Below are 51580 nucleotides of genomic sequence, written 5' to 3' on the forward strand. Positions count from 1 at the left end.
TGCTAGAGCGGCGCCACCCGGTCGAACCACGGCCGTGCCTGCTCCAGTTGACCCGCCAGCCGGAACAGCACGGCCTCGTCGCCCATCTTCGCCGCGAACTGGATGCCGATGGGCAGCCCATCGCCCTCGCGCCAGGCCAGCGGCACGGTCATGGCGGGCTGGCCGGAGTTGTTGAAGGCCTGGGTGTTGGGCATGTAGTCGAACAGGCGGTCGTTGGTGAGCCGCGGGTCCTCGAACAGCCAGTTGATGGGGATGGCCACGCTGCCCAGCGTCGCCAGCAGGAAGACGTCGTACTGCTCGAACAGCGCGGCGCAGGCGCGGCCCCAGGCGTGGAGCGTCTGCACGGCGCGCACGTAGTCCGGAGCGGCCGTCCGGCGGCCCAGCTCGGCGATCTGGCGCGTGACGGGCTCGACCTCGCCGTCCAGCAGCGGCCGGCCGCGTCGCTCGCACTCGGCGTCGATGGTGTTCGCGATCGAAGCCCAGAGCACCGTCCGCGCCGCCGCCTGCATGGCGGCGTGGTCGCCGGGCAGGGTCGCCGGCTCCACGTGGTGGCCGAGGCTCTCGCAGAGCCGCGCGGCGTCGCGCACCGCGTCCGCGACTTCGGGCGCCAGGGAGCGGCCGGCAGTCAGCGCGCCGTCGAAGAACCCGATCCGCAGCTTTCCCGGGTCGCGGCGCACCTCCTCGGCATAGGGACGCTCGGGCGGGGCCAGGAAGTAGGGATCGCCCGGCTGCGGGAGGCAGGTGGCGTCGAGCAGGACGGCGCTGTCGCGGACCGACCGCGTCACCGCGTGGGGGATCGAGGCCCCCGCCCAGCCTTCGCCGGCCGGGGCGAACGACACGCGGCCCCGCGAGGGCTTCATGCCGAAGAGGCCGGTGGCCGCGGCGGGAATGCGGATCGAGCCCCCGCCGTCGGTGGCGTGCGCCGCCGGGACGATGCCGGCCGCCACGGCCGCCGAGGCGCCGCCCGACGAGCCGCCAGGGCTGCGATCCAGGTCCCAGGGATTGCGGCACGCGCCCAGCAGGTGCGGCTCGGTCACCGGCCAGATGCCGAACTCGGGCGTGTTGGTCTTGCCGAAGATGTTCAGGCCGGCCGCCTTGTAGAGCCGGGTCATGGCGCTGTCGGCCGCCGGGGTGACCTCGGCGAACAGACGCGAGCCGGCGGTCGACGGAACCCCGGCATAGGACGCGCTGAGGTCCTTGAGCAGGTAGGGCACGCCCTTGAGGGGTCCGTCGGCCAGCGTCGCGCCGCGGGCCAGGTCGCTCATGTCGCGGACGACGGCGTTGATCCTGGGATTGACCTCGGCCATCCGCGCCACGGCCGCCTCGAGCAGCTCGTCGGCGCTCACCTGCCCCTTGCGAACCAGCTCGGCCAGGCCCACCGCGTCGTGGGCGCGATACTCCTCGAAACGCATGCCTGTCCCTCCCCGTCCGGTTTTCGCCCAGCATACCGCCGGCGCCCGCCCGCGCGAGCCCCTTGGCGCCGCCGCGCGTTTCACCGCATAAGCACCCGCATCCTGGAAGGCCGGATTAGCTCAGCTGGTAGAGCAGCGGTTTTGTAAACCGAAGGTCGCGGGTTCGAGTCCTGCATCCGGCACCATCCCTCCCGGCCTGACGCCGCCCGCCGACCCTGCCCTCCCAGCCCCCTGCGGCCTTCTCGTCAGGCTTCGGTGAAGGGAAAGGGCAACTCGCCGGATCGGAACAGGATCACCGGGTTCTCGTCGTAGTCCCCCAGCTCGGTGTCGGCGGTCGCGGAGAAGGCGACGACGCCGACGCGCAGGGGGCCGAGTCGCTCGGCCTTCCGGCGCGCCTCTTCGGCCGTCTTGCAGCCGACCTGTTGCTCGGGCTTCAGGGCCCTCCCACGTCCCCGAACGTACGACTGCACGATATGGACGGTCTCACGGGCCATGGATCGTCACCCTTGCGATGGAGCTTCGCCGGCTGCCCCGTCCAGCGCTTCCGCGCTGGCCACCTCGAACGCCACCAGCTCTGCGGCGCCGAAGGTGTGCGCGATCGGCACATCGACAGCGTCGCGGCCGCGCGCGATGAGCACGCGGGCCATGCGCGGCATGTTGTTGCGCGCGTCGAAGGTATGCCAGCGGCCGCCGAGATAGACTTCGAACCAGGCGCTGAAGTCCATGATCCCCTGGACGGGAACCCCGATGTCGCCCAGGTAGCCGGTGCAGTAGCGCGCCGGGATGTTCATGCACCGGCAAAGCGCGATCGCCAGGTGCGCATAGTCGCGGCACACACCGGCCCGGTCCTGCCAGACGTCGTAGGCGGTCTTGTCGGCGCGCGCGGCGTCGTGGCTGAACGCGATGTGCTGGTGCACGTAGTCGGTGATGGCCTGCACCAGGGGCCAACCGGCCGAGCCCGGGCCGAAGAGCGACCAGGCCGCCTCACTCAGCCGGTCGGTCTCGCAGTAGCGACTGCCGAGCAGGAAGACCACCACCTCGTCGGGCAGGTCCTGGACCGGATGCTGGACGGCGTCGGGCGCATAGGGGTCGATCAGGCCGCTGTCGCGGATGACGAAGTCCGAGGACAGGGTCAGGCGACCTTCCGGGGCCATCAGCCGGCTGCACACATTGCCGTAGCTGTCGAGGTACTGGCTCACGTCGAGCGGCGGCTCGGTGCGGATCCAGTCCGGTGTTTCGAGGTCGCCGCGGCGGGACGGGTGCACGCTGAGCGCCAGCAGCATGGGGGTCGGCGCCGGGCAATCGTAGGCGATGGTGAATCCGCAACGGATCCGCATCGACGCCGCCCCTTCAAGGTGGCCCGGACGAAGCGGCTCCAACGGCACGGAGGCCGTGGGTCGGGCGGAGCGGCTGGCGAACACAGCGCTGCCCAGGGGCGTGATGTCCCATCCCTCCTGACTTCGGACCGCCAAGCCGGCGTCGCACAGGGTCCGGGCGGCGGCGATCTTCACGAACGCGACCGGCCGGCCGGCCTTCTTCAGCGCGAGCAGCTCCAGGGCGTGCAGCTCAGGCCCCGTGAGATCGTCGCCCCTGGCGCGGCCGGCGGCTTCGGCGTCGCTGCCGTCATCCGTCATTGTCCGCTCCCGAGGGGGTTGGGCGGCCGCGTCGCCCGGCGACCGTGGAGCCGTTCCAGTTCCTCGCGCAGGCGGTTCGCCTCGGCCGTCACGTCGGCCATGTCGGACTGCAGCTGCGCGATCCGGCTCTTGAGGTAGGCATTCTCGCGGACAAGCTCCGCGGGGGTGGGGTCAATCATGTGGACCCTCAGAAGACCGTCGTCGAAACACCCTGCAGGCGCGCGTTGATCGCGCGGCAGAGCCGCTCGGCCGACGCAAGGCTGACGTCCGGCAGCAGGTCGAGCGTGAAGAGGGAATTGCTGTACGACGATGACACACGGCTGGACGGCTCGAACGCGAGATACGGCCGTCCGTCCATCTTGGTCTGGACCGTGCAGCGGTGGTCTTGATCGGGACTCATCGGCGGCGTCCTCCGCAGCGCATGAGCGTCAGGGAGAGACCCGCAGCCGCGAGCGCCCGTGGGACCGGAAAAAAGGACATCGCGGGCTCCTGGAGTGGCGTCAGGCGGCCGGCGATCAGCCAAAGACTCGCGACTCCTATAACGAAAGAGATATCGTTATCGTCGAGACGATTAGCAATACTATCAGGCTTTGCGTTCGCATTTTTCGATCACAATAGAACTTTCGCTAAATTATTTCGAACGTCCTCTGGATTACGTGACTTATTTCTTTGTTGTCGTGATACGCTCGATCCTAACGAACGAATTTCACGCGCCAGCCCACTCCGACTTCCGGCGCCTGCGGCGTCGGGAAAGGCGTTCGCCACGTGGCCAGGCCGCTGGATGGCGCGCTTGCGGAGCTGCGCGAAACTAACCTGTCGCCGGACCGCGCAGTCCTGCTGCTCGCCTGCATCGACAAGCTCACGCTGGAGAAGACGCGATGACCCGTTCCCTGAAGCCCGGCGGGCCGCCGTACGTGCCCAGCGCCCGCGGCGGTCTGGTCGATCCGCGTTCGACGGGCGGGCCGCCTTCGGTGGCGCCGCGGCCCGTCCTCATGGACCGCCGCAGCACGCGCTGACCCCGCCGATCGCTCGGCGCGGCAGGCGCCAGCCTGCTCGTTCGACGCCGAGATGTCATGATGGCCCGGCGCGGGGCGCAGGCGCCGAAACCTCAGTGGCGGACGGTCGCGCCCCGCCCACCGGCGGGCCGGCGTCGGTGCTCGAACCGCCGGACGACGTCGGGGCTGGTTATGCGTCGGTAGACGGCCTGGACGAGGCTGAAGGCGCCGAACATCCCGAGCCCGGCCGCCACCACGAGCCGGCTCGCGCCGGAGAGGGTGTCCAGCGCCTCGGCGAGGCCGCCGGCCTTCGACGGGGCGTGAGCCCCCGCGGCGCGCCAGAGCAGGACGCCGATCAGGGCGAACACGACACCGCGGGCGATGTAGCCCAAGCGGCCGACCCACCTGATCCAGGCCTGCCTGGCGGCCCTTCCGTCCAGCTGCTCGAGGAACTTCAGGCGGTAGGCGCTCCAGGCCTGGAAGAGGCCGCCCAGCATGAACGCGAGCGCCAGGAGCCGCAGCATGAGCTCCCCGCCCGGGAGATCCATGAGCCAGCCGGCGGCCTTGTCGGACGTCTCGCCGACCGCCCCGGAGGCCACGACGCCCAGAGCGAGCCCCGCCGCGAAGAGGCCCATGACAATGTGCAAAGCGCCGCTCAAGGCTTGTCCGGCCCGCGCGATCGCGCCCTTCCCGTCCCGTCCGGCGCCCTCCAGGTCATAGGCCGCCGAAAGGGCGCGCCACGCGCCGTAGGCGAACAGGCCCAGCGCGATCAGGCCCAGCGCGATCAGGCCCAGCACCAGCCGGCTGCCTCCGCCGTCGGCCATCGACCGCATCACGTCGGAACTGTCCGAGTTCCGACCGGCGGCGATCGCGAGATAGGCGATGAGGAGGTAGAGGACGCCCCGGGCGGCGAAGCCAAGCCGGGTCAGGGTCTCGAAGCGTGGGATTGCATCCATGCGCCGTTCTCTCCGCGAGCGGGTAGAAGACGGGCGCAGGATGTTGGTTCCGAGGGGCCCGCGAGTTGCCTTGGGACCGCTTTCGAGTGATCTAGGGGTCGCCGTCCGCGCCCGTCGACGCGCAGGCGCCATGCCATCACCGAACCAACCCGAGCCGCCGCATCGCATGCGCATCTTCATCGACGCCGACGCCTGCCCCGTGAAGGACGAGACCTACAAGGTGGCGGCGCGCTACGGGCTGAAGACCTTCGTTGTCTGCAACAGCTTCATCCGCGTGCCCGCGACGCCGACCATCGAGCTGCGTGTGGTGGAGGCGGGGCCGGACGTGGCCGACGACTGGATCGCCGCCGAGGCGCGGCCGGGCGACATCGTGGTGACGAACGACATCCCGCTGGCCGACAGGGTCCTGAAGGCCGGGGCGGCCGCCATCGCGCCGAACGGCCGGGCGTTCACCGTCGACTCCATTGGCTCGGCGCTGGCCCAGCGCGCGGTGATGGAGCACATCCGCTCGACCGGCGAGATCACGGGCGGCCCCCGGCCCTTCGCCGCGGCGGACCGCTCGCGGTTCCTGCAGGCGCTGGACGAGGCCGTGAACCGCGAGCGCCGAAAGCTTCGCTAGACCGCTTGCATCGCGGTGCGGCGACACTACGTTGCCGCCGATTTCATTCGGAGATGAACTATGCGCCTGGGACCGATCGCCGCCGCCACCGCTTTCGCCACGCTGGCGGCCGCCTGCAGCCCGTCCCAGCCCGCCGCCGACCCGGCCGCCGCCGATCAGGCTTCGACCGCCGCCGCCCCGACGGCCACTCCGGAGATCAGCGACGAGGAGAAGCTGAAGCTGCTCGCGAGCCTCCCCGCCCCCTACAACGCCGCCGACCTGGCGAACGGCGAGGCGAAGTTCGCCCTCTGCCAGTCGTGCCACACGATCACGCCGGGCGGCGCGAACATGACCGGGCCGAACCTGCATGGCGTGTTCGGCAAGAAGGCCGGCACGGGCAACGCCGACTTCAAGTACTCGGACGCCGTGAAGAACGCCGGCTTCGTTTGGGACGGCCCGCATCTGGACCAGTGGCTCGAGAAGCCCCAGACCTTCCTGCCGGGCACGAAGATGACCTTCGCCGGCATCAAGAACCCGAAGGACCGCACGGACCTCATCGCCTACCTGATGGTGGAGACCGGCCACGGGCAGAAGTAGACACCACAACTTGGTGGTGCTCGCGCCACAGGCGCAACGCCTTGTCCCAGGACAACCTTGACGCGCAGATCATTCGCGCTCATGTTGCGTGGGTCGACGAAGAGCATCTGTCTGGATCGACAGACTATCCGAATGGCGGCGCCCCCCGCCGCCGGCCGGGCCCAGGGACCTGACACCCCCCTTTTTCCAGGCTCCCTGGCGCCGGCCGGATAGGCCGGCTACCGCCGCGCCGCGCATGCCCCGCCGCAGCCGCTACTCCGCGGCGTTCGCGACCCGCGCCTTCTCCGCTTCCTCGAAGGCCTCGATGCGCCGCGCCGTAGCCATGGGCGACTTCGTGAAGCGCGCCAGCAGGTTGTAGAACACCGGCACGATGAACAGCGTGATCAGGGTCGCGAAGATGGCCCCGAAGAAGATGGTCACGCCGATGGACCGGCGAGCCTCGCCGCCCGCCCCGCCCTCGAGGATGAGCGGGATGGCCCCCGCGGCGGCCGACACGGACGTCATGATGATCGGGCGCAGGCGCAGGCTGGCGCTCTCGATCACCGCCTCGCGGATATTCAGGCCCTCGTCGCGCAGCTGGTTGGCGAACTCGACGATCAGGATGCCGTTCTTGGCCGCGATGCCGATGAGGATGATCAGGCCGATCTGGCTGTAGGTGTTGATGGACGAGTCCGCAACCAGCAGCCCGAACAGGCCGCCCACCGCCGCCACGGGCACGGTCAGCATGATGACGGCCGGGTGGATCCAGCTCTCGAACTGGGCCGCGAGCACCAGGAAGACCAGCAACAGCGCCATGCCGAACGCCAGACCCACCGAGCCGGAAGCCTCGAGGTAGTCCCGGGCGCCGGCGCCCCATTTGATCGTGATGGCCGACCCTTGCTGCTTCGCCGCCTCGTCGCGGAAGAACTGGATCGCCTCGCCCATGGTGTAGCCCGGGTTCAGCTGGGCCGAGAGCGAGATCGAACGCAGCCGGTCGACGCGCGAACGGTCCGGCGTGTCGCCTCGCACGCGCGTGGTCACCACCGAGCTCAACGGGACCGGCTCGCCCGAGGCGGAGCGCACGTACAGACGGCTGAGGTCTTCCTCGGTCTGTCGGTTGGCCCGCTCGGTCTGCAGCAGCACGTCGTACTCCTGCCCGTTCTTGATGTAGGTGGTGGACCGCCGGGAGCCGAACATCGTCTCGAGCGCCCGCCCGATCGCCTGAGCCGACACGCCCAGGGCGGCGGCCTTGTCACGGTCGATGTCGACCACCACGCGCGGCGCGGTGGGCTCGTAGTCGAGGCGCGGACGCGCCAGGCCGGGATTCTCGGACGCCGCGGCGAGGATCGGCTGGATCCATCGCGCGATCTCGGGATAGTCGGTCCCCGTGGCGATCAGCTGGAGGCTGGAACTGCCGCCGCTCCCGCCGCCCGGTCCACCCCGCTGAAGCCCGCCTTCCGGCGCCACGAGCGCCCGCACGGACGTGACGGACGAGAGCTCGCGGTTGAGCTTGGCCGCCAGCTCAGGCGCCGTGATCTCGGCGTCCTTCGCCAGGATGGCGTTGCCGCCGCCCGAGTTGAAAGAGTTGTTGCCGAAGCGCGGCATCGAGAAGACGAAGCGCTCCAGATCCCCGCTGGCGACGTACTTCATCAGGATGCCCTCGACCTGCTTGGCAGCGGTGAGGGTGTAGTCGAAGCCCGCGCCCTCGGGGCCGGTGAACATCACCATGGCGCGGCGCCGGTCCTCCTCGGGCGTGAGCTCGCGGGGCAGGACCGAGAACAGGCCCCAGGCGCCCAGCCCCAGCAGCACCACCAGCGCGCTCGCCGCGATCGAGGCGATGCGCCGGCCCAGCATCGCGTCCAGCGAGGCGTGGTACGACGACCGCAGCCGCGTCATGGCCGAGTCCACCTTGCGCGCCACAAACCCCTCGCCCTGCGCCGGACGCAGCAGCTTCGACGACAGCATGGGCGAAAGGGAGAAGGCCAGCAGGGCCGAGAACACGATGGCGGCCGCCACCGAGACGGCCAGCTCCACGAAGAGCCGGCCCGTGAAGCCCGGCAGGAACATCAGCGGGGCGAAGACGGCGACCAGCACGATGGTGGTGGCCACGACGGCGAAGAACACCTGCCGGGCCCCCCGCTGGGCGGCCACCGCGGGGGGTTCGCCCTCGTCGATGCGGCGCTGGATGTTCTCGGTCACCACGATGGCGTCGTCCACCACCAGGCCGATCGCCAGCACCAGGGCCAGGAGCGTCAGCAGGTTGATGGAGAACCCCAGCGGGGCCAGGACGATGAAGGTGGACAGGATGCAGATCGGCGCGACGATCGTCGGGATGATCGCGGCCCGCGCCGTGCCCAGGAACAGGTAGTTGACCAGCGCCACCAGGGCCAGGGAGATGCCCATGGTGATCCAGACCTCGCGGATCGCCTGGCGCGTGAACTCGGTGTAGTCGACGGAAACGCCCAGCTGCGTGCCCTTGGGCAGGCCGGCGTTGATCTCCTTGATGGCCGCCCGGACGCCGTCCGAGATCTCCAGGTCGTTGGCCTGGCTCTGGCGCGTGATCGCGATGCCGACCATGTCGCGGCCGTTCATCCGGAAGATTCGGCGGCGCTCGTCGGGCCCCTCCTCCACCCGGGCGATGTCGCCCAGCCGGGTGATGTAGCCCTGCGCGGCCACGGCCGAGGTCACCTCGCGCGTCGCGCCCTGCGCCGCGCCGGCCCCCGCGGCCGAGCCGCCCAGCGCGGCGGAAGCCTGCGTCGTGGCGCCGCCCCGCGCGGGGACCACCGGAAGCTGGGCGAATTCCTCAGGGGTGGAGTAGCCGCGCGCCACGCGGATGGTGAAATCCTTGGCCGGCGCCTCCAGCGAACCGGCGGGCAGTTCCGCGTTCTGGGTCTGCAGCGCCGTCTCGACGTCCTCGACGGTGATCCCCCGCGCAGCCATGGCGTCGGGGTTCAGCCAGATGCGCATCGAGTAGAGCTGCGAGCCGCCCACGCCCACGGCGGCGACGCCCGGCACCGTGGAGAGCCGTTCGACGAGGTAGCGCTGGGCGTAGTCCGACAGCTCGAGACGGTTCATCGTCTGCGAAGTCAGGTTCAGGAAGATGATCGGCGAGGCGTCCGCGTTCGCCTTCTGGATCTGCGGCGGGTCGGCCTGTTCCGGCAACTGGCCCGCGACGCGGCTCACCGCGTCCCGGACATCGTTGGCGGCCGCGTCGAGGTCGCGATCCAGCTTGAAGGAAATGCTGATCCGCGACGAGCCGTCGCGGGACGCCGAATAGACCCGGTCGATGCCTTCGATCCCGGCCACCTGACGCTCGATCACCTCGGTGATCCGCTCCTCGATGACCTCGGCCGAGGCCCCGCGGTAGCTGGTCGAGATGCCCACCACGGGCGGATCGACGCTGGGCAGTTCGCGGACGGTCAAGGCGTTGAAGGCCGCGAAGCCGACCACGCACAGGATGATGGCCGCCACCGCCGCGAAGACGGGACGGCGCACCGAGATGTCGGAGAGCATCATGCCGCGGGTCGCGCGGCGGGCCGCGCGCCTTCAGGTGGGGGTGCGGGGCGCCCGGCCGCCGGGCGGGCCTGCGTAGGGTCGGCCCCGATGCCGGGGCTGCGCCCGACGCGGACGGGCTGGCCCGGCTGCAGCTTGTTGAGCCCGTCGGCGACCACCTGCTCGCCGGCGCGGAGGCCCTCGCGGATCTCCACGTAGCCCTGCTGCCGGACGCCGGTGACGATGGGCCGCTGCTCCACCATGGCGCCCGCCGGGCGCGGGCCCTGGGCGGGCCGCTGCCGGATGGCGAACACGAACGCGTTGTCGCCCTGCACCGAGACGGCGGACTCGGGGACGCTCACGCTGGTCCGCTGACCACGGGAGACGCCGACGCGGAACATCATGCCAGGCTTGAGCCGGCCGCCGGCGTTCGGGAACTCGGCCCGGGCGGTGATGGCCCTCGTCCGCTCATCCACCCGCGTGTCCAGGCGGGCGATGCGGCCGCGGATCGTCTCTCCGGGGAAGGCGTCGGTCGTGGCGAGCAGCGGCTGGCCTTCGCGCAGCTGGCTCAGGTAGCGCTCCGGGACCTGGAAATCGACGCGCACAACCGAAATGTCGTCGAGGGTCACGATGGGCGCGCCCGGGTTCACCAGGGCGCCGGGCGCCACATCCGACAGCCCGACCACGCCGGAGAACGGCGCGCGGATGATGCGATCGTTCTGCCGCGCCTGCGCCGCGTTCACGTCCGCCTGGGCCGAGCGCCACGCCGCCTCGTACTGGTCCAGCGCCGCCTTCGACGCGAAGCCCTTGTCGTTGAGTTCCTTGTAGCGGTCGTAGGCCCGCTTGGCCTGCACCAGCCGCGCCTGGGCCTGGGCGATCCCGGCGCTCTGTTCGGTGTCGCGGAGCTCGACCAGGACGGCCCCACGGCTCACCTGCTGGCCGTCCCTGAACCGCACGCGATCCACGAGCTGCGTGGCCGCGGCCGTCAGGGTCACCGACTGCCGGCCCTTGGCGACGCCCAGGACCTCGATGGTGTCCTCGAAGACGCGAGGCTGGCCCGAGGTGACCGAGACCAGGGTGGGGCCGCCGAACCCGCCGCCGCCGCGGCGACCGCCAGGGCCGCCTGGACCGCCGCCGCCCCCCATGCCTTGCGCGGCGGCGCCCGGGCCTCCGGGGCCGCCCGGCCCGGCGCTCCTGGCCAGCACCTTGTAGGTCGCGAACACGACCATGGCCCCCAGGACGATCAGGGCTGCAACCAGAAAGAAGTGACGTCTGACCAACCTGGCGGGCTCCGTCGCCCGCGAAGCGGCAGGCGCATGACTGTAAATTCGTTCGCGCTCTTAGAGCCGCTCCATACACGCGGTCCAGTGACACGAGGATGGCTGATGGTTTCGGCGCTGAAACTTTAGCGCGCAAAGCTGCGCGGCGCCTCCGCGGGGCCGCGACTGCCTATGCACTAAGCGCCGGAGCGCTCAGGCGTCGTAGCCAGGAAGCGACCGATCCAGCTTCCGCAGGCAGGCCGGCCAGGCGAGGGCCCCGCCGAAGCCGCGTCCTGTCTGGTTGCGCACCTCGGCCTGCGCGGCCTCCGGCGCGAGCAGGACGTTCTCGCGCCCGCCGGAGAGGGCCTGGACCTGCATCGTGCAGGCGCGCTCGAGGTAGAACATCCCCAGCCAGCAGTCCGCCGCCGTTTCTCCGGTGGAGAGCGTGCCGTGATTGCGCAGCAGCATCAGAGGCTTGTCGCCGATATCGGCCACCAGGCGCTCGCGCTCGTCGTGGTTCAGCGCGATGCCTTCGTAGTCGTGGTACGCCAGGCGCGGGATCACGATCAGCGCATGCTGGCTGAGCGGCAGCAGGCCCTCTTTCTGCGCCGCCACGGCGACGCCCTGGTCGGTGTGAAGATGCATGACGAACTTCGCGTCCTCGCGCGCCGCATGCACGGCCGAGTGGATCGTGAAGCCCGCCGGATTGATGAAGTAGGGCGTCTCCTGGAGGATGTTGCCGTCCAGGTCGATCTTGACCAGCGACGAGGCGGTGATCTCCTCGAAGGTGAGGCCGTAGGGATTGATCAGGAAGTGGTGTTCCGGCCCCGGAATACGGGCCGAGATGTGGGTGTAGATCAGATCATCCCACCCGTAGAGCGCCACCAGCCGGTAGAGCGCCGCAAGGTCCACCCGGGCCTGCCATTCCTCGGCGCTGACCTTACCCTTGAGCGACGTGACGCTCGCGATCGAACCGTCAGCCATGGCGCTCCCTCCTCTATCCTGCCGGGCTGCAGACTCCTCCCGCCGGCCCGAGGCGTCAAGCACGCGACAGGGCGATGATCCTCTCGCAGGCTGCGTCGAACGACCGGGCGTCCGTCGGGTCCAGCACGATCTCGCCCAGCAGTGGGCGGTCATGCCGCTTCCGGGCCCGCTCGTAGGCGGGGTCGTAGTGGAGCGCCATGACGGCCTGGGCGAGTTCCACGAAGCGGCCCTCGGCGACCATCGTCCGCCAGGCCGTGAGGCGGTCGCGGCTCGGGTGGACCGGCAGGCGTTCGAACGCGCCCTCGATCGCCGCGGGGTCCGCGACGAGATCGGCGTAGGCGCCCACCAGGTAGCGCGCGCGGGCCTCAGGCGGCGCGGTGAGCTCGATCCGGGGCGCCTGGGCCAGCCGGCGCCACAGCGCGGGCGGGATCATGCGTTCGCCGATCTTGCTCGACTCCGCCTCCGCGACCACCGGCCGATGCGGATCGAGCGCGTCGAGCTGGGCCAACAGGCGGCTCTCGAACATCTTCTGGCTCGGCTGCGGCCGCCCCGGCAGCGCGCCGAAGAGGGATCCGCGGTGCGAGGCCAGCCCCTCGAGGTCGAGGGTCTGCAGCCCCCGGGCCGCCAGCCGCCCGAGCATCTCGGTCTTGCCCACGCCCGTCTGTCCGTCGAGCAGGACGAAGTCGAGCGGCAGTTCCCCGTCATAGAGCCGCGCTGTGACGCTGCGCCGCCAGGTGCGATAGCCCCCGTTCAGCACCGTCGTGGGCCAGCCGACCTGGGAGAGGATCGTGGCCATGGCGTTCGAGCGCATCCCGCCGCGCCAGCAGTAGACCAGGGGCCGGAAGCCGCCGGGCCGGTCGGCCAGCGCCGTTTCCAGGTGATGGGCGATGTTGCGGGCGACGTGGGCGGCGCCGATCCGCCGCGCCTTGAAGCGGCTCTCCTGGACGTAGATCGTCCCCACCTCGGCCCGCTCGAGATCGCTGAGGACCGGCAGGTTGACCGCGCCGGGCACGTGATCCTGCGCGAATTCGCCGGGACTGCGCACGTCGATCAGCAGATCGAAGCGCGCGAGCGCCTCCGGGCTGACGTCGTCTGTAAGCTGCAGGGCCATGCTGGTGCTATAGCCCGGATCGCAGACACGGTGAGTCGATGCCACAACCTCAACGCCTGACATCCTTGGCGCACGGCGGCGGCTGCGGGTGCAAGATCGCGCCCGCAGTGCTGCGCGACATCATGAGCCGGATGCCGGCCGCCGCCGCGTTCCCCGACCTGCTGGTGGGGACCGAGAGTTCCGACGACGCCGCGGTGTGGCGCCTGAACGACGACCAGGCGCTGGTGGCGACCACCGACTTCTTCATGCCGGTGGTCGACGACCCCTTCGACTTCGGACGCATCGCGGCCACCAACGCGCTCTCCGACGTCTACGCCATGGGCGGCCGGCCGATCCTGGCGCTCGCCATCGTCGGGATGCCGGTGAACAAGCTCCCGCCCGAGACGATCGGCCGGATCCTCGCGGGCGGCGCGACCGTATGCGCCGAGGCCGGGGTCCCGGTGGCCGGCGGTCATTCGATCGACAGCGTCGAACCCATCTACGGGCTCGTCGCGCTGGGCCTGGTGCGCCCCGATCGCGTGCTGACCAACAAGGGCGGGCGCGAAGGCGACCTCCTGATCCTCACCAAGCCGCTCGGGGTGGGCGTGCTCTCGGCGGCCTTCAAGCAGGAACGCCTGGAACAGGCCGGCTACGACGCCCTGATCGCCACCACCACCCAGCTGAACGTGCTAGGCGCCGACCTGGCCGACATCCCGGGCGTCCATGCGGTCACGGACGTCACCGGCTTCGGCCTGATCGGCCACGCCCTGGAGATGGCCCAGGGCGCGCAGCTGCTCGCCGATATCGAGGTCGCCAAGGCGCCCGTCCTGCCGGGCGTCGAGGCCCTGGTCCGTTCGGGGGTGCGCACCGGCGCCTCCACACGGAACTGGGACAGCTACGGGGAACTCGTCCAGGAACTCGCCGCCGTGCCGCACTGGCGTCGGGACCTGCTCACCGACCCGCAGACGAGCGGCGGCCTGCTCATCGCCGTCTCGCCTCAGCAGGCGCCGGCGGTGCTGGAGGCCGCGCACGCGCGCGGCTTCCGCCACGCCGAGGTCATCGGCCGCCTGTCGGGACGTTCCATGGGCATCAAGCCCCGCGTCCGGCTGGTCTAGGCGCCGCTGCGCACCCGGTTCACGGCGTCGAGCCAGCGGGCGTAGGCCCGCTCGCGCCCGTCGGCGCCCAGGGCCGGACCGTAGCCTTCCGTGCTCGGCCGGGCGGCGGCGGCCTCGGCGACATCGGCGTAGACGCCGGCGCCGACGCCGGCGAACAGCGCCGCGCCCAGCGCGGTCGTCTCCTGATAGGTCGCCCGACAGACGCTCACGCCGGTCAGATCCGCCAGCCGCTGGCTGAACCAGGCGCTGCGCGACATCCCGCCGTCGATGCGCAGTTCGACGTCGCCGCGGAAGGCCTGCGGCGCGTCCGCCCGCATGGCTTCGATCAGGTCCCGGGTCTGCAGCGCGCACGCATCGAACGCAGCGCGGGCGATCTCCGGCAGCCCGGCGTCGCGCGTGAGCCCGAACAGCGCGCCCCGTGCATTGGCATCCCACCACGGCGCGCCGAGGCCCGTGAACGCCGGCACCAGGACGACGCCGAGGTCGTCGTTCGCCTCCGCCGCCAGTCGCTCGGCCGCCTGCGGTCCTCCGGGGATGCGGAGCCCCTCGCCCAGCCACTGGATGGCGGCGCCCGCGATGAAGATCGCGCCCTCCAGCGCATAGGTGGTCCGGCCGCCCACCTGAGCCGCGACGGTCGTCAGCAGCCGCGCCTCGCTCACCGGCGCGGCTTCACCGGTGTTGAGCAGCATGAAGCACCCGGTGCCGTAGGTGGCCTTCATCTCGCCGGGACGTATGCACCCCTGCCCCATCAGCGCGGCCTGCTGGTCCCCGGCCACGCCCCGGATCGGGATTGCGCGGCCCAGCAGCCCAGGCTCGGTCTCGCCGTAGTCGCCGGTGCAGTCCAGGACCTGCGGGAGCATGGCGAGGGGGACGTCCAGCATCTCGCCCATCTCGGCCGACCAGGACCGGGTGCGGATGTCGTAGAGCAGCGTCCGCGAGGCGTTCGTCGCATCCGTGGCGAAGGTCCGGCCGCCGGTCAGCTTCCAGATCACCCAGGTGTCGATCGTCCCGGCCAGCAGCTCCCCGGCCGCGGCGGCCCGGCGGGCTCCCGGCACATGATCGAGGAGCCAGGCGAGCTTGGTGCCGGAGAAATAGGGGTCCAGCAGCAGGCCCGTGAGCTGCGTGACCCGCGCCTCGTGGCCCGCCTCGCGCAGCGCAGCGCAGGCCGGTTCGGTCCGGCGATCCTGCCAGACGACGGCCTTGTGCACCGGCCGCCCGGTGGCCTTTTCCCAGACCACCACCGTTTCGCGCTGGTTGGTGACGCCGATCGCCGCCACGTCGCTCATCCGGCGGCCGGCCTTCTCGACCGCCGCTTTCAGCACCTCGACCGAAGCGGCGAAGATCTCGTCGGCGTCGTGCTCCACCCAGCCGTCATGCGGATAGTGCTGCTCAAGCGGCCGGCCAGCCTCGGCGAGCGCGGTCCCGTCCGCGGCAAACAGGATCGCGCGGGTGGATGTCGTGCCCTGGTCCAGCGCGAGGATCAGCGGTTCGGCCATGATGAGATTACCCCTGCTTCAACCTTGTCCTTAAGCATGTCTTCACCCGCCGGCCCCAGTGTCATTCCAGCCGTGTCGAACGTCGAATGTGGGGGATCCGGCTTGAGTCTCGCGATGAGCAGCGAAAGTCTGCTCGATCTCGCCAAGAGCCGCCAGCCGGCGGACCGTGAACGCCTCCTTCTGGCGATCGCAGACCTGTGCGACACGCCCCACGCCGCCACGGCCATGACATCCGCGCCGATCCAGGCGCTGCTGTCGTCCATCTTCATGAGCCTCGTGGTGGAGGCCGAGCGGGAAATCCGCCGCCGTCTGTCCGAGAAGCTGGCCGAAGCCGAGTGGGCGCCGAACGCCCTCGTCAACGTGCTCGCGCTCGACGACATCGAGATCGCGCGCCCCCTGATCGCCGGCAGTCCGGTCCTGAAAGACCTCGACCTCGTCCGGCTGCTGGTCGAGGCGACGATCGAACATCAGATCGAGGTGGCCCGCCGCCCCAACCTCTCGCACGCCGTGGTGTCGGCGATCCTCGAGCAGGCCGAGCCCGCCGTCCTGACCGCCCTGGCCGGCAACCACACGGCCGAGCTTTCCACGTCGGACATGGAGGAACTGGTCGAGGCCTCGCGCCGCGTCGCGGCCATGCGCACGCCCCTGTCCCAGCACCCGAAGCTCACCGGACAGCTCGCCAAGCGCCTCTATCTCTGGGTCGGCCTCGCCCTGCGCAAGGGACTTGCCGACCGGTTCCGGCTGGACGTCTCGATCCTGGACGAGGCGCTCGCGGCGTCCGTGAGCGAGGGCTACTACGACATCGTCGCCGTGCCTGCGGCCGAGGCCAACCCTCGCGTCACGCGGGACGGCGAGCGCGAACTGATGGAGCAACGCCTCCTCGACAAGCTGCACGCCGCCGGCCAGCTGCGGCCGGGGTATCTCGTGCGGGCGCTTCGGGAGGGACGACTCAGCCTCTTCTGCGGCGCGCTCGCCATGCTGGGCCGGTTCGAGCTCGCCCAGGTTCGGGCGACCATCGACTCCGACCGCCCCGAACTGCTCGCCCTGGCCTGCGCGGCCGTCGGCATCGACCGCAGCGTCTTCCCCGACATCCTGCAGATGACCCGCAAGCTGAACGACGGGCGTCCCGGCGGCGGCCAGGAGGCGAGCCGCAAGGCCTCGGTCGCCTTCGCCCCGGTTTCGCCCGAGGTCGCCGGCGCAGCGTTCCGGCAGGCGGCGCAGTCGCTGCTGGTCGCCGCCTGACGCGTCTTCAAACTGCCGTTTGACACGGGGCGAAGCTTCGGCGGTTATGGCCGCGATGAACCGCTCGTCCTTCGTCACCCGCCTCACCTTCGTGGCTTCGACGCGCCCCGAGGCGCAGGAATCCCGGGATCGGCTCGCAGCCCGCTACGGAGACGCCGGGATCGAGAACGCCCAGGTGATCGTGGCCCTCGGCGGCGACGGCTTCATGCTGGAGACGGTGCACGCCCTCATGGCGTCGGGAAAGCCGATCTACGGCATGAACCGCGGCTCCGTCGGCTTCCTGATGAACGAGTTCGCCGACGACGACCTGCTGGGGCGGATCAACGCGGCGGAGCAGGCGATCATCCACCCGCTGCGCATGAACGCTGTCGACGTGCAGGGGCAGAGCCACGAGGCCATCGCGTTCAACGAGGTCAGCCTCCTGCGGACAACGCGCCAGGCCGCCAAGCTGCGGATCTCGGTCGACGGGAAGGTGCGGCTGCAGGAGCTCATCTGCGATGGCGCGCTGCTCTCCACGCCGATGGGGTCGACCGCCTACAACCTCTCGGCCCACGGTCCGATCATCCCGATGGACAGCCAGATCCTGGCCCTGACGCCCATCAGCGCGTTCCGCCCGCGGCGCTGGCGCGGCGCTCTCCTCTCCCATACCGCACGCATTCGGCTGGAGGTGCTCGAGGGCGCCAAGCGGCCGGTCAGCGCCGTCGCCGACAACTTCGAGGCGCCGAACGTCCTCGAGGTCTACATCGCCGAGGACCGCAACGTGTCTGTCTGCATGCTCTTCGACGCCGGCCGCAGCCTGGGCGAGCGCGTGCTGGCGGAGCAGTTCTCGGTCTGAGCCGTCCGGCCCCAGGCGACATCATCGCTCATTAACGCGTTCACCCTATCCTCCCGCGCAAGTGTGGGAGAATACCTGTGAGCAATCCCAAGCCTGGGCAGTTGATCCAGCCGCCGAACGCCCTCCGTCTTCGGGTCGGCGGCGGCCGGCCGGGCGGCATCGATCCGGCCGCCATCGCCAAGGCCGAGGCTGCGCTTCAGAGCCTCTCCGGCAACTTCGGACAGTGGCTGAACGACGAAGTCGCCAAGCTGGAAGCCGCGCGCCAGGTGGTTCGCAGCGGCGGCCCGACGGTTGAGAACATGGAAGGCCTGTACTTCCGCGCGCACGACCTGAAGGGTCTTGGCGCCACCTACGGCTATCCGCTCGTCACCCGCATCGCGGGCCTTCTCTGCCGCATGATCGACGACAAGCAGAAGCGGCTCGAGGCCCCGATGTCGCTCGTCGACGCCCACATCGACGCCATCAAGGCGGCGGCCCGGGACGGCATCAAGACCGAGGATCACCCGGTCGGCGCCCTCCTCGTCAAGGAACTCGAAGGCCGCGTGCAGGCGTTCGGGGCTTAGGCGAGAGTCCTCAGCCCGCTCGGCTCTCGGCGGCGATGCGATCCATGGGCTCGGCGACCTCGCCGTAGCCCGCGTTCGACGGGATCACCAGGAAGCGCGCTTCGCCGCGCTTCTCCACCACCGGCAGCACGGTGACGAGCTCGCGGGATTCCGCGCGCGCGACGCAGTCCGACGCGCTGGTCGCCTCGGCCAGCAGCTGCACGTTCATGCGCGTCGGGAAGATCACCGTGCGCTCCCCGGCGTCGGCCAGGCGCAGCACCTCGGCCGGCGTGATCCACTCCGCGTCCACCGCCTCGCGCCCGTCGGCAACGGCCAACTGGTCCGCGGGCGCCCGCACGGCGTAGAACCAGGTGTCGAAGCGCTTCGGCATCATGGTGGGCGTGATCCAGCGCGCGAAGACGGTCAGCGCATCGAGCCGCAGGCGCACGCCCAGGTCCTTGACCACGTCGAGGAACGGGGTCTCGCCGCGGTCCACTGCGGAACGCACCTGAGGATCGCAGACCTCGGCGAAGTCGGACCCGTCGAGCCCCTCGGCGAGAAGGATGCCCGCTTCCTCGTAGGCTTCGCGGATCGCCCCGATGCGGAGGGCGCGTTGCTCGGAGTCGAACCTGTCCCATCCGACGCAATGGTCGGCCCAGGCCGGGTCATGGTCGCCCGCGTGGGTCTTGCCGCCCGGAAAGACCAGCGCTCCGGAGGCGAAGTCGATCTGGTGGTGCCGCTTGACCATCAGGACCTCGAACTCCGGATCGTCGCGGAGCAGGAGGATGGTCGCGGCGGGTTTCGTCTCGGCCGGCTGGCGGGGCGCTTCGCTCATGGGGGCAGCTTGGGACCCTGACCGCGGGGAAGGCAAGGTCGCCGGCCACCGTCCACCTTCCGGAAGATCCGGCCGCCTGCGCCGGCTCGTGCCTGGCGGGGTGCGCTAGGCGACTTCCCGGGCCACGTCCGCCGCGCGTCCCATGCGATCGAGAAGGTAGTCCACGTCCTCGCGCCCCGCGCCGGCGGGCTGCGTCAGGAACCGTTGCAGCATCCGCTCCTGGAACCGCTCACGGTCCCGGGGACCTCCGTCGAACTCCATCGAGTGGAAGGTGTCCACCGCGGCGCGGAAGGCGGGGAACAGCCGCGCCGGCAGGCCCGCACGCTCGTAGATGGCCCGCAGGCCCAGGGGCCCCGCGTCATGGATCATCAGCCAGGTCCGATGGTGCGGCACGCCGGCGAGTTCCGCGACCCCCCACTCGAAGAACGTCATGTGCCCGTGCGCGAGCGCGCGCAGCAGCAGCGAGGCGGTCAGCCGGGACTCGGCGCGCAGGTGAGCCACGAGGCCCTTCACGTCGGCCGTCCGGCCCGCCTGGTCGACCAGGTCCACGGTCGCGCGCTCGGCGGCGCCGGTGGCGATTTCGACCGCAGCCTCGGCGCTCAGGGGCTGATGCTCGAGAAGGTGATCCCGGACCTGATCGCTGACGAGCGTGATCAGTCGCTCCGTGATCGAGAGCGGCAACGCCTGGCGGTAGGCCATCGCCGCAAGCACCTGCTCGGACGCCTCGAAGCGATCGATCACCCGCTTGAGCCCGGACTCGCCGAAATCCGCGCCGGGGTTTGCACAGGCCGTCGTGAGGGCGCGCTCGCCGCCATGTTCGGCCAGCGTGTCGGTCACGCTGCGGGAAAGCTGCGGCCGACGCGCGATGGCGACCTGGCGGACCGGCCCGCCCAGGCGGACGATCTCGCTCAGGTCCTGGTCGGTGAAGACCGGCGAATGGGTGAGCAGCGGCAGGCAGACGCTTTCCACGTCCCGCGCGAGGCGGACGGCCACGTCGTGCGGCACCACCGTGGAGGCCCGAAGGGTCTCCGCAATGGCCTTGCGCACCAGTTCGGCGGCGTCGACGGCCATGACCCGAAGGATGTCGGCGGCGAGGGCGCGATCCTCGTCCGAGAGGGGCTGGCGATCCATCGCGCCGCAGAGCTTGCGCGCCGCCACGGCGCGTTCGTCCGGGGTCGCGCCTTTCACCAGCGTGCGGATGTCCTCATCCGTCAGCGCTGATCGCGTGGTCGCCATCGTCCCGAATCGCCCCTGTCCGAACCAGGTCCGGAGTCCCGCGATTCGAGATTGCCCACTCGCGCCTTAACGAGAGGTTGCCGGGCGAATCTGTGGATTAAGGATTTCGCGTAACCGGGGGCCAAGCCCTGCGCCGCATGCTGGCGGGGAGTTCAGCCGGGAGCCGCCCGTGTCCACCTCCAGCACCGCGCCGCAGACCCCGGCGATCAGCGCCGCGAGCCAGGGCATGCGGGCGCAGGCCGCACTGCTGCCGTACGCCATCCTCGCCTTCGGCGTGGCGCTGCCGATCTTCGTTTGGGCGGGCAGCCACGCCGCCAACGCCGCCTGGATGGGGGCCTGCCTCGCCGTCTTCGCCATCGGCTGGGGCGCCTTCTACGGCGTCTTCAACTGGCTGAAGACCCCGGCCGCGGACGATCTGCGGCATCGGGCGCGGATGCAGATCCTGGGCGGCCTGATCTGGGCCGGCGCCGTCGCGAGCGTGGCCCTGTTCGCCCACTTCGCCGGCCCGGCGCGCGAGACCCTCCTCCTCCTGGCCCTGGGGGCCGCGATGATCTGCGTGGTGTTCACCACCCCCTGGCTGCCCAGCCTCATGATCGTCGCGCCCGCGGCGATGGCGACGCCGCTCGCGGCGCTCTTCCTTCACCCGGAGGATCTGCCCGCCGCGCGGCTCGGCCTCGCGGCCGCCGCCCTGTCGCTGGCCCTGGCCATGCTCGTGAACCGGATCCTGCGCCGTCAGTACGCCCTGGCGGCCGAGCGCGAACGCCTGCTGGCCGAGCGTGCGGAGCAGGCCGAGGCCGCGCGCCGCTTCGCGCGGGTGAAGTCCGAGCTGGCCGAGACGCTTTCGGAGGAGCTTCGCGACGGCCTGAGCGGCGTGGCCCATGTCCTCGCCACCGCGGCGCGCGGCCGGGCTGCGCCGACGCGGGGTCAGGTCGGCGTCGCGCTGGACGCCGTGAACGAGCTGCTCGCCATCGTGGGCGGCCCCGCGCCGGGCGCCGCGGACGATGCGCCGGCGCGCCGGCTGCGCATCCTGGCGCTCGACCCCGAACCGCTGGGGGCTGCGGCGCTGCGGGCGAGCCTGGAGCAGCTGGGCCACCAGGTGGTCAGCGCCAGCCGCGCGTCGCGCGCGCTCGACCTCGCGCGCATCTGCGACCTCGACCTCATCGTCTGCGGGGATCCCGACGCGATCCCGGGCGTCCGCGGCCTTCCGGGGGGCGCGGGAGCGACCCCCATCGTCGCCCTGATCGGCCAGGACATCGCGGAGGCCGAAGCCGCCCTCCAGGCGGGCGCCGACGCGTTGCTGCGTCGCCCGGTCGGAACCGCGCCCGCGGCCCGCGCGATCGCCGAAGCCCTGGCCAGCGCCCCGGCGGCCAACGACCGGGACGCCGCCGCCTGAAGGCATTGCCCCCGGCGCCGCGCAACCGACTGGGCGCCGCCCCGTCAGGTCCGTTAGTGTCCCCCGGCCAAGGGGAGATGTGACACGTGCTGCTGCAGGGTCTGAGGGTCGTCGATTTCACCGCCTACATCGCGGGTCCGGGTACGGCCGCGATCCTCGGCGACTGGGGCGCCGAGGTCATCAAGGTCGAGCGTCCCGAGGGCGACAACATGCGCCACGTCTTCGCCGACCTGAAGAACGACATCGGCGCGAACCCGACCTTCGACGTCGACAACCGCGGCAAGCGCGGCGTGGTGCTGGACATCACCAAGCCGGCCGGCCGCGACGCCCTGGCCAAGCTGGCCGAGACCGCCGATGTCTTCCTCACCAACACGCGGCCCGCGTCGCTGAAGAAGTACGGCCTCGACGAAGCGACCCTGCGCAAGGCCAATCCCCGCCTCGTGTATGCGGTGATCACCGGCTACGGCCTCGAGGGGCCCGACGCCCACCTCCCCGGCTTCGACGTCACCGCATTCTGGGCCCGTTCGGGGATCGCCTACATGACCGCGCCCAAGGGCACGGAGCCCTTCATGCGCACCTCGGGCATGGGCGACCATTCCACCTCTCTCGCCACCGTCGCAGCCATCCTGGCGGCGCTGTACGAGCGGGAGAAGACGGGACAGGGCCGCCTCGTCCAGACCTCGCTGCTGGCCACCGGCGTCTACCTGTGGAGTTCGGATCTCGCCGTGCAGCTGAAGCTGGGCCGCGTCGCCTCGGTCCGGTCGCGCGACAATCCGATGAACGCCATCGCCAACCACTTCCGCAGCTCGGACGGCCACTGGTTCGTGCACAACCCGCGCGGTGCGTCCGGCGGCTGGGACAAGTTCGTGAGGGCGGCGGGCCGCGAGGACCTGATCACCGACCCTCGCTTCGCGGGCGGCAAGGAGCGGCGCGCCAACGCCAAGGCGCTGGCCGAGGAGCTGGACGCCGCCTTCGGGCAGCTGCCCATGGCCGAGATCGCCCGCAGGCTCGACGAGGCCGACCTGGTCTGGGCGCCCCTGCAGACGCCGGCCCAGGTGGCCGAGGATCCGCAGATCGCGGCCGCCGGCGGCTTCATCCAGATCGAGGACGGCCAGGGCGGGACCTATCGATCGGTGGCCGCGCCCGCCCGCTTCCCGGGCGCCGACGTCACCGCGCGCCCGCGTTCCCCGAAGCTCGGCGAGCACACGCGGGACGTCCTGAAGGAGCTGGGCTACGCCGAGGCCGACATCGAGGCGATGTACGCCGAGGGCGCCGCGGCCGGCTGAGGCTAGCTGTCGCGGTTGTCGCTCAGCATCTTCAGCATCTCGCTGGTGAACAGCGAGCCGGCGAGGCGGCTGCCGACGCCGGCCTGATCGGCGGGCTGCGAGCCCTTCAGGATCATGGCCACGAGGGCGTCCTGCTCGCGCTGCCGCGCGGCGCGGCGCGTCGAGGCGTACTGGACGAAGCCGCCGTCCACCGGGTCGGCCTCGGGGCTCGGGATCGAGACGGCCTCCTGGTTCCCGCCGGTCCGGGTGAGGTTCGCATAGACCTCGCTCACCGTGGCGGCGCGGCCCTCGCGGTAGAAGATCGAGCGGTTGGCGCGGGCGGCGTCCGGGAACAGGGAGGCCGCCGACGCGCCGGGCTGGGTCTGGACGGCGTTGATCAGGCGCGCCGAGCCCTGGGGGCCCAGGAAGTGCGCGGCGTAGAGCTCGCCGGCGGTGGGCGCGCGGCCCGTGCGGCCCTTGAGGTAGGCGGCGTGGTCGGAGGCGAGCTCGCCCGCCATCAGCGAGGCGGCGTGCGGATCGAGCTTCAGGTCCATGACCGCGCGGCGGGCCTCGGCGCCGTCCACGCGGAGCCGGCCGTCCGAGCCCCGGCTGATCAGGTCGGCGTAGCGGGCGTAGCCGTGCTTGGCGCCGTGCTGCTTCAGCGTCGAGAGCCAGGTCTGGTCCACGAACTGGAAGAGCCCGGCGGCGGACGAGGTGGAGGCCCGCGCCTTCGGGTTGAAGCTGCTCTCGCGGCCGGCGGTCTTCATCAGGAAGCCGAAGTCGACGCCCGTCGCCTTGGAGGCGCGTTCGATGGCGGCTTCGACGATGCCCCGGATACCCTGCACGGACATGGTCCCAGGAGTCGGCGATCATGGTTAATGCCCCGCTAAACGCTAAACAGGCGTCTTTAGCGGGCCGCCACATTACGGCTGTAATTCACGATCAGCTTACGTCTGTAAGCCAATCGTGGAGCTGTCCCATGGTCATCCGCCAGGCCACCCCCTTCGACGTCCGACCCGCCCGTCGGCCGATGTCGAGGAAGACCACCCTGATCGTCGCCGCCTCGCTGGGCGCGCACGCCGCCGTCGCGGCCTATCTCGCGATGATGCAGTTCGCGCCGCCGAAGACCCTGGCGGTCGAGGATCCGCCGGTCATCATCGATCTCCTCCCCCTGCCCGCGGAGGACGAGCCGCCGCCGCCGCCGGACGAGCCCATCCGCCGGCCGATCGCGCTGCATCCGCCGACGGACGTCCCCAGCACGCTGCCCCTGCCGCCCCTGGAGCAGGCCCCCGTCCCCGTCGATGTCCCGCAGACGGTGGGGCCCCTCGCCGCCCTCGACCTCACGCCCCCGCAGCCGCCGCGGACCCCGGACATCGTCCGCCCCGACTGGCTGAAGCGGCCCGGCGCCGAGGAGTTCGCCCGCTACTATCCGGACCGCGAGGCGCGCATGGGGACCGAAGGCCAGGCCACCCTGGCCTGCATCGTGACGGCGTCGGGCGCGCTCAGCGGCTGCCGCGTCACCTCCGAGACCGCAGACACCGGCTTCGGCGCCGCGGCCCTGAAGCTGGCGAAGTTCTTCCGGATGCGGCCGCAGACCATCGACGGCCAGCCGGTGGAAGGGGGCCAGGTCGTGATCCCGATCCGGTTCAGCCTGAAGTAGGACCGGGTCGAGGGCCTGCCGGGGGGCGGTTCTCAGTAGCTCTTCGGCAGGCCCAGCACGCGCTCGGAAATGTAGTTCAGGATCATCTCGCGGCTGACGGGCGCGATGCGGGCGATCATCGATTCGCGGAAGTAGCGCTCGACGTCGAACTCCTTGGCGTAGCCCATGCCCCCGTGGCTCAGCACGGCGGTCTCGCAGGCCCGGAAGCCCGCCTCCCCGCCCAGGTACTTCGCCGCGTTCGCCTCGGCGCCGCACTCGCGGCCCGCGTCATGGAGGGCGGCGGCCTTGAACGCCATGAGGTTGGCGGCCTCGAGCTCGGCCCAGCAGCGCGCGAGCGGGTGCGCCACGCCCTGGTTCTGCCCGATCGGCCGGCCGAACACGACGCGTTCCTTCGCATAGCCGGCCGCCCGCCTGAGCGCCGCGCGCCCCAGGCCCACCGCCTCGGCCGCGATCAGCACCCGCTCGGGGTTCAGGCCCTCGAGCAGATAGTAGAACCCCCGCCCCTCCTCGCCGACCAGATGCTCGGCCGGGACATGCAGGTCGTCGATGAAGACCGCGTTCGATTCCACGGCCTTGCGCCCCATCTTCGCGATCGGCGTGGCGGTGATCCGGCTGCGATCGAAGTCGGTGTAAAAGAGGCTGAGCCCCTCGGTCGCCCGCTTCACCTGATCCTTCGGCGTGGTCCGGGCGATGATCAGCATCTTGTTCGCGCGCTGGGCGTTGGTCGTCCACATCTTCCGGCCGCGGATGACGTAGCCGTCGTTCGTGCGTTCCGCCCGGGTCGTGAGGCTGGTCGTGTCCAGCCCGGCGTCGGGCTCGGTCACGGCGAAGCAGGTCTTGTCCTGCCCGGCGATGATCCGGGGGATCGCCGTCTCGCGGAGCGCCGGCGTCCCGAACTTCACCACCGGCATCAGGCCGAAGATGTTCAGGTGCATGGCGCTGGCGCCCGAGAAGCCCGCGCCGCTCTCGGCCACCGTCTGCATCACGATGGCGGCCTCGGTGAGGCCCAGGCCCGAGCCGCCCATCTCGGACGGCATGGCCACGCCCAGCCAGCCCGCCTCGGCCATGGCGTCCACGAACGCCTCGGGGAACACCCCGCTCTCGTCGGTCTGACGCCAGTAGGCCGCGTCGAACCGCGCGCAGAGCCGCTCGACGGAGTCGCGGATGGCCTGCTGTTCGTCCGTGAGCCAGAAGCCGCTCATCCTCACCCCCAGAGAGACTGACGGAACCGCGCCGGGTCCATCCGCTCGGCATACCGCCCACGGTCGCGCTCCGTCACGCAAGCCGTCACCACCCGGGCCACCAGCGGCGCGAGCAGCCAGCCGTTGCGCCGCGCGCCCGCCGCCAGGATCACGCCCGGCTCGGCCTCGCTCCAGCCCACCAGCGGCAGGCCGTCAGGCGTCGCCGCCCGGACGCCCGCGGCGGCCTGGGCCGGCGCGTCGCGCAGGCCGGGGAAGAGCGAGAGACCCGCCGACAGCAGGCCGGCGGCCCGCGCCGCGTCGACCTCCGTGTCCGCGACCCCCGGCTCCATGGTGGCGCCGAAGGCCATGCCGGCCCCGGGGGCGGCGTAGATGCCCTTGCTGCGCACGACGGGGCCCGCCGCGGCGGCCGCCACCCGCACGATGTGGCCCTTGATGGGCGACAGGTGGCGCAGTTCCGGCGCGGCGTGCACGAGGCCAGGCAAGGCGCCGGTGGCCGCCACCAGCACGTCCTCGCCGCCCCGCCCCCTCGCCATCTCCGGGACGTGCGCCACGCCCGCGGCGACGGCCGCCCGCGCCAGGGCCGCCAGCGCCGCCGGGGCGTCCAGGCGCCAGTCCTCGCGGGTCAGCAGGGCCCGCCCGAAAGCCTCGGACAAGCCGGGCGCCATGGCCCGCGCCGTCGCCCCGCCGATCTCGGTCGGCCGCGCATCCAGGGCCGCGAGCGCGACTGCGAGCGCCTCGAGCCAGCCGTCGTCGCCCACCGCCAGCGCGCCCGACCGGTCGAGCGCGACGCCGGACCGGGTCGCCAGCTCGGGCCACAGGTCGCGGGCCGCCATCAGCAGGTCGAACTGCGTGCGCGCCACGGGGTCGAGCGCGGCCTCGAACACCGGCGCGATCATGCCGGCCGCGACGCTGGAGGCGTTCGGCCCGCCGGGGTCGAACAGGGTCACGCGGCAGCCGGCGTCGGCCAGGGCCAGGGCGCTCGCCCAGCCGAACACGCCCCCGCCGGCGACCGTGACCCTGGGCCCTTGGCTCATGCCCCTACCCACCCGCTGCGCGCCGGAAAATCAAGGGCCGGAACCGGCGCACCGGCCGGGTGTTCACAAGCCCGAAGCGCAGAGCGATGGAGAGCCCCATGCCCACCCAACAGTCTTCCGGCCTGAACAAGGACGGCAGCGCCTCGTCGCGCCCCGACGACGCCGTCAGCGACCTGATGGCCGATCACCGCAAGGTGGAGGACCTCTTCAAGCAGTACGAGAAGGCCGGCGACAACGCCGAAAAGAAGCAGCGGCTCGTCGCGCAGATCACCCACGAGCTGCGCGTCCACATGGCGATCGAGGAGGAGATCTTCTATCCGGCGTCGCGCGACTTCGTGGAGTCCGACATGGTCAACGAGGCCGAGGTCGAGCACCAGGGCGCGAAGACGCTGATGGAGGAACTCGAGGGCATGTCCCCCGAGGACGAGTACTACGACGCCAAGGTGAAGGTCCTGCAGGAGCAGATCGAGCACCACGTCGAGGAGGAAGAGACCGAGTACTTCCCCGCCTGCCGCAAGTCGGAGATGGACCTGAAGGGCATCGCCGACCAGATGGAATCGCGGAAGGCCGAGCTCGCCAGCGCCGCCTGAGCCGGATGGCCGAGGCCCTCGCCCCACCGCTGCCCGACGACATCGACCGCCTCGCGCAGGACGTCCTGCGCGAGGCGTGCGCGCGCGATGTCCTGCTGGCGTGCGCCGAGAGCTGCACGGGCGGCCTTCTCGCCTCGCTCCTCACCGACATCCCCGGCCAGAGCCACGCGTTCGAGCGTGGTTTCGTGACCTACACGAACGACGCCAAGCACGAGATGATCGGCGTTCCCCTCGAGCTCCTGCAGGACCACGGCGCGGTCTCCGAAGCGGCGGCGCTGGCCATGGCGGAGGGCGCGCTGGCCCACTCGCGCGCCGACATCGCGGTGTCGGTGACCGGCTTCGCCGAGGATGCGCCAGGGGAGACGGGCGGCCTGGTCCACTTCGCCTGCGCCCGACGCGCCGGCCCCACGCGGCACCGCATCGAGCGGTTCGCGCCGCCCAACCGCATGACCGTGAGGCTCGGCGCCGTGAGGACCTCGCTCACGCTGCTGCTCGAGGCGCTTCAGGACACCCCCCGCCGCGAAACCCCGCGCAGCGGGACTCAGGGCGATACCTGACGCGGCTTGCCCGGCGCCGCTTCGCGCCCTAGCCTCCCCCCAAGGCTTTGTTTCAGCCCGGACGCACCCCAGACATGGGCGCGACAGGCGGCAGCGTATAGAAGAGCCGGTATGGACTGGAGCACGTCCCGCCGAGGGTGAACCGCCGAAGGCGATCGGCGCGCTCCAGAAGAAAAGACGACGGGCCCGTTCCTCCCAATCGGCTTGATTCGAGCCGGGGGCGGGCTCCAGGGGGGCGCACGTGATCCGGGACTTCCTGGTCTGGATGGCCACTGAGCTGGGCAAGGGTCCCGGCGATACAGCCTTGTCGTGGAGCGACGCGCTCGCCAGCTCCCTGAACTTCTGGGGCCTGCTCGAGGGGACGCACGTCCTCACGCTCATCCTGTTCGCGGGCACCATCTTCGTGGTGGACCTGAGGCTCCTCGGCCTCGTCTTCCGCAAGACCCCCGTGTCGGTGATCAGCGACCGGATCCTGCCCCTGACGATCTTCGGCATCTCGCTGATGCTGATCACCGGACTGGCCCTCTTCTACGCCAAGCCATTGGTTTATTATCACAATCTCTGGTTCCGCATTAAGCTGGTCTTCCTCGCGATCGCCTTCATCAACATCCTCTGGTTCCACTTCCGCGTTCAGCGGGACGTGGCGGCCTGGGACACGCTGGAGCGGCCTCCGGCGCGGGTGCGCGCCTCGGCCGCCATCTCGCTGGCGAGCTGGATCCTGGTGATCTTCTTCGGGCGCTACATCGCCTACGACTGGATCAACTGCGGCAAGCCCCTGCCCGACTGGATCAACGTGGCGCAGGAGTGCCGAACCTCCGAGAGCGGCGCCGTCAACCTGCGCGGAGACCTTCTGCAATGAGTGTCTTCGCGCCGCAGGACCTGTTCCCGCAGCTCGCGGGCTGGGTCGCAAACCTGGACGACGTCTTCCCCGGCAAGCCCATCAAGGACTCGGTGTGGGCCTTCGCCCAGATCGAGGTGGGCCACCTGCTGTCGCTCGCCGTGCTCGGCGGCACGTCGCTTCTCCTCAATCTTCGGCTGATCGGCGTCGGGCTCACCGACGAACCGCCCCGCGAACTGCACCGCAATCTCGCGGTGTGGACCTGGGCCGGCCTGATCGTGATCCTCATCAGCGGGCTGCTGATGGGCGCGTCGAACGCCGAGCGGCTCTACACCTCGGAAGCCTTCACCGCGAAGATGATCGGCCTCGCCGCCGGCATCCTCATGACCTTCGGCTTCACGCTCCCGGCGACCCGCAACGACGGCGTCGTCGGCGCCCTTCCGCGGGCGATGGCGGTGATCGGGCTGGCGATCTTCCTGGTGGCGGTGTGGGTGTTCCTGCAGGCGAAGCTGGCCAACCCGGGCCTGTGGCACGTGATCGTGGCCGGCGGCCTGATCGTGCTCTTCGCCAGCCGCGGCCTGACGCGCCTGATCTATCTCGGCGTGATCGGGCTGATGATCGTGGCGCAGCAGATCATGACGCACGTGGTCATCCCGAGCGATGCGTTCGACCGCCTGGATCCGGTGAACAAGGGCTTCGCCTGGGCCTTCGCGCTGGTCATCCTGGCCTTCGGCGTCGTCCAGGCCGTGGCCTCGGGCCGCGAGGAGAAGGGCGCGGGCTTCTTCGTGAAGGGGATGGCGTTCGCGTCCGTGCTGGTCTGGGTGATGACCGCGGCGGCCGGCCGCTGGCTCGCGTTCGCCTGATCCGAGCCGGGTCGCAGGCTACGCGGCCGTGACGGGGTGGCGGCTGCCCCAGCCCTGGTGCCACTCGGGCTCGCCGGCGTAGCGCGCCGCCAGGAAGTCGACGAACGCGCGCACCTTGGCCGCCAGATGCCGCGCGTGCGGGTAGACGGCATGAACGTGGATCATCTCGGGCTCGTGGTTGCAGAGGACCGGGACCAGCCGCCCCGCGCGCAGATGCTCGGCGGCGGCGAAGGCCGGCGTGCGCACCACCCCGAAGCCCGCCACGGCGGCCGCGACGCAGGGCTCGGCGCCGTTGAACCGCAGCCGCCCATGCACCCGCACGTCGCGCAGGTCACCGTGAGGCCCGAACCGCCAGACGGTCGGGTCCCGGCCGTTCGCGTCGAGGATCGCCTCATGCCGCGCGAGATCCTCGAGGGCGTGCGGCGTCCCGGCGCGCGAGAGGTAATCGGGAGAGGCGCAGGTCACGAGGCGCACCGCCGCCAGCCGCCGGGCCACCAGCGAGGAATCCGCCAGGTGGCCGATCCTCACCGCGACGTCGAAGCCCTCTTCCACCAGGTTCACGATCCGGTCCGAGAAGGCCACCTCCAGCGACACCGCGCCACAGTCGCGGGCGAAGTCCAGCAGCGCCGGCGTGAGCTGGTTTGCGCCGAACGACACGGGCGCCGAGACCTTCAGCGTGCCCGACGGACCGCTCTGGTCGCGGACCGACGTCTCCAGGGCCTCGAAGCGCTCGATCAGGTCGCGCGCCCGGTCCAGGTAGGCCTGGCCGGTGTCGGTGAGCGAGACGTCCCGGGTGGTCCGGTTGAGCAGGCGCTGCCCCAGCCGGTTCTCCAGGCGCGCCACCAGCTTGGAGGCCTGCGCGCCCGACACCCCCACCTTGCGGGCACCGTGGGTGAAGCTGCGCGCGTCCGCCACGGCCGCGAAGGCCCTGATCTCGTCCAGACGATCCATGTGATTAGTTCCTGATCGGCGACACTCTTGTCCCCGACAGGGTGATTATCAACGCGGCAGAAGGCAACCACATCCGGCGCTGGACGCTATCGGGCGCCTGCAAGGAACCTTTCCATGTCGCACTCCAAGACCGTCGCCGTCCTGGTCGGCTCGCTCCGCCGGGACTCCGTGAACCGCAAGGTGGCCAAGGCCCTCGAGGCGCTGACGCCCGGCCTCAGGTTCGACTTCATCGAGATCGGCGACCTGCCCTTCTTCGACCAGGACCTGGAGGCCGATCCGCCGGCGGCGTGGGTGCGCTTCCGCGAGCAGATCGCCGCGGCGGACGCCGTGCTCTTCGTGACGCCCGAGTACAATCGCGGGCTGCCGGCCGTGCTCAAGAACGCCGTCGACGTGGGCTCCCGCCCGTACGGCCACTCGGTGTGGAACGGCAAGCCCGGCGCGATCGTCAGCACCACCATCGGCACGACCGGCGCCATCCTGGCGAACCACCAGCTTCGCAGCTCGCTCGTGTTCCTGAACGTGCCGACGCTGTCCCAGCCGGAAGCCTACATCTCCAACGCGCTCAGCCTGTTCGACGAGGCGGGCGAGCTGGTCAACGAGAGCACGCGCGGGTTCCTGGCCGGGTTCGGTCAGGCGTTCCAGGCGTGGATCGACACCCACACGGCCGCCGGCGCCGCCGCGAAGGCGGCCTGAGGCTGCGGCCCGCGGTCAGGCTCGACCCGAGCCGTCCGACGGGCGCGTCAGGCCGCCGCGCCGCGCTCGAGGCCCGCCGGGTCGTCGATCGCCTGCTGCAGGGCCTCGTAGAGCCGTCCGGCTTCGATCGGCTTGGCCACGAAGGCGTCCATGCCGCCGGCCAGGTACTCGGCGATCTGGTGGCTCATGGCGTTGGCGGTGAGCGCGACGATGGGGGTGCGCGGACGGCCCTCGGCCCGTTCGCGCGCGCGGATCACGCCGGTCGCCGTGGGCCCGTCCATGTGGGGCATCTGGACGTCCATGAGGATGACGTCCCAGGGCTCGCGCTCCCACGCCTCCACGGCGGCGCGGCCGTCGGCCACCATGACGGGCTCGACGCCGATCTGGGCCAGCAGCGTCCTCAGGACCAGCTGGTTCATGGCGTTGTCCTCGGCCGCCAGCACGCGCACCTGCGGGGCGGGCCGGGGACGCGCAGGCGTGCGCCGCGGGCGCGCCGTCCCGGCTCGCGCCACCTTCCTGAGCGGGAGGCTCGCGGTGAAGGTCGACCCCATCCCGGGGGCGCTGGTGGCGGTGATGGCGCCGCCCATCATCTCGGCCAGCTCGCGGCAGATCGCCAGACCGAGCCCGGTGCCGCCGAACCTGCGGGTCGTCGAGGCGTCGGCCTGCTCGAACTTCCGGAAGAGGCTGCGAAGCTGATCGGCCCGCATGCCGATCCCCGAGTCGAAGACGGTGAGGCACAGGCGGCCCGCCTCGCGCCCGATCCGCACCTTGACGCCGCCGCGCTCGGTGAACTTCAGGGCGTTGGAAACCAGGTTCCAGAGGATCTGGCGCACCCGCACCTCGTCGCCCTCGTAGACGCCCTGGGCGGCGCGATCCACCGAGAGCTCGAAGGTGAGCCCCTTGGCTTCGGCGATGGCTTGGAAGGTGGCGTGCACGGTCTTGGCCACGACCCGGATGTCGAAGGGCGCCGCCGTGAGGCCCAGCTTTCCGGCCTCGATCTTGGACAGGTCCAGCACGTCGTTGAGGATCGCGAGCAGGCTCTCGCCGGACTGGCGGATCACCTCGATCTTCTCGCGCTGGCCCTTCGAGAGGTCGACGTCCGACGCCAGCGCCTGGGCCATGCCCAGCACGCCGTTCAGCGGGGTGCGGATCTCATGGCTCATGGTCGCCAGGAAGGCGCTCTTGGCGCGGTTGGCCGCCTCGGCGTCCTCCTTGGCCTGGACCAGCGCCTTCTCGGCTTGCTTGCGCGCGGTGATGTTGCGCAGAGCGCCCACGAGCCGGATGGGATTGCCCCTGTCGTCGTGGATCACCCGCGCCGTGCCGGCCGCCCAGACCTCCTTGCCGTCGGAACGGGTGACGCGGTGCTCGGGCTGGAACGGCACGCCGTCCTGCTCGTGCCGGGCCCACGCCGCCTGCACCTCGGGCAGGTCGCGCCGATCGATGCCGCACCAGATGTCCTCCAGCAGGCTCTCGTACGTGCTCGGCGTCTCGAAGAAGCTGTCCTCGGCCCCCACCTTGAAGAGCGCGCCCCGCACATAGTCCATCTCGTAGACGTGCAGTTCGGCGAGCTCGACGGCGACGCGCAGGCGTTCCTCCGAGCGCGCGGTCCGCTCCAGCGCCTCGACGATGTGGGTGATCTCGTAGGACGTGATGATGAGGCCGCCGACGGCGCCGTCGTGCTCGTACCAGGGCGCGATCTGCACCCTCACCCACTCCGAGCCGCCGTCGGGCCTGGGGATCTGCATCTGGTCGACGGCGTGGGCGTTGCCGCGCATGCAGTGCTCGAGCCCTCCGCGCCAGGTTTCGAACATGTCGGGCCGCAGTTCGTAGAGCGTCCGCCCGACCACCGGCTGCCCCTCGAGGCCGCGCGCCTTGATCCAGGGCGGGCTGGCATAGAGCAGCCGCGTGTCCCGGTCGGTGAGCACCATCGAGATCGGCATCGCGTTGACGATGGCCAGCATGGTGCGCTCGGCGTCGGCCTGGGCTCGCCGGGCGCCGACGCGGGTCCATTCGTCGGCCACGAAGTCGGCGAGGTCCTGCAGGCGCCGCGCGAGCGAGGCGTCGAAGGCGCGGGGCTCCAGGCCCACCACATGGAGCGTTCCGGGAGAGGATCCGTCCTCCAGCCGGATCGGCGCGCCGGCGAAGAAGCGCACGTGCGGCGGTCCCGTCACCACGGGCTCGTCCCGCACGCGGGGGTCCAGGGTGCAGTCCTCGATCCACACCAGCTCGCCGAGGCGCATGACCTCCTCGACGCCGCGGGCGGCGCGCACGGTCTCGCGCGTCCGGCTGCGCCAGTAGCCGTCGCCGATCTTGAGCGTGATCTGGGCTTCGCCGGCGTCGAACAGGGTGCGCGCGAGACGGGTGGCGCGATCGAAGACGGCGCCCGAGCCCTCCAGGCCCGGTGGCATAGCGAACGGCTCTCGCAGGCTCTCGCGCGTCATCTTCCCCCCGAGACACGCCTGCACGCCGTCCCGGGGGACACTGTCTCGCAGAACGCGTTAAGCCGAGGCTAAAGTCGGCGAAGTTCCGCGCTGACGTGATACAGGGCGATGCCGCTGGTCGTCGCGACGTTCAGCGAGTCGAAGCCGCCCGCCATGGCGATGCGGACGGTGCGGGCGCGGGCGAGCACCGCAGGCGGCAGGCCGGCGCCCTCGGCCCCCAGCAAGAGCGTCGTGCGCGGCGCCGGCGTCAGCGTCCCGAGTTCCTCGCGGCCCGCCGGCGACAGCGCCAGGACCTCGAAGCCCGCGGCCTCGAAGCGGTCGAGCATCCCGTCCGCGCCGCCCACGGCCGCGAAGGGGGTGGTGAGCGCGGCCCCGACGCTCACGCGGATGGCCTTGCGGTAGAGCGGATCGCAGCACGTGGAGTCGAGGAGCACCGCCGCCGCGCCGAAGGCCGCGGCGTTGCGGAAGACGCCGCCCATGTTGTCGTGGTTGGCGATGCCGACGAGGCCGACGGCGAGGGCCCGCGCGGGCGCCTCGCGCAGGAGCGCCGCGGCGTCGTGCTGCGGCCGCCGCCCGACGGCCAGGACCCCGCGATGGATCGGAAAGCCCACCACCTGGTCCATGGCGGCCTGCGCCGCCACGTACACGGGCGTGGCCTCGGGGACCCGCGCCAGCACGTCCGAAAGCCCGGGCAGCCGGGGCTCGGCGACCAGCACAGAGCCCAGCCGGTCCGGGTGGGCGGCCAGCGCCTTCTCCAGCACGACCCGCCCCTCGGCGACGAACAGGCCCTGCCGGCCGACCAGGTCGCGTTCCCGGACCGCGCGATACGGCTCCAGGCGCGGGTCGTCGGGGTCGGCGATCGGGACGATCCGGGGCAAGCCTGCTACCAGAGCTTCACGCGGTCGGACGGCGCCAGGTACAGCGTCTGGCCTTCCTTGACGCCGAAGGCCGGATACCAGGCGTCGAGGTTGCGCACCGTGATCGCCCGCCACGGCCCCGGCGCGTGGACGCCGGTCACCACCTGCCGCCGCAGCGCCGCCTCGCGGAACTTCGAGCGGTAGTTCTGCGCCCAGCCCAGGAAGAACCGCTGGTCGGCGGACAGCCCCTCGATCTCCGGCGCGGGGCGGCCTTGCAGCGAGAGGTGATAGGCGTCGTAGGCGGTGGCCAGCCCGGCCACGTCGGCGATGTTCTCGCCCAGCACCTGCGCCCCGTTGAAGCGCAGGCCCGGCAGGGGTTCGTAGGCGCTGTACTGGTCGGCGAGCTTCTTCGTCTCGGCCTTGAAGCGGGCGAGGTCCTCGGGCGCCCACCAGTTGCGGAGGTTGCCGTTCTCGTCGAACTGGGCGCCCAGGTCGTCGAAGCCGTGGCTGACCTCGTGGCCCATCACGCCGCCGATGGCGCCGTAGTTCACCGCCGCGTCCGCGTTCGGGTCGAAGAACGTCGGCTCCAGGATGGCGGCGGGGAAGATGATGGAGTTCTGGCTGGGCGCGAACAGGGCGTTCACCGTCTGCGGCGACATGAACCACTCGGTGCGGTCCACCGGCCGGCCCAGCTTGGCCAGGTTGCGCCGGTACTCGAAGAGCGAGGCGCGCTGGGCGTTGCCGTAGGCGTCGCCCGCCACGACCTCGAGGCCGGAATAGTCGCGCCACCGGTCCGGATAGCCGACGTAGACCCGGAAATTGGCCAGCTTCTTCTTCGCGCGGGCCTTGGTGGGCTCGGTCATCCAGTCGATGCGGTCGATGCGCCGGTCGAACGCCTTCAGCACGTTCGCGGCCATCTCCTGGGCCTGGGCCTTGGCCTGCGGGGAGAAGTGGCGCTCGACGTAGAGCTTGCCGATCGCCTCGCCCATGGCGGCGGAGGCGTGGTCCACGCCGCGCTTCCAGCGCTCCCGCTGCTGCGGCTGTCCGTTCAGCTCGCGGCTGTTGAACGCGAAGTGCTCGTCCGCGAAGGGCTTCGACAGGAACGGCGCGCCGCGCGAGACGGCGTGGAACGCCAGGTAGTCCTTCCAGGCCTGCAGCGGCTGGCTGCCCACCAGCCTCGCCTGGCCCGCGATCGCCGAGGCCTGCCAGGCGCCGAACCGGGTCTCCTTGTCGAGCCCGGCGGCCTCGAGGAACGCCGCCCAGTCCATGCCCGGCGCCTTGGCCGGCAGTTCGGCGCGGGTCCAGACGGTGTTCGAGCGCGCGACGTCCGAACTCTGGTCGACCGAGACGTGCACGCGGGCGATCGCCGTCTCGAGCGCCACGACGCGCCTGGCCCGCGCCTCCGGCTCGGAGAAGCCGGCCAGCCGCAGCAGGTTGGCGACGTGGGTCTCGTACTTGGCGCGCAGCTCCCTGAACCGGGGGCTGTCGCCCAGGAAGTACTCCCGGTCGGGCATGCCGAGGCCGCCCTGCATCAGGTAGGCGCGGTACCTGGTGGTGTTGTCGAGGTCCTCGGCCACCCAGAGGCCGAACGGGCGCTCGGTGTAGTAGTTGGTCGCGTTGAGCGCGTCCGTATCCGCCCGGATCGTGGCGCCGATGACGGCCGAGAGATCCCGGCGGGTGCGGATCGCGGCGATCCGGTCGAGGTCCTGCTTGAGGGGCGCCGCGCCCAGGGCCTCGATCCGGGCCTCGTCCATGAAGCTCGTGAAGTAGTCGCCGATCTTCCGCGCCTCGGAGCCGGCCGGCGCCTGGGCCTTGGCGGAATCCTCGATGATCGCGCGCGTCCGCTCGGCCGCCTTTTCGGCGATCAGGGCGAAGCTGGTGAGGTTGGAGCGGTCCGCGGGGATTTCGGTGCGGTCCACCCACTTGCCCACGGCGTACCGGAAGAAGTCGTCGCCGGGCGCGACACTGGTGTCCATGCCCGAGACGTCGAACCCGAAGCCGCCCACCTGGGCGCGGGGCCGTTCGGGCGCCGCGGGCGGAGGCGGGGTCGCCTCGGCGGCGGGCGGCGGCGGCGGCGCAGACGCCTGGGTCGTGGCGCAGGCGGAGACGAGGGCGGCGGCCGAGCACGCGGCGAGCAGGTGAAGGTACATGCTTGCGAACAACTCCATGATGCCGGGCGGCGGCGGCCCGCGCACGATTTTGGCGCTTCTTACATTCCCACGGGCACAAGGCGAGCGTTTCGGGCCCGCTCTGCGACATTCGCTGCCTGGGCGGCGACGATCGGAGACCGCCGTGAACCTCCCGGGCTCCCGCGCCTTTTCACCCGGTGACCGATCCCTCAGCCGACGCCACCCTCCTCGAACTGCTGGCCTGGCTCGAGGCGGACGGCTACGCCTTCGTCACGCCCACGCCCCTCACCCACGCCCGCATCCTGGCGCGCGACGGCCACGCGCCCGCCCGCGACGTCCGGGACGCGCTGGGGTGGAGCCGGGACTTCGCGCCCGACGTCCTTCCGCGCGACGTCTTCCGGATGCTGCAGGCTGCGGGAATGCTGGAAGCCCGCGGCCCGCTCTATCGAAGCCGGGTGCGGGTCTCGCGGGTGCGCGGCCGCCTGTTCCTGCACTCGGCCTATCCCACCGACGACCAGGACGCCGTCTTCCTGGGCCCGGACAGCTACCGCTTCGCCGACCTCGTCGCGCGCGAACTGCCGACGATCCCCGTGGGGCCGATCGCGGACGTCGGCGGGGGCGCGGGCGTGGGCGCGATCACCGCCGGCGGGCTGGCGGCCTCCCGCCTACTCCTGACCGACGTGAACCCCAGGGCCCTGCGGCTCGCGCGCCTCAACGCCGCCCATGCGCACGTGCAACTGGAGGTCCTGGAGGCGGACGGCCTGGACGGCGCGCCCGACGGACTGGGGGTCGTGATCGCCAACCCGCCGTACATCGCCGACGCCGACCAGACCTATGCGTCCGGCGGCCGCCGGACGGGCGGAGAGCTCTCCCTGGCCTGGACCCGGGCCGCCCTCGAGAAGCTGGCGCCCGGCGGCCGCCTCATCCTCTACACCGGCAGCGCCATCGGGAATGGCGGCCGCGACGCGCTGCACGAGGGCCTCGCGGACATCGCCGCGACGCAGGGCGCCGACATGGACTATCGCGAGCTCGATCCCGACGTCTTCGGGGAAGAACTGGAGCGACCCGCCTATGCCGCGGTCGAACGGATCGCCGCCGTCGCCTGCGTGATGACCGCCGGGCGGGGGTAGCCTATCGCACATGAAGGTCCGGCGGACGTGAGGGGCGGTGGCCGCGCCCTGTCTCGCCGTGGGTCGCCCCCCTCCACCGCCTTCGGCGGTCCCCCTCCCGCTGCGGGGGAGGACCTGAGCGCGGGCCGTAGAGGCCATGCCCCTCAGCGGTCCTCGGCGGTCTCCCGGACACGGACGATGAGCGACTGGCTGGCGGTCGCCATCAGCTCGCCGTCCTGCGCGAAGAGCGCCATCTCGCCGTGGGCGAAGCCGTCGGCCACCCCCGACACGCGGATGTCGCAGAGGACCCAGTCGGTGGGCACAACGCGACGGATGCGCAGGGTGTTGTCCAGGCTGTTGCCGCCGGCGTTGCGGCCCAGCGCGTTGCCCACGCCCTGCGGCACGAAGTCGGCGAGGACCGCGAGCATGGACGCGTCGATCGGGAAGCCCTCGCGCGGCCGCGCCCAGAGCTGGGTGCGGCCGTCGACCTCGGGATTGCCGATCCGGTCGGGGCCCCGCCGTCCCTTGACCATCCGCACCTCCATGCGGGTGTGCAGGCCCACCTCGGCGCCGCGCCAGTGCTCGGACGGCTCGCAGTCCTCGGGCGGCGGGGCGTCGGGCATCGGCGCCCACTGGCCGGCCAGCTCACTGGGCCGCGCGCCGAGCGCGGCGCTGACCGAGATGATCTCCTTGTCGTCGATGTGCACCTTGGCGTTGGCCTGGGTGATGTACTTGCCCTCGACCGGGGTCCAGACGTCGATGTCCACCACGCTGGGCGGCCGGGCGTAGCCCAGGTACTGGGCGGTGGCGCAGATCAGGGGCCGACCGGTGGTGCGTTCGAGCGCCGCCACGGCGGACGCCATCCCGACGCCGCCGAACATGAACAGGTTTCCGGGCGGCCCGACGCAGATCGGCGGCTCGATGGGCATGTACCACCGGTGGGGATTGTGCGTCGGGCGCAGGTCGAAGAAGAGCCTTTCCATCGGCCCCTCAAACCGCGTTCGCGCGCGTCACGCAAGCGCCGCGAGTCGCCGCCGCAAACCTTTGCTTAACTGCATAAATTAAGCCTGAAGTCAGGGCGGCCGCGTACCTTGGCCCGCATGATGTTGGGGCATCAGATCGACTTCCGGGCCCGCGGCCTCCCCCGCGCGCTCTACACGCCCGTCGGGGCGGGCCTGTGCCTGGCCGTGCTGATCCTGTCGCTCAGCCCGGCCGCCGAGCCGTTCCTCGCGCGCCTGATGATCTTCTACGGCGCCACGACCCTGGCCTACGCGATGATGCCCTACGTCCGCCGCGGCGACATCCCGCTCGTCGCCGCATGGGTGATCCTGTTCGCCGAGCTGGCCCCCTGCTTCACGGGCCAGCTGATCTCGCCGGTGAAGGTCGCCGCCGACGGGCTGGGCGTGCTCATGGCCGCCGCCCCCGTCTACGTGGCCCGTCTGCGGCAGGTGCAGCAGGGCGACACCCGGCCCGCCGGCCGCCGGGCCGGCGAACCCGACTAGACGAGGGGCCGACTGCGCTGAGGTCCGCTTGCCACCGGGTGAGCGATGACCGCATTCGACCCGTTGCGGACATCGACCCTTGCGCCCCAACCTCCGTCATCCCGGGCGCAGCGCTCGCCAGAGCGCGAAGACCCGGGACCCAGCCGCACAGCTCTCGACGCGCCCCTACGACTGCATCCACGACAGCGGCCCCTCCGGAGCCTCGAACCACGCGTCGGACAGGTCGCGCCAGTCCGGGTTTTGGGTCTCGATCAGTTGCAGCTTCCAATCCCGTCGCCAGCGCTTGATCTGCTTCTCGCGCCGGATCGCCTCACCCATCACCGCATGAACCTCGTACCAGACGAGCCGCCTGCAGCCGTGGGTCTTGGAGAAGCCTTCGAAGGTCCCGAGCTTGTGCTGTCGGATGCGGGTGACGAGGGTGCTGGTCACGCCCGTGTACAGCGTCCCGTTGCGCCCGCTCGCCAGGATGTAGACCGCGATGAGGGGGTCTCGGCCGACCATCGCTGCAGGTTAGGTCAAGGCCGCGTGCGTGTCGCCTTTCCCGGCGCAGCTTGCCGGGTGGAGTGGCTGGGTCCCGGGTCTCCGCGCTCTGGCGAGCGCTGCGCCCGGGATGACGGGGGGATGGGATGACGTCCGCCACGGTCCCCCTCCCGCCGCTTCGCGGGGGAGGTAAGGCGCCGCAGCCCACCCCTATCGGATGTTCAAGCAGTCCGCCTTCCACCTGCTCCCAGGTTATGAGTCCTCGACCTAGGCTAGCTGCGCGTGAAGACCGGGTCGCGTCGCTCGCGGAAGGCTTCCAGCGCCGCCTTGTGGTCGTTCGACCTGCGCAGGATCCGCAGCTCGTCGCCCCAGATGCGCCCGGACTCCTCGGGCGACAGGTCGAGCGCCCGGTGCGCCGTGCGCTTGGTGGCCTCCACCGACAGCGGCGCCCGCGTGGCGATCCGCTCGGCCAGCGCCACCGCGGCGTCCTGAAGTCCCTCCGGCGCGTGCAGGCCGGTCACCAGGCCGTAGCGCTCGGCCGTCTCGGCGTCGTGGGGCAGGCCGGTCAGCAGCATCGACTTCGCCCGCGACTCCCCGATCAGGCGCGGCAGCCGGTAGGTCGAGGCCATCAGGCCCACGTTGACGCCCGCGCACACGAACCGGGCCTCGGTCGACGCCAGCCGGATGTCGCAGCACAGGGCGAGTTCGAACCCGCCGCCCACGCACCAGCCGTTCACCGCGGCGATCACGGGAACGCGGCTGCCTTCGACACGGTCGAGCAGGCGGCCGAAGCCGGCCAGGTCCTCGCCCTTGCCCGCCGCCTGCTTGAGGTCGTCGCCCGAGCAGAATGCCCGGCCCCGCCCGGTGACGATCAGGCAGCGCAGGGCGTCGTTCCGCTCCACCTCGTCCAGCGCGGCCATGAAGGTGGCGCGCATCTCGGGACCCAGGGGGTTCATGGGCGGGTTGTCGAGTTCGAGCCGCGTGATCGCGTCGGAAATCCGCTCGATGTGCACAACCCCGCTCACGCCGTCGCCTCCCTGCGTTCCACCGCCGCCGCCCCGCTGGCGAGCAGCGCCTCGATCTCGTCCGCCGTGTAGCCCGCCTCGGCCAGCACGGCGCGGGTGTCCTGCCCCACGTCGCCCGGCCCGCGCAACAGCGCCACCGGCGTGTCGTGCAGCCTTATGGGGGTCTTCACGAACCGCCGCCCGTCCACCTCGCCCATCAGGCCGCGCGCGCGGACCTGCGGATCGTCCCAGGCCTGGGCGATGTCGTTGAGCGGGCCCGCGGGCACGCCCTCGGCCTCGAGCCGCGCGAGCCAGTGATCCCGACCCGCCGTCGCCAGCACGGCCTCGATCCGCGCCTGCAGGGCGTCCCGGTTCCGCATCCGGGCGCCCGGGCTGTCGAACCCGGCTTCCGTGGCGAGATCGGGCGCGCCGATCGCCCGGCAGAAGCGCGTCCACAGGCGCTGGCTGTTCACCCCCACCACGAGGTGGCCGTCCGCGGCCTTCAGAGGCTCATAGGGCGCCGCCAGCCGATGCCGGGCCCCGTTGCGCTTGGCCACCTCTCCGGTCGAGAGGTACATGCCTGTTTCCCAGATCGTGTAGGCCAGCGCCGATTCCAGCAGCGAGGTCTCCACATGCTGGCCGCGGCCGGTGGCGTGCCGGTTCTGCAGCGCGGCCAGGACGCCCACGGCCGCGAACACCCCCGCGTTGAGGTCCGAGATCGGCACCGCCGTCGAGCACGGAACGTCGCTGCCCGCCTCGCCCACGAAGCTCATGATCCCGCTCATCGCCTGGGTCACGAGGTCGAACCCGCCCCTCTCGCGATAGGGACCGTCCAGTCCGAACCCGGAGACCGAGCAGTAGACGAGCCGCGGGTTGATCCCGCTGAGCCGCTCGTAGCCCAGGCCCATCCGGTCCATCGCGCCCGGCCGGTAGTTCTCCACGAAGACGTCGGCCGTCTTGGCCAGCCGCCGGACCACGTCCGCCCCGGCCTCGGTCGACAGGTCGAGGGCGATCGCCCGCTTGTTGCGGTTCACATAGTCGAAGGCGCGGAAGCCGTCGGTGCGGCCCAGCATCCCGCGGGTGGACTCGCCCGCCGGCGGCTCGATCTTGATCACGTCCGCGCCCAGGTCGGCCAGCACCAGCGAGCAGTAGGCGCCCGCGATCACGTGGGTGCAGTCCAGGACCTTGAGGCCGGCCAGCGCGCCCGCCCCGGCCGCGCCCATCAGAAGTTGGCCCGCCGCGAGATGGCGCCGTCCACCACCATGTTGATGCCGGTCGTGAACGCCGAGCGCGGGCTCGCCAGGAAGACGGTCGCGGCCGCGATCTCTTCGGGCGTGGCCATGCGGCCGGTCGGGTTGCGCGCGATCATCTGGTCGAAGAACTGCGGCATGCCCGCCTTCACGTTGCCCCAGACGCCGCCTTCGAAGAACACGGTGCCGGGGGACACCACGTTGCAGCGCACATGCTTGGGCGCGTACTGCCGCGCGACACCCTTGGCGAAGTGGATCTGGGCGGCCTTCATGGCGCCGTAGCTGCTGGGGTTGTCGGCCTCGGCCGCCGAGATCGACGAGGTGATGATGAAGGCCGCATCCCCCCGCTCGGCGGCTGCGGCCTCGAGGAACGGCAGCGCGGCCTCGAAGGTGCGCACGGCGCCCAGGATGTCGACGTCGAACATCGCCTTCCAGGACCCCTCGTCGTTGCCCTGCACCAGGGCGCTGGCGTTCGAGACCAGCACGTCGACGCCGCCCAGCGCCTCGCCGGCCGCCTTGACGAAGCCCTTCAGCGCCGGGCCGTCGGCGATGTCGACCGCCTGGCCGAACGCCTTGACGCCCCTGGCCTCCAGCGCCTTGACCGCGTCGGCGACCTGCTCGGCGTTGCGGGCGCAGATGGCGACGTTCGCGCCCTCGTCGGCGAAAAGGTCGGCGATGGCGCGGCCGATCCCGCGCGTCGCGCCGGTCACCACCACGTTCTTGCCCTTCAGTTGCAGATCCATCGGCGCTTCGCTCCCAATCCTGTTGGGGTGAAGCGCTATCGCACATTGCCCGCGCCGTCATCCGACGCCGGCCGTCCGGGAGCTGAGCCGGGGCGCGCTATCCAAATGGATGATGCCGGCTTGCCGGATCCTGGCCGAACATAGTTCATTCGGATGATGAGGCCTCCGTGTTCGACGAAGCCCGCCTGATCGACGACATCTACGCCGCGGCGCTGGACCCCGCGCGCTGGGTCGGCGTCATGGAGCGGCTGTCGGACGCGGTGGGCGGCCTGCGCGGCTGCCTGACCCGCATCGACACGCGGACCGGCCAGGGGGTGGACGCGATCCTCTTCCGCTCGGACCCCGCCTGGGTGGACGCCTACGCGCGCCACTTCGGCACGGTCAACGTCTTCATGGGCAAGGGCGGCGAGGCCGCGCCCACCGTATCCACCGAGCTGGATTGCCTCGCGCGCGAGGACTACCTGCGGTCCGAGTACTACAACGACTTCATGCGGCCCCAGGACGTGGACCGCGCCCTGTTCATCCGGCTGGGCGCCACCGGCACGGTGGCCAGCACCATCAACATCGGCCGCCGGACCGGCCAGACGTTCGACAACGCCGACCTGGAGCTGGCCGCGCGGCTACGGCCGCACATGGTGCGCGCGTTCGAGATCGGGCAGCGGCTGGCGGGCTCGGCCGGCATGACCCGCACCCTGGTCGACGCGCTGCAGGTGTCGTCGCACGCGATGTTCCTGGTCGCGCCGGACGGAGCCCTGGGCTACGCGAACGCCGCCGGCGAGCGGCTGCTCGCCCGCGGACGCGGCCTGACGGTGCTGAACGGTCGCCTGACCACGTCGCACGCCGAGAGCGCGCGCCGCCTTGAGCAGCTGCTGGCCGACGCCGCGTTCCGGGCGGGACCGCGGGCGGCCGGCGCCATGAACGTCCCCAGCCCCGCGGGCGGGATGCCCCTGGCCCTGCGCACCACGCCGATGCCGCTGGACGACGGCCCGGTCTTCCGGGCGGCGGCGCCGGTGCTGGTCTCGGTCACCGACCTCGAGGACGAGGTCCGCGCGCCGGAGGACGAGCTGCGGCTGCTGTTCGGCCTCACGCCCGCCGAGGCCCGCCTCGCCGCCGCGGTGTTCGACGGCCTCACCCTGGCCGAGGCGGCGGAGCGGTTCGGGGTCAGCGTGAACACCACCCGCTTCCAGCTCGCCCGGGTCTTCGACAAGACCGGGGTGACGCGCCAGGCCGAGCTGGTGAAGCTGATGATGCGGCTCGCCAGCGGCCCACCGGGCGTCTGACCGGCTACCCCCGGAACAGTTCGGCGTAGCGTTCGCGCAGCAGGTTCTTCTGCACCTTCCCCATGGCGTTGCGGGGCAGTTCGTCGACGAAGACGATCCGCTTCGGCGCCTTGTAGGCCGCCAGTTGCGATCGCGCCGCGGCGATCATCTCGGCCTCGTCGCCCTGGCCCATCACCACCGCGACCACGCCTTCGCCGAAGTCCGGATGCGGGACGCCGACCACGGCGCTCTCGGTGACGCCCGGAAGCTCGTCGAGCACCAGCTCGACCTCCTTCGGATAGACGTTGTAGCCGCCCGAGATGATCAGGTCCTTGGCGCGGCCCGAGATCCAGACCCGCCCGTCCGGGTCGCGCCGGCCCACGTCGCCGGTGAGGAAGAAGCCGTCGGACGTGAACTCCTCGGCGGTCTTCTCGGGCATCCGCCAGTAGCCGGAGAACACGCTCGGCCCGCGGATCTGGATCACGCCGGTGTCCTCGGTCCCGTCGCCGATGCGCAGGTCCACGCCCGGCAGCGGATAGCCGACGGAGCCGGCGATCCGCTCGCCGTCCAGCGGGTTGGTGGTGATGATCACCGCCTCGCTCATGCCGTAGCGTTCCAGGATGCGCTGGCCGGTCCGCTCTTCGAACTCGGCGAAGGTCGACGGCAGGAGCGGCGCGGATCCCGAGATGAAGACCCTGACGTTGTCGGCCCGGGCCCTGGTCAACGCCGGGTTCGCCAGGAGCCGCGTGTAGAACGTCGGGACCCCCATCATCACCGTCGAGCGCTCCAGGCCCGCCAGCACCTCGGCGTCCGAGAACTTCGGCAGCCACACCATGGGGCAGCCCGAGAGTAGCGCGCAGTGCAGCGCCACGAACAGCCCGTGGACGTGGAAGATCGGCAGGGCGTGCAGGAGCACGTCGCCGGGCGTGAAGCCCCAGGCCGCGTGCAGCGCCAGCGCATTCGCGGCGAGGTTCCCGTGGCTCAGCATCGCGCCCTTGGAGCGCCCGGTCGTGCCCGAGGTGTAGATCAGGGAGGCGAGGTCCCCCTCGGCCCGGGCGACCGTGGCGTCCAGCCGGGGGCCGCTCATGGCCTCCGTCACCCAGGCCGGGGGATCGGTGATGAACGTCTTCGGCTCGGCGTCGCCCAGGAAGTAGTCCACCTCGGCGCGGGTGTAGGCGCTGTTGAGCGGCAGGTAGACGGCCCCGGCCTTGAGCACGCCGAGATAGACCATGATGCTCTGCGGCGACTTTTCGGCCTGCAGGGCGACCCGGTCGCCCGGTTGGACGCCCTGCGCGACGAGCCGCCCCGCCACGTGCGCGGCGCCGTCCTCGAGCGCCCCGTAACTGATCTCCGAGCCGTCGCTCAGCAGGAAGCAGGGCTTCGTACGATCGGCCGGAAAGCGCCCGGCCAGCAGGTCGTAGAGGTTCATGCGGCCCTGCGTAACTCATCCCTGCCTTTCAGGGGAGGCATGGCTTAGAGAGAGCCGATGACCCCCTCGGACGCCCTCGCCCGCATCCGCCGCTACGACCCGCGCCTGAGGGCGTTCGTGCAGGTGTTCGACCCGCCTCTGTACGGCGAGGACGAGGACGGCCCGACGGTCGCGATCAAGGACCTGATCGACATCCAGGGCGTCCCCACGGGCGGCGGCGCCCAGGTCGCGCTGGACGGCGACCCGGCCCGGCACGCGCGTGTCGTGGAACGGCTGCTGCAGGCGGGCTGGTCGGTGGTCGGCAAGACCCACACCGTCGAGCTGGCGTACGGGGGCTGGGGGACGAACCGGGCCGTCGGCGCGCCCTGGAACCCCTGGGACGCGGCGGTGCATCGCGCGCCGGGCGGCTCGTCGTCGGGCTCGGCCGTGGCCGTCGCCGCCGGCCTCTGCGACGCGGCGCTGGGCAGCGACACGGGCGGGTCGGTGCGCATCCCGGCCGCCGTCTGCGGCGTGGTGGGGCTGAAGCCGGGGCGCGGGCTGGTCAGCCTGCAGGGGGTGCATCCCCTGGCCCCGTCGCTCGACACGGTGGGCGTCCTGGCGCGCGACGTGGCGACCGCCGCCCGTGCGCTGGCTGTGATCTCGGGTCCCGACGACGATAGCGCCGTGCGCGGGCCGTTCGACGCCGAGGCGGCCCTTTCGGCCGACGTGCGCGGCCGCCGCCTGGCCGCCATCCCGCCCGCCGCCCTCGGCGAGCTGGATCCCGAGGTCGAGCGCCTCTACCTCGAAGCCGTCGGGCGGCTGCGCGATGCGGGGCTGGCCGTCGAGATGGTGGTTCCGCCCCGGGCCCTGGAGGACTCGTTCACGCCGAACGGCCTGCTTATGGCCGGGGAAGGCTGGCGGATCTGGAAGGACCGCATCCGGGCGCACGCGGCGGTGATGGACCCCTGGATCGTGCGCCGCTTCGAGGCCGGCCGGGACGTGTCGGACGCGCGGCTCGCCGAGGCCGTCCGCGAGCGCGCCGAGGGGCAGCGCAGCTTCCACGCCTGGCTCGCGGGGTACGACGGCCTGCTCTCACCCACCTGCCCGATCCCTGCGCCGCCGCTCGACACCATCGACGAGACGACCTCGCCGCTGAGCCGGCTGACCAGGGCCGCCAACTACCTGGACCTGCCCGGCCTCAGCGTCCCTTGCGGGCTGACGTCCGGCGGCCTGCCGGCGGGGCTGCAGATCCTGGGCGCGCCGGCCGACGAGGAGATGGTGGTGGCGCTGGGCGCCGCCTTCGAGCGGGTCTCGGGCTGGGACGGCCGGCGGCCGGACCTCGCGGGCTTCGAACCCTGAGCCGGACGGCGCGGGCTCAGGCCGCGCCGCGCACGGTCCCGCCCATGCTCCGCAGCGCCATCCACGCCGCCAGGGCCCAGGCGGCGCCCAGGCACCATCCGGCCAGCACGTCGGTGGGCCAGTGCACGCCCAGGTACACGCGGCTGAAGCCGACCGTCACCAGCACGAAGGCGGCCAGGCTGTAGGCCAGCGCCTTGCTGCGCCGCCGCGGCTCGAGGCTGGCGATCAGCATCGCCACCGTGAGGTAGCAGGCCGCGGCCATGGTGGAATGGCCGCTGGGGAAGCTTCCCGAATAGACGTAGACCTCGTGCGGCACGAGGTCGGGACGGGGACGGGCGAAGAACGCCTTGCTCGCGCTGCTCGAAAGCGTCGCCAGGACGACCGTCACGGCCATGACGAGCGCGTGCCGGGGCCTGCGGTGGAAGGCGAACGACAGGGTCGCCACGATCGTGACCAGCGTGACCATCGTCGTGCCGCCCAGGGCCGTGAGGTCGCGGATCGCCTCCTCGACGCCGTGGGAGCCGATGGGATCGTTGAGGTCTCCGGGGGTGCGCAGCGCGAGGATCAGACGCTGGTCGATGGCGCGGGTCTCGCCGTCCGCCATCTCGTCGGCGACCTCGAGGAACGTCCACAGCACGCCGGCCGCCAGCATCAGGCCGACCAGGACGCGCGCCTCGAAGCGGCGGATGAACCGCCAGATCGTCTGAAGCATCAGGCCAAGCTGGGGGCGCGGACCTCGGGCCGCAACCCGGACGTCAGGCGGCGACGCCAGCGTCCTCTCCCGTGCGGCGCAGCATCGTCTCCACCGCGGCCATGGCGGCGTCCTGCGTGGGCAGGCGGCCATCCGCGACGGTCACGCCGTCCTCGTCGTAGACGCTCCAACGCCAAGCGTTGTCGTCCTGGCTCAGGGAATAGGCGAGCGACATACCTTTACGCATACCCGTCCTCCGATACACGACCGGGTTAACCCGTACGAAACCAAACGGTTTCGCACCGCACAATAGAATTCCCGTGATCGCGAATTGGACTCGCCTGCCGCGCGAGGCGGCCGGGCGGTCAGGGGCGGTCGAGCAGGCTCCGGCCGGCGTCGCGGGCGTTGTTGCAGCCGGTGAGGATCATGGCGACCGCCAGCTCGGCCCGCAGGATGTCGAGCATGCGGGCGATCGCGGGTTCGCCCCCGGCGCCCAGGGCCCAGGCCCATGCGCGGCCCACGAAACAGGCCTTCGCGCCCAGCGCCAGGGCCTTCAGGACGTCCAGGCCCGAGCGGACGCCGCCGTCCATGTAGACCTCGAGGTCGCCGCCCACGGCGTCGGCGATCGGCCCGAGCGCCGAGATGGTCGAGCGCACGCCGTCGAGCTGCCGCCCGCCGTGGTTGGAGACCACGAGGCCGTCCGCGCCCGCCTTCACCGACGCCTTCGCGTCCTCCACGTCCAGGACGCCTTTCAGCACGATCGGGCCGTCCCAGGTCTCGCGCACCCAGTCGATGTCCTTCCAGGTCACGGAGCGGTCGAAGTTGCGCGAGATCCAGGCCAGGAAATCGGTGACCCGCCGCCCCTCCTTCACCGCGGCCTGCACGGACCCCAGCGTGTGCGGCCGGCCGTTCATGAACACGTCCCAGGTCCAGGCGGGATGCAGGACGCCGTCCTTGAGCTGGGTGAGCATCGACTGGAGCGGCGTGCCGCCCGTGAATCCCGACCGGACGTCGCGGTAGCGCGACCCCGGCAGCGGCAGGTCGACGGTGAACACCAGGACGGGCGAGCCGACCGCCTTCGCCCGCGCGAGCAGCTCGCGCATGTAGCCCCGGTCCTTGAGCATGTAGAGCTGGAACCACGGCGGGGCGCCGGTGGCGGCCACCTCCTCGATGGAGCACACGCTGACCGTCGAAAGGCACATGGGCACGCCGGCGGCCGAGGCCGCCCGCATCGCCTGGCATTCGCCCCGGCGGCCGTACATGCCCGCCATGCCCACCGGCGCCAGGCCCACCGGCATCTTCAGCGTCTGTCCTAGGGTCTGGACGCTCATGTCGAGCTGGGACATGTCGCACATCACCCGCTGGCGCAGGGCCAGCGCCTCGAGGTCCTCGACGTTCCGCCGCAGCGTCACCTCGGCGTAGCTGCCGCCGTCGATGTACTCGAAGAAGATGTTGGGCAGCCTGCGGCGCGCCAGCTCGCGAAAGTCCGAAACCGAAGCCGCCCGCATCGCCGCATCCTCCCCGACCGACGGTGCGTTTTGGAGCCACGCCGGGGCCGGCGCAAGCGGCTGCGGCGCTCGCGCCGCCCGCTCAGCGCCGCTGGGACGCCGAAATTTGCGCCCTGCCGTTGGACGGCGCGGACGGTCGCGGTAAAGGCAATGCAGACCGCCGCGCCGCGGAATCGAAAGCTGGACGGAGAGACTTGGTGAGCGACCGTATCGAGCGACCCTGGGCCCTGATGCGTCACCACGCAGGCTGGGCGGACGTCTTCCACATCGAGCACGAGACCGCCGATTCCATCACCGGCTTCTATCCCGACCGGGAAACCGTCGGCCCGCCGGTGAACTACTCGACCCGCGCGGTGCTCGCCCGCTTCCCCACCCTGGAAGCCGCCCGAGCCGCCCGCGAAGGCGCGGTTTCCGAATGGCGCAAGCACGACGCCGGGGTTCGCGACGCCGAGACGAAGCTGCGCGAGGCCGAGAAGGCGCGCGAGGACGCCTGGCTGACCTGCCTGCGGGACGCCGCCGAGCGAAGCTGAGCCGCCGGCCCTAGAACCGGGCGCCGCGCGACAGGAACCAGGCGACAGCGGCGGCCAGCAGCACGCCGACGATCAGCCGCCACCACGGGGCGCCGGCGAGACCGGGATCGCTGGGCAGCACGCGCCGCCCGGTGATCATCGGCCACACCAGGTTCGTCCGCTTCCAGACGGCGTAGAACGCGATCGCCAGCACGTGCACGGCCACCAGCGCCTGCAGGATGCGGAAGTTGAGTTCGTGCCATTCCGCGATCTGGCGGCCCGTCTCGAAGCTGACGCGGTCCGAGAGCGGGCCGGCCTCGAAGGCGTCGACGTCGACCGTGAAGAGGCCCAGGCCGACCTGCACCGCCAGGACCAGCAGGATCGCCACGACGCTCAGCGCCCCCAGCGGATTGTGACCTGGCGTCACGGCCGTCTCGCGCCCGCCCAGCGTCCGCGCATAGGCGGCGATGGCCTTTGGTCCCTTCACGAAGCTCGCGAAGCGCGCCGCCTCGCCGCCCGCGAAGCCCCACCAGACCCGGAAGACGACGAGACCGAGGATCGCGTACCCGCTCCACCGGTGCCAGTTGAGGTGGTCTTCCGCCGACCACCACGAGAACAGCAAGAGGACGACCAGCAGCCAGTGGACCACGCGCACGGGCCCGTCCCACAGCTTCACCGTCGAACCCGCCATCGGCTCGGCCACGTCAGCTCTTCTTTTCCTGCCGGTACTTCTCGTGGCAGCCGCGGCACGCCATGAACGTCTGGCGCGTCTGGGCCCGGATGGCGTCGAGGTCGCTGCCGGCGGCGACCTGGGTCAGCTTGGCGGCCTGCGTCTGGAAGTTCGACGCCGCGGAGGTGAAGCCGGCCGCGTCGGTCCATACCTCGGCCTTCGCCTCGCTCATGGGCCGGGCCTGCACGCCGCTGCCGCGCGGGAACCAGGTGGGCAGCGCACGCGACTGGCTGGCGACGACGCCGGCGTTCGTGCGGACCACCGCCAGACTGGGCGACGGCTTGCGCAGTTCGTCGTTCAGGCCCTTGAACGCCCCGCCCAGCTTCTTGAAGTTCTCGTGCCGAGCGTAGGCCGCCTTGGTCGCCGCGTTCGCGTTCTTGGGCATCACGTCATCGTGCGCGATGGCCCCGCCGGCCGCCACCGCCGCGCCGATGCCCAGCGCCACGGCCAGCGCCGCATTCTTCCCGATTAGCGCCATCGCGAGCCTCTTCCGATCCCCAAGTGTCTCCGTGGAGATTGCCGGGGTCGGCGCACGCCCGTCAACGGGCGCGGGCGGAGGGCCTCGCCACGGGCGCGCCTTCGGCCCGCGCCTCGCTCACCAGGCCTGCGCAGTTCGCGTCCTTGGCCAGGCCGGGGTCGATGAACGGCAGGACCGCGGCCAGAGGCGACAGGAACGAGCCCAGCGCGAGGCCGCCCGCCCCCTGGGCGATGGCGGCGCCCGGTTCGACCTTCAGCCTCGGCGCCATCAGCGGGCCGCTCATCCTGACGGGCAGCAGCACGCGCACCAGCCGCAGCTTCTTGTTCTCGCCCCGCACCTGCAAATCGAGCCGTTCGCGGTCGAGATCGATGGCGCCCTTCCCCTTGACGACCACCGGACCGGTATCGAGCACGATCCGCTCGGCGCGCAGGACACCGTTCTCGCCGCGGAAACTGGCGACCGCGCAGCGCAGCTCGGTCGTGTCCTTCTTGTTCAGAAGACCCAGGCCCTTGATGACGTTGACGCCCATCAGCTCGGCGATCGACTCGCGGATCTCGCCCGCGGGCGCCACCAGCGTGATCTGGCCGTCGGCCCCGCCGAAGGTCTTGTGCAGCGTGTTCCCGGACCCGGAGAGGCGCGCGCGGCCCACCAGGGTCCCCGTCGCCGGCGGCGCGCCCTTGAAGCTGATCGGGATGAGGCTTTCCAGGCGCGCGCCGGAGAGCCGCAGATCGAGGTTGGTGGTGGGGGTCGCCCCCCGTGCGTTCAGGGCCACCTGGCCCT

Annotated in this window: 52 protein-coding genes and 1 tRNA gene; 21 read left to right on the top strand and 32 right to left on the bottom strand. The window is 71.4% G+C overall.

Translation table 11 applies throughout. From position 1 onward, the window contains the following. Positions 1-2: 2 nt before the first annotated feature. Entirely contained in the window at positions 3-1412 is a 1410-nt protein-coding gene (locus JNK30_RS02660; RefSeq protein ID WP_293479901.1) for an amidase, read from the bottom strand. 109 nt (positions 1413-1521) lie between these two features. Between JNK30_RS02660 and JNK30_RS02665 the strand changes: the two genes are divergently transcribed. Further along, positions 1522-1597 (top strand) — tRNA-Thr (locus tag JNK30_RS02665). Positions 1598-1657: 60 nt separating this feature from the next. Here JNK30_RS02665 and JNK30_RS02670 read toward each other — a convergent pair. Genes JNK30_RS02670 through JNK30_RS02685 form a run of 4 tightly spaced genes read right to left on the bottom strand, consistent with a single transcriptional unit; the run spans position 1658 to position 3446 of the window. Further along, positions 1658-1906: a hypothetical protein gene (locus tag JNK30_RS02670; protein ID WP_293479903.1), complete on the bottom strand. Its 249-nt coding sequence runs from the start codon at positions 1904-1906 to the stop codon at positions 1658-1660. Positions 1907-1912: 6 nt separating this feature from the next. Then, positions 1913-3046: a transglutaminase family protein gene (locus JNK30_RS02675; RefSeq protein WP_293479905.1), complete on the bottom strand. Its 1134-nt coding sequence runs from the start codon at positions 3044-3046 to the stop codon at positions 1913-1915. After that, complete coding sequence (locus tag JNK30_RS02680; RefSeq protein ID WP_293479907.1) at positions 3043-3225, bottom strand: hypothetical protein; 183 nt, start codon at positions 3223-3225, stop codon at positions 3043-3045. Before JNK30_RS02680 ends, JNK30_RS02675 begins: the two co-directional genes overlap by 4 nt. A gap of 8 nt (positions 3226-3233) precedes the next feature. Next, entirely contained in the window at positions 3234-3446 is a 213-nt protein-coding gene (locus tag JNK30_RS02685) for a hypothetical protein (RefSeq protein WP_293479909.1), read from the bottom strand. A gap of 478 nt (positions 3447-3924) precedes the next feature. Here JNK30_RS02685 and JNK30_RS02690 point away from each other — a divergent pair, with 478 nt between their 5' ends. Continuing rightward, positions 3925-4062: a hypothetical protein gene (locus tag JNK30_RS02690; protein WP_293479911.1), complete on the top strand. Its 138-nt coding sequence runs from the start codon at positions 3925-3927 to the stop codon at positions 4060-4062. Between the two features lie 92 nt (positions 4063-4154). On the opposite strand, the gene JNK30_RS02695 is transcribed toward JNK30_RS02690, so the two are convergent. Beyond that, a complete protein-coding gene (locus JNK30_RS02695) occupies positions 4155-4997 on the bottom strand; it encodes a DUF1206 domain-containing protein (RefSeq protein WP_293479913.1) in 843 nt (280 codons plus the stop codon). A gap of 166 nt (positions 4998-5163) precedes the next feature. Here JNK30_RS02695 and JNK30_RS02700 point away from each other — a divergent pair, with 166 nt between their 5' ends. Further along, positions 5164-5616 carry a YaiI/YqxD family protein gene (locus JNK30_RS02700; protein ID WP_293479915.1) on the top strand — a complete coding sequence of 151 codons (453 nt, stop codon included), beginning with the start codon at positions 5164-5166 and terminating at the stop codon, positions 5614-5616. Between the two features lie 60 nt (positions 5617-5676). Next, positions 5677-6192: a cytochrome c family protein gene (locus JNK30_RS02705; RefSeq protein WP_293479916.1), complete on the top strand. Its 516-nt coding sequence runs from the start codon at positions 5677-5679 to the stop codon at positions 6190-6192. Positions 6193-6444: 252 nt separating this feature from the next. Here JNK30_RS02705 and JNK30_RS02710 read toward each other — a convergent pair whose 3' ends face one another. From JNK30_RS02710 to mnmH, 4 genes are all read right to left on the bottom strand, one after another. Beyond that, positions 6445-9684, bottom strand: a complete 3240-nt coding sequence (locus JNK30_RS02710) for an efflux RND transporter permease subunit (RefSeq protein ID WP_293480024.1) — start codon at positions 9682-9684, stop codon at positions 6445-6447. Next, positions 9684-10943 carry an efflux RND transporter periplasmic adaptor subunit gene (locus tag JNK30_RS02715; protein ID WP_293479918.1) on the bottom strand — a complete coding sequence of 420 codons (1260 nt, stop codon included), beginning with the start codon at positions 10941-10943 and terminating at the stop codon, positions 9684-9686. Before JNK30_RS02715 ends, JNK30_RS02710 begins: the two co-directional genes overlap by 1 nt. Before the next feature lie 192 nt (positions 10944-11135). Next, complete coding sequence (locus JNK30_RS02720; protein WP_293479920.1) at positions 11136-11906, bottom strand: class II aldolase/adducin family protein; 771 nt, start codon at positions 11904-11906, stop codon at positions 11136-11138. A 55-nt stretch (positions 11907-11961) separates the two neighbouring features. Next, positions 11962-13017, bottom strand: coding sequence for a tRNA 2-selenouridine(34) synthase MnmH (gene mnmH / locus JNK30_RS02725; protein WP_293479922.1), 1056 nt, complete (start codon positions 13015-13017; stop codon positions 11962-11964). A gap of 38 nt (positions 13018-13055) precedes the next feature. On the opposite strand from mnmH, the gene selD reads away from it, so the two are divergent. Beyond that, entirely contained in the window at positions 13056-14111 is a 1056-nt protein-coding gene (selD, locus tag JNK30_RS02730) for a selenide, water dikinase SelD (protein WP_293479924.1), read from the top strand. Here selD and glpK read toward each other — a convergent pair. Next, on the bottom strand, positions 14108-15607 hold the full coding sequence (glpK, locus tag JNK30_RS02735; protein WP_293479926.1) for a glycerol kinase GlpK: 1500 nt from the start codon (positions 15605-15607) through the stop codon (positions 14108-14110). The genes selD and glpK overlap by 4 nt on opposite strands. A 114-nt stretch (positions 15608-15721) precedes the next feature. On the opposite strand from glpK, the gene JNK30_RS02740 reads away from it, so the two are divergent. From JNK30_RS02740 to JNK30_RS02750, 3 genes are all read left to right on the top strand, one after another. Then, positions 15722-16849, top strand: coding sequence for a DUF2336 domain-containing protein (locus tag JNK30_RS02740; RefSeq protein WP_293479928.1), 1128 nt, complete (start codon positions 15722-15724; stop codon positions 16847-16849). Between the two features lie 55 nt (positions 16850-16904). Next, positions 16905-17684 carry an NAD kinase gene (locus JNK30_RS02745; RefSeq protein WP_293479929.1) on the top strand — a complete coding sequence of 260 codons (780 nt, stop codon included), beginning with the start codon at positions 16905-16907 and terminating at the stop codon, positions 17682-17684. 77 nt (positions 17685-17761) lie between these two features. Beyond that, positions 17762-18247: an Hpt domain-containing protein gene (locus JNK30_RS02750; RefSeq protein WP_293479931.1), complete on the top strand. Its 486-nt coding sequence runs from the start codon at positions 17762-17764 to the stop codon at positions 18245-18247. Positions 18248-18257: 10 nt separating this feature from the next. Here JNK30_RS02750 and JNK30_RS02755 read toward each other — a convergent pair whose 3' ends face one another. Both JNK30_RS02755 and JNK30_RS02760 read right to left on the bottom strand, forming a co-directional pair. After that, positions 18258-19061: an NUDIX domain-containing protein gene (locus JNK30_RS02755; RefSeq protein WP_293479933.1), complete on the bottom strand. Its 804-nt coding sequence runs from the start codon at positions 19059-19061 to the stop codon at positions 18258-18260. 105 nt (positions 19062-19166) lie between these two features. After that, a complete protein-coding gene (locus tag JNK30_RS02760; RefSeq protein WP_293479935.1) occupies positions 19167-20297 on the bottom strand; it encodes a DUF2336 domain-containing protein in 1131 nt (376 codons plus the stop codon). A gap of 169 nt (positions 20298-20466) precedes the next feature. Between JNK30_RS02760 and JNK30_RS02765 the strand changes: the two genes are divergently transcribed. Then, positions 20467-21690: a hypothetical protein gene (locus JNK30_RS02765; protein ID WP_293479937.1), complete on the top strand. Its 1224-nt coding sequence runs from the start codon at positions 20467-20469 to the stop codon at positions 21688-21690. Positions 21691-21776: 86 nt separating this feature from the next. After that, the gene (locus JNK30_RS02770) at positions 21777-22976 is read left to right on the top strand and encodes a CoA transferase (RefSeq protein WP_293479938.1); all 1200 of its coding nucleotides are present in this window, start codon (positions 21777-21779) and stop codon (positions 22974-22976) included. Between the two features lie 2 nt (positions 22977-22978). Here JNK30_RS02770 and JNK30_RS02775 read toward each other — a convergent pair whose 3' ends face one another. Beyond that, complete coding sequence (locus JNK30_RS02775; protein WP_293479940.1) at positions 22979-23806, bottom strand: transglycosylase SLT domain-containing protein; 828 nt, start codon at positions 23804-23806, stop codon at positions 22979-22981. A 128-nt stretch (positions 23807-23934) separates the two neighbouring features. Between JNK30_RS02775 and JNK30_RS02780 the strand changes: the two genes are divergently transcribed. Next, positions 23935-24615: an energy transducer TonB gene (locus JNK30_RS02780; RefSeq protein ID WP_293479942.1), complete on the top strand. Its 681-nt coding sequence runs from the start codon at positions 23935-23937 to the stop codon at positions 24613-24615. Positions 24616-24647: 32 nt separating this feature from the next. On the opposite strand, the gene JNK30_RS02785 is transcribed toward JNK30_RS02780, so the two are convergent. Both JNK30_RS02785 and JNK30_RS02790 read right to left on the bottom strand, forming a co-directional pair. Continuing rightward, positions 24648-25817: an acyl-CoA dehydrogenase family protein gene (locus tag JNK30_RS02785; protein WP_293479944.1), complete on the bottom strand. Its 1170-nt coding sequence runs from the start codon at positions 25815-25817 to the stop codon at positions 24648-24650. 2 nt (positions 25818-25819) lie between these two features. Further along, on the bottom strand, positions 25820-26851 hold the full coding sequence (locus JNK30_RS02790; RefSeq protein WP_293479946.1) for an FAD-binding oxidoreductase: 1032 nt from the start codon (positions 26849-26851) through the stop codon (positions 25820-25822). 98 nt (positions 26852-26949) lie between these two features. Here JNK30_RS02790 and JNK30_RS02795 point away from each other — a divergent pair, with 98 nt between their 5' ends. The 4 genes from JNK30_RS02795 (at position 26950) to JNK30_RS02810 (ending at position 29699) form a co-directional block, all read left to right on the top strand. Beyond that, positions 26950-27441: a hemerythrin domain-containing protein gene (locus tag JNK30_RS02795; RefSeq protein ID WP_293479976.1), complete on the top strand. Its 492-nt coding sequence runs from the start codon at positions 26950-26952 to the stop codon at positions 27439-27441. A 5-nt stretch (positions 27442-27446) separates the two neighbouring features. Beyond that, the gene (locus tag JNK30_RS02800; RefSeq protein WP_293479978.1) at positions 27447-27998 is read left to right on the top strand and encodes a CinA family protein; all 552 of its coding nucleotides are present in this window, start codon (positions 27447-27449) and stop codon (positions 27996-27998) included. Positions 27999-28239: 241 nt separating this feature from the next. Beyond that, entirely contained in the window at positions 28240-28857 is a 618-nt protein-coding gene (locus tag JNK30_RS02805) for a DUF6644 family protein (protein WP_293479980.1), read from the top strand. Continuing rightward, positions 28854-29699: a DUF6644 family protein gene (locus tag JNK30_RS02810; protein ID WP_293479982.1), complete on the top strand. Its 846-nt coding sequence runs from the start codon at positions 28854-28856 to the stop codon at positions 29697-29699. Before JNK30_RS02805 ends, JNK30_RS02810 begins: the two co-directional genes overlap by 4 nt. An 18-nt stretch (positions 29700-29717) precedes the next feature. Here the strand turns inward: JNK30_RS02810 and JNK30_RS02815 are convergent, their stop codons facing one another. Then, a complete protein-coding gene (locus JNK30_RS02815) occupies positions 29718-30650 on the bottom strand; it encodes a LysR family transcriptional regulator (protein WP_293479984.1) in 933 nt (310 codons plus the stop codon). A gap of 114 nt (positions 30651-30764) precedes the next feature. Between JNK30_RS02815 and JNK30_RS02820 the strand changes: the two genes are divergently transcribed. After that, a complete protein-coding gene (locus JNK30_RS02820) occupies positions 30765-31343 on the top strand; it encodes an NADPH-dependent FMN reductase (RefSeq protein WP_293479986.1) in 579 nt (192 codons plus the stop codon). Between the two features lie 47 nt (positions 31344-31390). Here JNK30_RS02820 and JNK30_RS02825 read toward each other — a convergent pair whose 3' ends face one another. From JNK30_RS02825 to JNK30_RS02835, 3 genes are all read right to left on the bottom strand, one after another. After that, positions 31391-33784 carry an ATP-binding protein gene (locus JNK30_RS02825; protein WP_293479988.1) on the bottom strand — a complete coding sequence of 798 codons (2394 nt, stop codon included), beginning with the start codon at positions 33782-33784 and terminating at the stop codon, positions 31391-31393. Between the two features lie 68 nt (positions 33785-33852). Beyond that, entirely contained in the window at positions 33853-34662 is an 810-nt protein-coding gene (locus tag JNK30_RS02830; RefSeq protein WP_293479990.1) for an RNA methyltransferase, read from the bottom strand. A 5-nt stretch (positions 34663-34667) separates the two neighbouring features. Further along, a complete protein-coding gene (locus JNK30_RS02835; RefSeq protein WP_293479992.1) occupies positions 34668-36791 on the bottom strand; it encodes a M13 family metallopeptidase in 2124 nt (707 codons plus the stop codon). Between the two features lie 176 nt (positions 36792-36967). On the opposite strand from JNK30_RS02835, the gene JNK30_RS02840 reads away from it, so the two are divergent. After that, complete coding sequence (locus tag JNK30_RS02840) at positions 36968-37900, top strand: methyltransferase (protein WP_293479994.1); 933 nt, start codon at positions 36968-36970, stop codon at positions 37898-37900. A 143-nt stretch (positions 37901-38043) separates the two neighbouring features. On the opposite strand, the gene JNK30_RS02845 is transcribed toward JNK30_RS02840, so the two are convergent. Next, positions 38044-38862: an acyl-CoA thioesterase II gene (locus JNK30_RS02845; RefSeq protein WP_293479996.1), complete on the bottom strand. Its 819-nt coding sequence runs from the start codon at positions 38860-38862 to the stop codon at positions 38044-38046. Positions 38863-38979: 117 nt separating this feature from the next. Here JNK30_RS02845 and JNK30_RS02850 point away from each other — a divergent pair, with 117 nt between their 5' ends. Continuing rightward, complete coding sequence (locus tag JNK30_RS02850) at positions 38980-39381, top strand: hypothetical protein (protein ID WP_293479998.1); 402 nt, start codon at positions 38980-38982, stop codon at positions 39379-39381. A gap of 165 nt (positions 39382-39546) precedes the next feature. Here the strand turns inward: JNK30_RS02850 and JNK30_RS02855 are convergent, their stop codons facing one another. The 4 genes from JNK30_RS02855 to JNK30_RS02870 all read right to left on the bottom strand — a co-directional run bounded on the left by JNK30_RS02855 (position 39547) and on the right by JNK30_RS02870 (position 42858). Beyond that, on the bottom strand, positions 39547-39882 hold the full coding sequence (locus tag JNK30_RS02855) for a GIY-YIG nuclease family protein (protein ID WP_293479999.1): 336 nt from the start codon (positions 39880-39882) through the stop codon (positions 39547-39549). Positions 39883-40133: 251 nt separating this feature from the next. After that, on the bottom strand, positions 40134-40886 hold the full coding sequence (locus tag JNK30_RS02860; protein WP_293480001.1) for an enoyl-CoA hydratase/isomerase family protein: 753 nt from the start codon (positions 40884-40886) through the stop codon (positions 40134-40136). Next, on the bottom strand, positions 40883-42088 hold the full coding sequence (locus JNK30_RS02865) for a CoA transferase (RefSeq protein ID WP_293480003.1): 1206 nt from the start codon (positions 42086-42088) through the stop codon (positions 40883-40885). Before JNK30_RS02865 ends, JNK30_RS02860 begins: the two co-directional genes overlap by 4 nt. After that, positions 42088-42858 (bottom strand): SDR family oxidoreductase, encoded by a 771-nt coding sequence (locus JNK30_RS02870; RefSeq protein WP_293480004.1) that lies wholly within the window; start codon positions 42856-42858, stop codon positions 42088-42090. Before JNK30_RS02870 ends, JNK30_RS02865 begins: the two co-directional genes overlap by 1 nt. A gap of 167 nt (positions 42859-43025) precedes the next feature. Between JNK30_RS02870 and JNK30_RS02875 the strand changes: the two genes are divergently transcribed. Beyond that, on the top strand, positions 43026-44138 hold the full coding sequence (locus JNK30_RS02875; RefSeq protein WP_293480005.1) for a helix-turn-helix transcriptional regulator: 1113 nt from the start codon (positions 43026-43028) through the stop codon (positions 44136-44138). Between the two features lie 4 nt (positions 44139-44142). On the opposite strand, the gene JNK30_RS02880 is transcribed toward JNK30_RS02875, so the two are convergent. Beyond that, the gene (locus tag JNK30_RS02880) at positions 44143-45546 is read right to left on the bottom strand and encodes an AMP-binding protein (protein WP_293480006.1); all 1404 of its coding nucleotides are present in this window, start codon (positions 45544-45546) and stop codon (positions 44143-44145) included. A gap of 57 nt (positions 45547-45603) precedes the next feature. On the opposite strand from JNK30_RS02880, the gene JNK30_RS02885 reads away from it, so the two are divergent. After that, entirely contained in the window at positions 45604-46884 is a 1281-nt protein-coding gene (locus JNK30_RS02885; protein WP_293480008.1) for an amidase, read from the top strand. A 16-nt stretch (positions 46885-46900) separates the two neighbouring features. Here the strand turns inward: JNK30_RS02885 and JNK30_RS02890 are convergent, their stop codons facing one another. The 3 genes from JNK30_RS02890 to JNK30_RS02900 form a co-directional block, all read right to left on the bottom strand. Further along, complete coding sequence (locus JNK30_RS02890) at positions 46901-47596, bottom strand: phosphatase PAP2 family protein (RefSeq protein ID WP_293480010.1); 696 nt, start codon at positions 47594-47596, stop codon at positions 46901-46903. A 43-nt stretch (positions 47597-47639) separates the two neighbouring features. Beyond that, positions 47640-47822, bottom strand: a complete 183-nt coding sequence (locus JNK30_RS02895) for a hypothetical protein (RefSeq protein WP_293480012.1) — start codon at positions 47820-47822, stop codon at positions 47640-47642. Positions 47823-47940: 118 nt separating this feature from the next. Further along, positions 47941-49083 carry an L-lactate dehydrogenase gene (locus JNK30_RS02900; RefSeq protein ID WP_293480014.1) on the bottom strand — a complete coding sequence of 381 codons (1143 nt, stop codon included), beginning with the start codon at positions 49081-49083 and terminating at the stop codon, positions 47941-47943. A gap of 197 nt (positions 49084-49280) precedes the next feature. Between JNK30_RS02900 and JNK30_RS02905 the strand changes: the two genes are divergently transcribed. Beyond that, positions 49281-49613: a hypothetical protein gene (locus JNK30_RS02905; RefSeq protein WP_293480016.1), complete on the top strand. Its 333-nt coding sequence runs from the start codon at positions 49281-49283 to the stop codon at positions 49611-49613. Between the two features lie 10 nt (positions 49614-49623). Here JNK30_RS02905 and JNK30_RS02910 read toward each other — a convergent pair whose 3' ends face one another. The 3 genes from JNK30_RS02910 to JNK30_RS02920 all read right to left on the bottom strand — a co-directional run. Further along, positions 49624-50295, bottom strand: coding sequence for a cytochrome b/b6 domain-containing protein (locus JNK30_RS02910; RefSeq protein ID WP_293480018.1), 672 nt, complete (start codon positions 50293-50295; stop codon positions 49624-49626). A 1-nt stretch (position 50296) separates the two neighbouring features. Further along, complete coding sequence (locus JNK30_RS02915) at positions 50297-50800, bottom strand: cytochrome c (protein WP_293480020.1); 504 nt, start codon at positions 50798-50800, stop codon at positions 50297-50299. A 61-nt stretch (positions 50801-50861) separates the two neighbouring features. Beyond that, positions 50862-51580, bottom strand: a 719-nt coding sequence (locus JNK30_RS02920; protein ID WP_293480022.1) for an AsmA-like C-terminal region-containing protein, incomplete at its 5' end; no start/stop codon positions are given.

This window comes from Phenylobacterium sp. (genome assembly GCF_016793225.1).
GTDB lineage: Bacteria > Pseudomonadota > Alphaproteobacteria > Caulobacterales > Caulobacteraceae > Phenylobacterium.

Bases quoted from the DNA above. Each gene is read 5' to 3' on its own strand.
- JNK30_RS02745 (WP_293479929.1), top strand. From the start codon at position 16,905: ATGAACCGCTCGTCCTTCGTCACCCGCCTCACCTTCGTGGCTTCGACG.
- JNK30_RS02660 (WP_293479901.1), bottom strand. From the start codon at position 1,412: ATGCGTTTCGAGGAGTATCGCGCCCACGACGCGGTGGGCCTGGCCGAG.
- JNK30_RS02705 (WP_293479916.1), top strand. From the start codon at position 5,677: ATGCGCCTGGGACCGATCGCCGCCGCCACCGCTTTCGCCACGCTGGCG.
- JNK30_RS02800 (WP_293479978.1), top strand. From the start codon at position 27,447: ATGGCCGAGGCCCTCGCCCCACCGCTGCCCGACGACATCGACCGCCTC.
- JNK30_RS02695 (WP_293479913.1), bottom strand. From the start codon at position 4,997: ATGGATGCAATCCCACGCTTCGAGACCCTGACCCGGCTTGGCTTCGCC.
- JNK30_RS02825 (WP_293479988.1), bottom strand. From the start codon at position 33,784: ATGACGCGCGAGAGCCTGCGAGAGCCGTTCGCTATGCCACCGGGCCTG.
- JNK30_RS02855 (WP_293479999.1), bottom strand. From the start codon at position 39,882: ATGGTCGGCCGAGACCCCCTCATCGCGGTCTACATCCTGGCGAGCGGG.
- JNK30_RS02755 (WP_293479933.1), bottom strand. From the start codon at position 19,061: ATGAGCGAAGCGCCCCGCCAGCCGGCCGAGACGAAACCCGCCGCGACC.
- JNK30_RS02790 (WP_293479946.1), bottom strand. From the start codon at position 26,851: ATGAGCCAAGGGCCCAGGGTCACGGTCGCCGGCGGGGGCGTGTTCGGC.
- JNK30_RS02850 (WP_293479998.1), top strand. From the start codon at position 38,980: ATGATGTTGGGGCATCAGATCGACTTCCGGGCCCGCGGCCTCCCCCGC.
- JNK30_RS02685 (WP_293479909.1), bottom strand. From the start codon at position 3,446: ATGAGTCCCGATCAAGACCACCGCTGCACGGTCCAGACCAAGATGGAC.
- JNK30_RS02775 (WP_293479940.1), bottom strand. From the start codon at position 23,806: ATGTCCGTGCAGGGTATCCGGGGCATCGTCGAAGCCGCCATCGAACGC.
- JNK30_RS02835 (WP_293479992.1), bottom strand. From the start codon at position 36,791: ATGTACCTTCACCTGCTCGCCGCGTGCTCGGCCGCCGCCCTCGTCTCC.
- JNK30_RS02760 (WP_293479935.1), bottom strand. From the start codon at position 20,297: ATGGCGACCACGCGATCAGCGCTGACGGATGAGGACATCCGCACGCTG.
- JNK30_RS02785 (WP_293479944.1), bottom strand. From the start codon at position 25,817: ATGAGCGGCTTCTGGCTCACGGACGAACAGCAGGCCATCCGCGACTCC.
- JNK30_RS02700 (WP_293479915.1), top strand. From the start codon at position 5,164: ATGCGCATCTTCATCGACGCCGACGCCTGCCCCGTGAAGGACGAGACC.
- JNK30_RS02870 (WP_293480004.1), bottom strand. From the start codon at position 42,858: ATGGATCTGCAACTGAAGGGCAAGAACGTGGTGGTGACCGGCGCGACG.
- JNK30_RS02690 (WP_293479911.1), top strand. From the start codon at position 3,925: ATGACCCGTTCCCTGAAGCCCGGCGGGCCGCCGTACGTGCCCAGCGCC.
- JNK30_RS02720 (WP_293479920.1), bottom strand. From the start codon at position 11,906: ATGGCTGACGGTTCGATCGCGAGCGTCACGTCGCTCAAGGGTAAGGTC.
- JNK30_RS02915 (WP_293480020.1), bottom strand. From the start codon at position 50,800: ATGGCGCTAATCGGGAAGAATGCGGCGCTGGCCGTGGCGCTGGGCATC.
- JNK30_RS02880 (WP_293480006.1), bottom strand. From the start codon at position 45,546: ATGAACCTCTACGACCTGCTGGCCGGGCGCTTTCCGGCCGATCGTACG.
- JNK30_RS02895 (WP_293480012.1), bottom strand. From the start codon at position 47,822: ATGCGTAAAGGTATGTCGCTCGCCTATTCCCTGAGCCAGGACGACAAC.
- JNK30_RS02670 (WP_293479903.1), bottom strand. From the start codon at position 1,906: ATGGCCCGTGAGACCGTCCATATCGTGCAGTCGTACGTTCGGGGACGT.
- JNK30_RS02710 (WP_293480024.1), bottom strand. From the start codon at position 9,684: ATGCTCTCCGACATCTCGGTGCGCCGTCCCGTCTTCGCGGCGGTGGCG.
- JNK30_RS02810 (WP_293479982.1), top strand. From the start codon at position 28,854: ATGAGTGTCTTCGCGCCGCAGGACCTGTTCCCGCAGCTCGCGGGCTGG.
- JNK30_RS02885 (WP_293480008.1), top strand. From the start codon at position 45,604: ATGACCCCCTCGGACGCCCTCGCCCGCATCCGCCGCTACGACCCGCGC.
- JNK30_RS02740 (WP_293479928.1), top strand. From the start codon at position 15,722: ATGAGCAGCGAAAGTCTGCTCGATCTCGCCAAGAGCCGCCAGCCGGCG.
- JNK30_RS02820 (WP_293479986.1), top strand. From the start codon at position 30,765: ATGTCGCACTCCAAGACCGTCGCCGTCCTGGTCGGCTCGCTCCGCCGG.
- mnmH (WP_293479922.1), bottom strand. From the start codon at position 13,017: ATGGCCCTGCAGCTTACAGACGACGTCAGCCCGGAGGCGCTCGCGCGC.
- JNK30_RS02795 (WP_293479976.1), top strand. From the start codon at position 26,950: ATGCCCACCCAACAGTCTTCCGGCCTGAACAAGGACGGCAGCGCCTCG.
- JNK30_RS02680 (WP_293479907.1), bottom strand. From the start codon at position 3,225: ATGATTGACCCCACCCCCGCGGAGCTTGTCCGCGAGAATGCCTACCTC.
- JNK30_RS02900 (WP_293480014.1), bottom strand. From the start codon at position 49,083: ATGCGGGCGGCTTCGGTTTCGGACTTTCGCGAGCTGGCGCGCCGCAGG.
- JNK30_RS02780 (WP_293479942.1), top strand. From the start codon at position 23,935: ATGGTCATCCGCCAGGCCACCCCCTTCGACGTCCGACCCGCCCGTCGG.
- JNK30_RS02865 (WP_293480003.1), bottom strand. From the start codon at position 42,088: ATGGGCGCGGCCGGGGCGGGCGCGCTGGCCGGCCTCAAGGTCCTGGAC.
- glpK (WP_293479926.1), bottom strand. From the start codon at position 15,607: ATGGCCGAACCGCTGATCCTCGCGCTGGACCAGGGCACGACATCCACC.
- JNK30_RS02890 (WP_293480010.1), bottom strand. From the start codon at position 47,596: ATGCTTCAGACGATCTGGCGGTTCATCCGCCGCTTCGAGGCGCGCGTC.
- selD (WP_293479924.1), top strand. From the start codon at position 13,056: ATGCCACAACCTCAACGCCTGACATCCTTGGCGCACGGCGGCGGCTGC.
- JNK30_RS02815 (WP_293479984.1), bottom strand. From the start codon at position 30,650: ATGGATCGTCTGGACGAGATCAGGGCCTTCGCGGCCGTGGCGGACGCG.
- JNK30_RS02675 (WP_293479905.1), bottom strand. From the start codon at position 3,046: ATGACGGATGACGGCAGCGACGCCGAAGCCGCCGGCCGCGCCAGGGGC.
- JNK30_RS02845 (WP_293479996.1), bottom strand. From the start codon at position 38,862: ATGGAAAGGCTCTTCTTCGACCTGCGCCCGACGCACAATCCCCACCGG.